Annotated in this window: 59 protein-coding genes and 1 tRNA gene (2 of these 60 only partly in view); 30 read left to right on the forward strand and 30 right to left on the reverse strand. The window is 64.8% G+C overall.

The window, feature by feature from the left end; translation table 11 throughout:
- The 11 genes from V8J83_RS01615 to ureG form a co-directional block, all read left to right on the forward strand.
- A protein-coding gene (locus V8J83_RS01615; RefSeq protein ID WP_339982767.1) for an urease accessory protein UreD crosses the window boundary here: on the forward strand, positions 1 to 646 show its 3' portion. Its footprint begins 158 nt before the window's first position; the window shows 646 of its 804 coding nt (coding positions 159-804); the start codon falls outside the window, past its left edge; its stop codon occupies positions 644 to 646.
- 9 nt (positions 647 to 655) lie between these two features.
- The gene (locus V8J83_RS01620) at positions 656 to 958 is read left to right on the forward strand and encodes an urease subunit gamma (protein WP_339982769.1); all 303 of its coding nucleotides are present in this window, start codon (positions 656 to 658) and stop codon (positions 956 to 958) included.
- 12 nt (positions 959 to 970) lie between these two features.
- A complete protein-coding gene (locus V8J83_RS01625; protein WP_339982771.1) occupies positions 971 to 1,276 on the forward strand; it encodes an urease subunit beta in 306 nt (101 codons plus the stop codon).
- A complete protein-coding gene (locus V8J83_RS01630; RefSeq protein ID WP_339982773.1) occupies positions 1,273 to 1,626 on the forward strand; it encodes a lysozyme inhibitor LprI family protein in 354 nt (117 codons plus the stop codon). The genes V8J83_RS01625 and V8J83_RS01630 overlap by 4 nt, the downstream gene beginning before the upstream one ends.
- Positions 1,627 to 1,665: 39 nt before the next feature.
- The gene (locus V8J83_RS01635) at positions 1,666 to 2,481 is read left to right on the forward strand and encodes a cyclase family protein (RefSeq protein ID WP_339982775.1); all 816 of its coding nucleotides are present in this window, start codon (positions 1,666 to 1,668) and stop codon (positions 2,479 to 2,481) included.
- Between the two features lie 202 nt (positions 2,482 to 2,683).
- Complete coding sequence (locus V8J83_RS01640; protein WP_339982777.1) at positions 2,684 to 3,160, forward strand: hypothetical protein; 477 nt, start codon at positions 2,684 to 2,686, stop codon at positions 3,158 to 3,160.
- A gap of 1 nt (position 3,161) precedes the next feature.
- Positions 3,162 to 4,871, forward strand: coding sequence for an urease subunit alpha (gene ureC / locus V8J83_RS01645; RefSeq protein WP_339982778.1), 1,710 nt, complete (start codon positions 3,162 to 3,164; stop codon positions 4,869 to 4,871).
- A 78-nt stretch (positions 4,872 to 4,949) separates the two neighbouring features.
- Positions 4,950 to 5,639: a hypothetical protein gene (locus V8J83_RS01650; RefSeq protein WP_339982780.1), complete on the forward strand. Its 690-nt coding sequence runs from the start codon at positions 4,950 to 4,952 to the stop codon at positions 5,637 to 5,639.
- Complete coding sequence (locus V8J83_RS01655; RefSeq protein WP_339982782.1) at positions 5,636 to 6,229, forward strand: urease accessory protein UreE; 594 nt, start codon at positions 5,636 to 5,638, stop codon at positions 6,227 to 6,229. Before V8J83_RS01650 ends, V8J83_RS01655 begins: the two co-directional genes overlap by 4 nt.
- Complete coding sequence (locus V8J83_RS01660) at positions 6,226 to 6,864, forward strand: urease accessory protein UreF (protein ID WP_339982784.1); 639 nt, start codon at positions 6,226 to 6,228, stop codon at positions 6,862 to 6,864. The genes V8J83_RS01655 and V8J83_RS01660 overlap by 4 nt, the downstream gene beginning before the upstream one ends.
- A 231-nt stretch (positions 6,865 to 7,095) precedes the next feature.
- Entirely contained in the window at positions 7,096 to 7,707 is a 612-nt protein-coding gene (gene ureG, locus V8J83_RS01665) for an urease accessory protein UreG (protein WP_339982787.1), read from the forward strand.
- A gap of 37 nt (positions 7,708 to 7,744) precedes the next feature.
- Here the strand turns inward: ureG and V8J83_RS01670 are convergent, their stop codons facing one another.
- The gene (locus V8J83_RS01670; protein ID WP_339982789.1) at positions 7,745 to 8,551 is read right to left on the reverse strand and encodes a hypothetical protein; all 807 of its coding nucleotides are present in this window, start codon (positions 8,549 to 8,551) and stop codon (positions 7,745 to 7,747) included.
- A 225-nt stretch (positions 8,552 to 8,776) separates the two neighbouring features.
- Here V8J83_RS01670 and V8J83_RS01675 point away from each other — a divergent pair, with 225 nt between their 5' ends.
- From V8J83_RS01675 to V8J83_RS01715, 9 genes are all read left to right on the forward strand, one after another.
- On the forward strand, positions 8,777 to 9,682 hold the full coding sequence (locus V8J83_RS01675) for an AAA family ATPase (protein WP_339982792.1): 906 nt from the start codon (positions 8,777 to 8,779) through the stop codon (positions 9,680 to 9,682).
- A gap of 92 nt (positions 9,683 to 9,774) precedes the next feature.
- Positions 9,775 to 10,524, forward strand: a complete 750-nt coding sequence (locus V8J83_RS01680; protein ID WP_339982795.1) for a hypothetical protein — start codon at positions 9,775 to 9,777, stop codon at positions 10,522 to 10,524.
- A 77-nt stretch (positions 10,525 to 10,601) separates the two neighbouring features.
- The gene (locus V8J83_RS01685) at positions 10,602 to 11,861 is read left to right on the forward strand and encodes a vWA domain-containing protein (protein WP_339982798.1); all 1,260 of its coding nucleotides are present in this window, start codon (positions 10,602 to 10,604) and stop codon (positions 11,859 to 11,861) included.
- 199 nt (positions 11,862 to 12,060) lie between these two features.
- A complete protein-coding gene (locus V8J83_RS01690; RefSeq protein ID WP_339982801.1) occupies positions 12,061 to 13,020 on the forward strand; it encodes an XdhC family protein in 960 nt (319 codons plus the stop codon).
- Complete coding sequence (locus V8J83_RS01695; protein WP_339982810.1) at positions 13,017 to 14,009, forward strand: molybdopterin-binding protein; 993 nt, start codon at positions 13,017 to 13,019, stop codon at positions 14,007 to 14,009. Before V8J83_RS01690 ends, V8J83_RS01695 begins: the two co-directional genes overlap by 4 nt.
- 178 nt (positions 14,010 to 14,187) lie before the next feature.
- Positions 14,188 to 14,673 (forward strand): (2Fe-2S)-binding protein, encoded by a 486-nt coding sequence (locus V8J83_RS01700; protein ID WP_339982813.1) that lies wholly within the window; start codon positions 14,188 to 14,190, stop codon positions 14,671 to 14,673.
- Positions 14,674 to 14,806: 133 nt separating this feature from the next.
- A complete protein-coding gene (locus tag V8J83_RS01705; RefSeq protein ID WP_339982815.1) occupies positions 14,807 to 17,173 on the forward strand; it encodes a xanthine dehydrogenase family protein molybdopterin-binding subunit in 2,367 nt (788 codons plus the stop codon).
- 93 nt (positions 17,174 to 17,266) lie between these two features.
- Complete coding sequence (locus V8J83_RS01710; protein ID WP_339982817.1) at positions 17,267 to 18,058, forward strand: FAD binding domain-containing protein; 792 nt, start codon at positions 17,267 to 17,269, stop codon at positions 18,056 to 18,058.
- Between the two features lie 72 nt (positions 18,059 to 18,130).
- On the forward strand, positions 18,131 to 18,676 hold the full coding sequence (locus tag V8J83_RS01715) for a sugar O-acetyltransferase (protein WP_439649746.1): 546 nt from the start codon (positions 18,131 to 18,133) through the stop codon (positions 18,674 to 18,676).
- A 12-nt stretch (positions 18,677 to 18,688) separates the two neighbouring features.
- Here V8J83_RS01715 and V8J83_RS01720 read toward each other — a convergent pair whose 3' ends face one another.
- Together V8J83_RS01720 and infC are read right to left on the reverse strand one after the other, a co-directional pair.
- On the reverse strand, positions 18,689 to 18,955 hold the full coding sequence (locus V8J83_RS01720; RefSeq protein WP_339982823.1) for a hypothetical protein: 267 nt from the start codon (positions 18,953 to 18,955) through the stop codon (positions 18,689 to 18,691).
- Positions 18,956 to 19,137: 182 nt separating this feature from the next.
- On the reverse strand, positions 19,138 to 19,680 hold the full coding sequence (infC, locus tag V8J83_RS01725) for a translation initiation factor IF-3 (protein ID WP_339985937.1): 543 nt from the start codon (positions 19,678 to 19,680) through the stop codon (positions 19,138 to 19,140).
- Positions 19,681 to 19,871: 191 nt separating this feature from the next.
- Between infC and V8J83_RS01730 the strand changes: the two genes are divergently transcribed.
- On the forward strand, positions 19,872 to 20,891 hold the full coding sequence (locus V8J83_RS01730; RefSeq protein ID WP_339982826.1) for a hypothetical protein: 1,020 nt from the start codon (positions 19,872 to 19,874) through the stop codon (positions 20,889 to 20,891).
- A gap of 97 nt (positions 20,892 to 20,988) precedes the next feature.
- Here V8J83_RS01730 and V8J83_RS01735 read toward each other — a convergent pair whose 3' ends face one another.
- The 6 genes from V8J83_RS01735 to cysG all read right to left on the reverse strand — a co-directional run bounded on the left by V8J83_RS01735 (position 20,989) and on the right by cysG (position 26,558).
- The gene (locus tag V8J83_RS01735; RefSeq protein ID WP_339982828.1) at positions 20,989 to 21,846 is read right to left on the reverse strand and encodes a ferredoxin--NADP reductase; all 858 of its coding nucleotides are present in this window, start codon (positions 21,844 to 21,846) and stop codon (positions 20,989 to 20,991) included.
- Positions 21,847 to 21,916: 70 nt separating this feature from the next.
- The gene (locus tag V8J83_RS01740) at positions 21,917 to 22,333 is read right to left on the reverse strand and encodes a DUF934 domain-containing protein (protein WP_339982830.1); all 417 of its coding nucleotides are present in this window, start codon (positions 22,331 to 22,333) and stop codon (positions 21,917 to 21,919) included.
- A gap of 16 nt (positions 22,334 to 22,349) precedes the next feature.
- The gene (locus V8J83_RS01745) at positions 22,350 to 23,063 is read right to left on the reverse strand and encodes a phosphoadenylyl-sulfate reductase (protein WP_339982832.1); all 714 of its coding nucleotides are present in this window, start codon (positions 23,061 to 23,063) and stop codon (positions 22,350 to 22,352) included.
- A complete protein-coding gene (locus V8J83_RS01750; RefSeq protein WP_339982834.1) occupies positions 23,053 to 24,717 on the reverse strand; it encodes a nitrite/sulfite reductase in 1,665 nt (554 codons plus the stop codon). The genes V8J83_RS01745 and V8J83_RS01750 overlap by 11 nt, the downstream gene beginning before the upstream one ends.
- Positions 24,718 to 24,795: 78 nt before the next feature.
- Entirely contained in the window at positions 24,796 to 25,164 is a 369-nt protein-coding gene (locus tag V8J83_RS01755; RefSeq protein WP_339982836.1) for a DUF2849 domain-containing protein, read from the reverse strand.
- Positions 25,164 to 26,558: a siroheme synthase CysG gene (cysG, locus tag V8J83_RS01760; protein ID WP_339982838.1), complete on the reverse strand. Its 1,395-nt coding sequence runs from the start codon at positions 26,556 to 26,558 to the stop codon at positions 25,164 to 25,166. Before cysG ends, V8J83_RS01755 begins: the two co-directional genes overlap by 1 nt.
- A 142-nt stretch (positions 26,559 to 26,700) precedes the next feature.
- Here cysG and V8J83_RS01765 point away from each other — a divergent pair, with 142 nt between their 5' ends.
- Positions 26,701 to 27,177 (forward strand): Lrp/AsnC family transcriptional regulator, encoded by a 477-nt coding sequence (locus tag V8J83_RS01765; RefSeq protein WP_339982841.1) that lies wholly within the window; start codon positions 26,701 to 26,703, stop codon positions 27,175 to 27,177.
- Here the strand turns inward: V8J83_RS01765 and V8J83_RS01770 are convergent.
- Positions 27,134 to 28,366 carry a bifunctional alpha/beta hydrolase/OsmC family protein gene (locus tag V8J83_RS01770; protein WP_339982844.1) on the reverse strand — a complete coding sequence of 411 codons (1,233 nt, stop codon included), beginning with the start codon at positions 28,364 to 28,366 and terminating at the stop codon, positions 27,134 to 27,136. The genes V8J83_RS01765 and V8J83_RS01770 overlap by 44 nt on opposite strands.
- Before the next feature lie 283 nt (positions 28,367 to 28,649).
- Positions 28,650 to 29,981, reverse strand: a complete 1,332-nt coding sequence (dddP, locus tag V8J83_RS01775) for a dimethylsulfonioproprionate lyase DddP (protein ID WP_339982846.1) — start codon at positions 29,979 to 29,981, stop codon at positions 28,650 to 28,652.
- Positions 29,982 to 30,061: 80 nt separating this feature from the next.
- On the opposite strand from dddP, the gene V8J83_RS01780 reads away from it, so the two are divergent.
- Complete coding sequence (locus V8J83_RS01780) at positions 30,062 to 30,856, forward strand: heme-dependent oxidative N-demethylase family protein (protein ID WP_339982848.1); 795 nt, start codon at positions 30,062 to 30,064, stop codon at positions 30,854 to 30,856.
- A gap of 145 nt (positions 30,857 to 31,001) precedes the next feature.
- On the opposite strand, the gene V8J83_RS01785 is transcribed toward V8J83_RS01780, so the two are convergent.
- The 8 genes from V8J83_RS01785 to V8J83_RS01820 all read right to left on the reverse strand — a co-directional run bounded on the left by V8J83_RS01785 (position 31,002) and on the right by V8J83_RS01820 (position 36,690).
- Positions 31,002 to 32,078, reverse strand: coding sequence for a 2'-deoxycytidine 5'-triphosphate deaminase (locus V8J83_RS01785; RefSeq protein ID WP_339982850.1), 1,077 nt, complete (start codon positions 32,076 to 32,078; stop codon positions 31,002 to 31,004).
- A 105-nt stretch (positions 32,079 to 32,183) separates the two neighbouring features.
- Positions 32,184 to 32,260: transfer RNA gene (locus V8J83_RS01790), tRNA-Pro, on the reverse strand.
- A 60-nt stretch (positions 32,261 to 32,320) separates the two neighbouring features.
- Positions 32,321 to 33,067 (reverse strand): MerR family transcriptional regulator, encoded by a 747-nt coding sequence (locus V8J83_RS01795; RefSeq protein WP_339982852.1) that lies wholly within the window; start codon positions 33,065 to 33,067, stop codon positions 32,321 to 32,323.
- Between the two features lie 136 nt (positions 33,068 to 33,203).
- Entirely contained in the window at positions 33,204 to 33,506 is a 303-nt protein-coding gene (gene ihfA, locus V8J83_RS01800; protein ID WP_339982855.1) for an integration host factor subunit alpha, read from the reverse strand.
- Positions 33,507 to 33,610: 104 nt separating this feature from the next.
- Positions 33,611 to 34,591 (reverse strand): beta-ketoacyl-ACP synthase III, encoded by a 981-nt coding sequence (locus tag V8J83_RS01805; protein WP_339982858.1) that lies wholly within the window; start codon positions 34,589 to 34,591, stop codon positions 33,611 to 33,613.
- Complete coding sequence (gene plsX / locus V8J83_RS01810; RefSeq protein ID WP_339982861.1) at positions 34,588 to 35,685, reverse strand: phosphate acyltransferase PlsX; 1,098 nt, start codon at positions 35,683 to 35,685, stop codon at positions 34,588 to 34,590. Before plsX ends, V8J83_RS01805 begins: the two co-directional genes overlap by 4 nt.
- 32 nt (positions 35,686 to 35,717) lie before the next feature.
- On the reverse strand, positions 35,718 to 35,924 hold the full coding sequence (rpmF, locus tag V8J83_RS01815) for a 50S ribosomal protein L32 (protein ID WP_339982864.1): 207 nt from the start codon (positions 35,922 to 35,924) through the stop codon (positions 35,718 to 35,720).
- A 202-nt stretch (positions 35,925 to 36,126) separates the two neighbouring features.
- Positions 36,127 to 36,690, reverse strand: coding sequence for a YceD family protein (locus V8J83_RS01820; protein WP_339982867.1), 564 nt, complete (start codon positions 36,688 to 36,690; stop codon positions 36,127 to 36,129).
- Between the two features lie 189 nt (positions 36,691 to 36,879).
- Here V8J83_RS01820 and V8J83_RS01825 point away from each other — a divergent pair, with 189 nt between their 5' ends.
- Together V8J83_RS01825 and V8J83_RS01830 are read left to right on the forward strand one after the other, a co-directional pair.
- Complete coding sequence (locus V8J83_RS01825) at positions 36,880 to 37,350, forward strand: outer membrane protein assembly factor BamE (RefSeq protein ID WP_339982870.1); 471 nt, start codon at positions 36,880 to 36,882, stop codon at positions 37,348 to 37,350.
- A 112-nt stretch (positions 37,351 to 37,462) separates the two neighbouring features.
- Positions 37,463 to 38,209: a GNAT family N-acetyltransferase gene (locus V8J83_RS01830; protein WP_339982873.1), complete on the forward strand. Its 747-nt coding sequence runs from the start codon at positions 37,463 to 37,465 to the stop codon at positions 38,207 to 38,209.
- A 33-nt stretch (positions 38,210 to 38,242) separates the two neighbouring features.
- Here the strand turns inward: V8J83_RS01830 and V8J83_RS01835 are convergent, their stop codons facing one another.
- Together V8J83_RS01835 and tyrS are read right to left on the reverse strand one after the other, a co-directional pair.
- Positions 38,243 to 39,229: a GNAT family N-acetyltransferase gene (locus tag V8J83_RS01835; RefSeq protein ID WP_339982875.1), complete on the reverse strand. Its 987-nt coding sequence runs from the start codon at positions 39,227 to 39,229 to the stop codon at positions 38,243 to 38,245.
- 66 nt (positions 39,230 to 39,295) lie between these two features.
- Entirely contained in the window at positions 39,296 to 40,549 is a 1,254-nt protein-coding gene (gene tyrS, locus V8J83_RS01840) for a tyrosine--tRNA ligase (protein ID WP_339982877.1), read from the reverse strand.
- Positions 40,550 to 40,605: 56 nt separating this feature from the next.
- Here tyrS and V8J83_RS01845 point away from each other — a divergent pair, with 56 nt between their 5' ends.
- Positions 40,606 to 41,751: an anhydro-N-acetylmuramic acid kinase gene (locus tag V8J83_RS01845; RefSeq protein WP_339982879.1), complete on the forward strand. Its 1,146-nt coding sequence runs from the start codon at positions 40,606 to 40,608 to the stop codon at positions 41,749 to 41,751.
- 354 nt (positions 41,752 to 42,105) lie between these two features.
- Here the strand turns inward: V8J83_RS01845 and V8J83_RS01850 are convergent, their stop codons facing one another.
- The 6 genes from V8J83_RS01850 to V8J83_RS01875 form a co-directional block, all read right to left on the reverse strand.
- The gene (locus tag V8J83_RS01850) at positions 42,106 to 42,525 is read right to left on the reverse strand and encodes a cupin domain-containing protein (protein ID WP_339982881.1); all 420 of its coding nucleotides are present in this window, start codon (positions 42,523 to 42,525) and stop codon (positions 42,106 to 42,108) included.
- On the reverse strand, positions 42,522 to 43,883 hold the full coding sequence (locus tag V8J83_RS01855; RefSeq protein WP_339982883.1) for a sensor histidine kinase: 1,362 nt from the start codon (positions 43,881 to 43,883) through the stop codon (positions 42,522 to 42,524). Before V8J83_RS01855 ends, V8J83_RS01850 begins: the two co-directional genes overlap by 4 nt.
- A gap of 98 nt (positions 43,884 to 43,981) precedes the next feature.
- Entirely contained in the window at positions 43,982 to 45,256 is a 1,275-nt protein-coding gene (gene eno / locus V8J83_RS01860) for a phosphopyruvate hydratase (protein WP_339982886.1), read from the reverse strand.
- Between the two features lie 121 nt (positions 45,257 to 45,377).
- Positions 45,378 to 46,238: a DMT family transporter gene (locus tag V8J83_RS01865; protein ID WP_339982889.1), complete on the reverse strand. Its 861-nt coding sequence runs from the start codon at positions 46,236 to 46,238 to the stop codon at positions 45,378 to 45,380.
- A 418-nt stretch (positions 46,239 to 46,656) separates the two neighbouring features.
- A complete protein-coding gene (locus V8J83_RS01870) occupies positions 46,657 to 47,070 on the reverse strand; it encodes a Fur family transcriptional regulator (protein WP_339982892.1) in 414 nt (137 codons plus the stop codon).
- 89 nt (positions 47,071 to 47,159) lie between these two features.
- Complete coding sequence (locus V8J83_RS01875; protein ID WP_339982894.1) at positions 47,160 to 47,924, reverse strand: DUF533 domain-containing protein; 765 nt, start codon at positions 47,922 to 47,924, stop codon at positions 47,160 to 47,162.
- Between the two features lie 146 nt (positions 47,925 to 48,070).
- On the opposite strand from V8J83_RS01875, the gene V8J83_RS01880 reads away from it, so the two are divergent.
- Positions 48,071 to 48,961: a DMT family transporter gene (locus tag V8J83_RS01880; RefSeq protein ID WP_339982896.1), complete on the forward strand. Its 891-nt coding sequence runs from the start codon at positions 48,071 to 48,073 to the stop codon at positions 48,959 to 48,961.
- 101 nt (positions 48,962 to 49,062) lie between these two features.
- Here the strand turns inward: V8J83_RS01880 and V8J83_RS01885 are convergent, their stop codons facing one another.
- The 3 genes from V8J83_RS01885 to V8J83_RS01895 all read right to left on the reverse strand — a co-directional run bounded on the left by V8J83_RS01885 (position 49,063) and on the right by V8J83_RS01895 (position 51,936).
- A complete protein-coding gene (locus tag V8J83_RS01885) occupies positions 49,063 to 50,505 on the reverse strand; it encodes a protein adenylyltransferase SelO (RefSeq protein ID WP_339982898.1) in 1,443 nt (480 codons plus the stop codon).
- Positions 50,506 to 50,572: 67 nt separating this feature from the next.
- Complete coding sequence (locus V8J83_RS01890; RefSeq protein ID WP_339982900.1) at positions 50,573 to 51,004, reverse strand: hypothetical protein; 432 nt, start codon at positions 51,002 to 51,004, stop codon at positions 50,573 to 50,575.
- Positions 51,001 to 51,936: a nucleoside hydrolase gene (locus V8J83_RS01895; RefSeq protein WP_339982903.1), complete on the reverse strand. Its 936-nt coding sequence runs from the start codon at positions 51,934 to 51,936 to the stop codon at positions 51,001 to 51,003. Before V8J83_RS01895 ends, V8J83_RS01890 begins: the two co-directional genes overlap by 4 nt.
- Positions 51,937 to 52,040: 104 nt before the next feature.
- Here V8J83_RS01895 and V8J83_RS01900 point away from each other — a divergent pair, with 104 nt between their 5' ends.
- The 3 genes in view from V8J83_RS01900 to prmC are tightly spaced (at most 51 nt apart) and all read left to right on the forward strand, a layout consistent with a single transcriptional unit that may run on beyond the window.
- Positions 52,041 to 52,508 carry a DUF1499 domain-containing protein gene (locus V8J83_RS01900; RefSeq protein ID WP_339982906.1) on the forward strand — a complete coding sequence of 156 codons (468 nt, stop codon included), beginning with the start codon at positions 52,041 to 52,043 and terminating at the stop codon, positions 52,506 to 52,508.
- A gap of 51 nt (positions 52,509 to 52,559) precedes the next feature.
- On the forward strand, positions 52,560 to 53,615 hold the full coding sequence (gene prfA / locus V8J83_RS01905) for a peptide chain release factor 1 (RefSeq protein ID WP_339982908.1): 1,056 nt from the start codon (positions 52,560 to 52,562) through the stop codon (positions 53,613 to 53,615).
- A protein-coding gene (gene prmC, locus V8J83_RS01910) for a peptide chain release factor N(5)-glutamine methyltransferase (RefSeq protein WP_339982910.1) crosses the window boundary here: on the forward strand, positions 53,612 to 53,882 show its start. It continues 572 nt past the right edge of the window; only the first 271 of its 843 coding nucleotides appear in the window; its start codon is at positions 53,612 to 53,614; the stop codon falls past the right edge of the window. Before prfA ends, prmC begins: the two co-directional genes overlap by 4 nt.

Consider the following 53,882-nt stretch of genomic DNA (forward strand, 5'->3'; position numbering starts at 1 on the left):
CACGGCGGGCGGGATCACCGGGGGCGACCGGCTGGATTACGCGCTGGAGGTGGCCTCGGGCGACGCGGTCGGCACGACGCAAACGGCGGAGCGGCTTTACCGCAGCCACGGACCGGCGGGGCAGGTGACAACCACGCTGACCCTCGGGCCGGGGGCAAAGCTCGCGTGGTTGCCGCAGGAGTTGATCCTGTTCGAAGGCGGGCGGCTGGAGCGGCGCCTTGAGGTCGAGATGGCCGAGGATGCGGAATTGATCCTGCTGGAGACGCTGGTTCTGGGCCGGGCCGCGATGGGCGAACGGCTCAGCGATCTGGCGCTGCACGATTGGCGTGAGGTGCGGCGCGGCGGGCGCCCGGCGATGGTGGAGGCGGTGCGGATCGGGCCGGAGGATTTGGCAAGCCACAGCCCGGCGGGCCTGAACGGGGCGGTGGCGGTGGCGACGCTGAGCTGTATCGCGGCAGATGCAGAAGATCGGCTGGGGCGTGTGCGTGCGGCGCTGCCCTCGGATGTGCGTGCCGCTGCGAGCGCCTGGGATGGGCGACTGAGCGTACGGTTCATGGCCCCGCAGGCCTATCCGCTGCGCCGGGCCGTGGCGCGGGTGGCACAGGTTTTGACCGGCGCGGCGCTGCCGCGGGTCTGGCAGATATAGGGAAGACGGATGAATCTCACACCGAGAGAAAAGGACAAGCTTCTGGTCAGCCTCGCCGCCATGGTGGCGCGCGGGCGGCTGGAGCGGGGGTGCAAGCTCAACCATCCCGAGGCGATTGCCCTGATCACCGATTTCGTGGTCGAGGGCGCGCGGGACGGACGCTCGGTCGCAGACCTGATGCAGGCGGGGGCCCATGTGATCCGCGCCGAGCAATGCATGGCGGGAATCGCCGAGATGATCCACGACGTGCAGGTCGAAGCCACGTTTCCCGACGGCACCAAACTTGTCACCGTTCACCATCCGATCCGCTAGAGGAGGCGCGATATGATCCCCGGAGAAGTGATGCCCGCAGAGGGCGAGATCGAGTTGAACGCAGGCCTGACCGCGATCACGCTGGAGGTGTCGAACACCGGCGACCGGCCCGTGCAGGTCGGCAGCCATTACCATTTCGGCGAAACCAACGAAGCGTTGTCGTTCGACCGGGATGCCGCACGCGGCATGCGGCTTGATATCGCGGCGGGCACGGCGGTGCGGTTCGAGCCGGGCCAGACCCGCACAGTGCAGCTTGTCCCCTATGGCGGCGGGCGCGCGGTTTACGGGTTCAACCAAGCCGTGATGGGCAAGCTATGAGGGCGCTGATCGTCTTGATGTTCATGGCCCTTCCTGTCGGTGCGCAGGTGGCTCCGTGTGATCCGAACCAACCGCAATCGGCCCTGACACAATGCGTGAGCGAGGCGTATCAGGCGTGGGATGGGCTTTTGAACGAAGCCTATCAGCGGGTGATCGGCATCCAGGATGCAAGCGGCGAAGAGCGCCTGCGCCAGGCGCAGCGCGCGTGGATCACCTACCGCGATCTGGCCTGCGAGATGGAGCGCGCACGCTATGACGGCGGGTCCATTGCGCCGATGATCCAGTTGCAATGCCTGACGCGTCTGACCGAACGGCGGACGCGTGATCTTGAGGATTTATTGCGGTTCTGAGCGGCCGCGTGACAGGATTTCTGGAGGAGGAGAGAAGAGATGTGTGATATTTGCGTGATGAATTCGGTGAAAGAGCGGATGCTGTCGCGGCGCTCGTTTTTCAAGGGGTCTGCGGCGGCAGCGGTAGGCGCTGCGGCGGCGGGCGGCCTCACCGCAACCCCGGCGCTTGCGGGCGGGCACAGCGGGGCGGTCGACATGACCCATACGCTCAGCGCGGAGTTCCCAACCTATTTCGGCGAGCCGGGCTTTGGCGCGGAGCAGGCGTTCAATTTTGCCGAGAGCGGTTTCAACCTGTTCAACCTGACGATCAATGAACACACCGGCACCCATATCGACGCGCCGCTGCACTTCAGCGCCGATGGGACCTCCGTCGATGAAATTCCGGTGGGGGATCTGGTTGCGCCATTGTGTGTGATCGACATCGCCGCGCGGGCCGAGGGCGACGCCGACACGCAAGTGACGCCTGACGATCTGCAGGCCTGGATTGATGCAAATGGCGACATTCCCGATGGCGCCTGTGTCGCGATGCATTCGGGATGGGCCGCGAAGACCGACAGCGATGCCTATCGCGGGTTTGACGGCACCGCGCAGCATTACCCCGGCTTCCATATCGAGGCGACGCAGATGTTGCTTGAGACCGGCGCGCGCTCGATTGCGGTCGATACTCTTTCGCTCGATCACGGGCCGTCGGCGGATTTCGCGACGCATTACGCCTGGCTGCCAACGGGGCGCTTCGGGATCGAGAACATCGCCGGCCTCGATCAGGTGCCCGCGTCCGGCGCCACGATCATCATCGGCGCACCGAAGCACCGTGGCGGCTCGGGCGGACCGGCGCGCATCTTTGCGTTGGTGTGATGGTTGGTGGCTGTGCGGGGAGGGTCGCGGACTTTGCCAGTGTCGGAGCGAGGGGTTTTGCACCCCTCGCGCTCCCCGCAAGGTTTTTCTGGCAAGATGAAAGGGCGCGCTTGTTAGTACCTATATACTCGTTCGCAGAGTGCAAATACCAACATGTGAGACTGAAGTGATTGACGAGATGCGGTATTGGTCCATCGAATTCATGCGAAAATCCGAAGAATTGGAGCGAGCATACCTAGATATTCGTTTGGCAAAGCATGCTGCTGATGAGGCCGAGGCAATTTTTCAATTTGAGAAGGCTCTCCTTTGGATTTCTTTCTTTTCGCGGCGACTCTTCGATGAAGCAAAAATGCTTGCTGAGATATCAATGTCAATAACTCAAGCGGAACACGTTGATATTATTTCGAGATTGGCGGAACAGCGTTTGGATCTCAGCGAATCCGTGGGAAAAGAATTCCAACCCAATATGAGTTTTTGTTTGGATTATTACCGAATTTGCAACGAAATCGTGCATTCAAAAGTGTTAAACTGGGAATGGGTTAGTCCCACCGGACGCGATGGCTTTTTTTGCTCGTCAGATCGCAAATCGGCCACAAGATTTCTCTTTGTTCCACTAGAAGTGATCGTAACCTTATCTCAAGAAATTGCAAAAATCTCCCCAAGCCAAGCGAGCCAATAACATGCCCACCCAAATCCCCCGCAATGACTATGCCGCCATGTATGGCCCCACCACCGGCGACCGGGTGCGGCTGGCCGATACGGACCTCATCATCGAGGTGGAACGCGACCTCACCACCTACGGCGAGGAGGTCAAATTCGGCGGCGGCAAGGTGATCCGTGACGGGATGGGGCAGTCTCAGGTGACCCGCGCGGGCGGCGCCGTCGATACCGTGATCACCAACGCGCTGATCCTCGATCACACCGGCATCTACAAGGCCGACGTGGGCCTCAAGGACGGGATCATCGTCAAGATCGGCAAGGCCGGGAACCCCGATACGCAACCCGGCGTCGACATCATCATCGGGCCGGGCACCGAGGCGATCGCGGGCGAGGGGCGGATCCTCACGGCGGGCGGCTTCGACGCCCATATCCACTTCATCTGCCCGCAGCAGATCGACGATGCGATCCATTCCGGTATCACCACGATGCTTGGCGGCGGCACCGGCCCCGCCCATGGCACGCTGGCCACCACCTGCACGCCGGGCGCGTGGCATATCGGGCGCATGATGCAAAGCTTCGATGCCTTCCCGGTGAACCTGGGGCTGTCGTGCAAAGGCAACGCGAGCCAACCCGCAGCGCTGGTCGAAATGATCAACGCGGGCGCCTGTGCGATGAAGCTGCACGAGGATTGGGGCACCACGCCGGGCGCCATCGATTGCTGCCTTTCGGTCGCCGATGACATGGATGTGCAGGTGATGATTCACACCGATACGCTTAATGAAAGCGGGTTTGTGGAAAACACCCTCAAAGCTATCGGCGACCGCACGATCCATGCCTTCCACACCGAAGGCGCGGGCGGGGGCCATGCGCCCGACATCATGAAGGTCGTGGGGTATCAGAACATCCTGCCGTCCTCGACCAATCCGACGATGCCCTACACGGTCAACACCCTCGAAGAACATCTCGATATGCTGATGGTGTGCCACCACCTCGACAAATCCATCCCCGAAGACGTGGCCTTCGCCGAGAGCCGGATCCGCAAGGAAACCATCGCCGCCGAAGACATCCTGCACGACATGGGCGCGTTTTCCGTCATGGCGTCTGACAGCCAGGCCATGGGCCGCGTCGGCGAGGTGATCATCCGCACCTGGCAAACCGCCGACAAGATGAAGAAACAACGCGGACGCCTCAGCGAAGAGACCGGCGAAAACGACAATGCGCGGGTCAAACGCTATGTGGCGAAATACACGATCAACCCCGCCATCGTGCACGGAATGTCCACGCATATCGGCTCCATCGAGGAAGGCAAACGCGCCGATCTGTGCCTCTGGAGCCCTGCGTTTTTCGGCGTGAAGCCCGAAATGGTGCTGGTCGGCGGCTCCATCGCGGTGGCGCAGATGGGCGATCCGAACGCCTCGATCCCCACGCCGCAACCGGTCTACTCGCGGCCCATGTTCGCCAGCTTCGGACGCTCGGTCGAACGCTCCTCGGTCACCTTCGTCAGCCAGGCGGCGCAGGCGGCCGACATCGGCGTGCATCTGGGCCTCGCCAAAGACACCGTTGCGGTGGAGGGCATCCGCAAGGTCACCAAATCCGACATGATCCACAATTCCGCCACGCCGGATGTCCATGTTGACCCCGAAACCTACGAAGTGCGTGCCGATGGTGAGGTTTTGACATGCGAACCGGCAACGGAATTGCCCATGGCACAACGGTATTTCCTGTATTGACCGGGCGCGTGACCGGCTATGATTTTGCGTGCCGGTATGCCCGCTTCGACACCAACCGCCAACCTTGAAGGACCCGCAATGAGCAACCCTGAGCGTTCCGGAAAAACCGGGAAACGCGCGCTGATGATGCTGAGCTGTGCCGCATCATTGATGGGCGCAGGCGGCGCGCTGGCCTGTCCCACGGGCGCTGACATGGACGGGGCGGGTGTTCGCTTCGTCGGGGCGGATGGCTACGATGTCGTGCACCGGCGGTTGGATGCGAACCGGGTCGAGACGACCTATTTCGAGGCCGCGACCCCCGGCGATTGGGCCAGCCGATCCATCATCATCCACGGCGTCCATGTGCAATGGTTTGCCAATATCGACGCCCAGGGGCGGGTCGAAGACGGCAGTGCCACGGTCTTTGCGCGCGAGACGCCGATTTCGGAATTGCCGATGCCCGTGGTCGGGATGGACTGGCAGGGCACGTATATGGTTCAGGAAACCGGGCAAGCGCCCGTGCGCGAATCCATCGCCATGCGCGCCGCTGGCCCGACCCAATGGCAGGTCGGCAGGTGCACCTTCGAGGCGCTTGAGGTCATCGCGACCGCGACCGCTGCGGACGGCTATCGATATACCGAGACGATGATGTACCTGCCGGATCTGGGCACCGCCGTTTTGGTTGATTTCCTCGACGATCAGGGCAGCGCGCCGTATTCTTACATCGATGCTTTTGCCGTCGGGCAACCGGCATCGGAACCCGAAGACCAAGGGGGCGTGACCAAATGAGCGCAACACATGAGCCCACAGCCGAGTTCGGCACCGTAAGTGCTGTGCGCCGAGCGGGCGATTGGTCGGGGGCGGCGGCGGATCGCATCGCGCTTGATTACGAGGGGCGGTTCGTGCGGCGCAAGCGGCTGCTGACCGAGTCCGGGCGCGCGGTGTTGCTGGACTTGGCGCAGGTGCATTCGCTCGAGCATGGCGATGGCCTGGTCTTGGCCGATGGCCGTGTGATCGAAATCGTCGCCGCGCCCGAGCCGCTGTTGAAGATCACTGGCGATCTTGCGCGGTTGGCCTGGCATATCGGCAATCGCCACACGCCGTGTCAGGTGATGGGCGATCATCTGTTGATCCGCGACGATCACGTCCTGAAGGCGATGCTGGAGCAGTTGGGCGCCGGGGTCGCGGCGCTCACAGCGCCGTTCCGCCCCGAGGGCGGGGCCTATGGGCATGGCCGGACGATGGGGCATGATCATGGGCCGGGTGGTCATGTTGCTCATGTTGATCATTCACATTTGAATAGCCACGGGCATGATCACGGTGAAACCTATTCAGAAATGAATGAGCAACCTGAACAGCAGCAGGGTAAGGCCGGGTGAACACCGCCGATCTTCTGAAGCTGACCCAATGGCTGTCGCCCGCCTTTCCGGTGTCGGGCTTTGCCTATTCCCATGGGCTCGAGGCCGAGATCACCGCAGGCCGTGTGACCGATGCGGCCACGCTGTTGGCTTGGGTCGAGGGCGTGGTGCGTGCGGGCACCGGGCGCAGCGATGCGATCCTTGTGGCGGCGGCGATGGAGGCGGAGGCCGATCTGGCGGCGTTGGGCGATCTGGCGCGCGCGCTGGCCGGCTCTGCCGAGCGCTGGGAAGAGACCCGCGACATGGGCCGCGCGCTGGCCACCACGCTGGCCGCGATGGGCGAAGGCTGCGGCACGCCGCGCGCCTATCCGGTGGTTTTCGGGGCTGCGGCGGGGCGGGTTGGCGTGCCGGTTGAGGTGGTCCTGGGCCTGTATTTGCAGGCTTTCGCAGGCATGCTGGTCTCTGCTGCGGTGCGCTTTGTGCCGCTGGGGCAAACCGACGGGCAAAAGGTTCTGGCCGGGCTGCATTCGGTGATTGATGCGGTGGCGGATGAGGCCGCGCAGGCGGGGCTGGACGGGATCGGGCAGGCGGCGTTCGGGGCCGATCTGGCCGCGATGGAACATGAGGGGCAGGAGGTGCGGATATTTCGGACGTGAGGAGGCGCGGGGCTTTTCGGGGGGCATCCCTCGACCTTGTCCGTCCTCGGGGGGCAGCCCCCAAACCGCGACGTCTTTTGGGGGCCAGCCCCCAAACCCCCGAGGTATTTGGAAAGCAAAGAGGGGCGGTGCGAATTGAGGCCGATGTGCGCGTCGGGGTTTGGGCGGGTGGGCGTGTATGCGAGAGGACGAAAGCGTGCGTAGGCGAATGAGCGGAGAGATGGAGAGATCATGGGATCGGTAAACGGGCCTTTGCGGGTCGGGATCGGCGGGCCGGTGGGCGCGGGCAAGACGACGTTGACGGCGGCATTGGTCCGCGCGATGGCAGAGCGCTATTCCGTGGCCGTGATCACCAACGATATCTACACTGCGGAGGATGCGGAGTTTCTGCTGCGCGCGCAGGTGTTGCCTGCGGACCGGATCAAGGGGGTCGAGACCGGGGGCTGTCCACATACGGCGATCCGCGAGGATGCGTCGATCAACCTTGCGGCGGTGGCGGAGTTTCGCACGCGTTTGCCCGATCTGGATGTGATTTTCATTGAAAGCGGCGGGGACAACCTGGCCGCCACGTTCAGCCCGGAATTGGCCGATCTGACGCTCTATGTGATCGACACGGCGGCGGGCCAGGACATTCCGCGCAAGAAGGGGCCGGGGGTGACGCGGTCGGATTTCCTGATCGTGAACAAGGTCGATCTGGCGCCCCATGTTGGGGTGGATGTGGATCTGCTGCGCGCAGATACCGACGCGGCGCGGGCCGGGCGGCCCTATGTGTTGGCCAGCCTGCGCGAGGGCGTCGGGGTGGATGCGGTCGTCGCGTTTCTTGAAACAAACGGCGGCTTGTAAGGCGGGCGGCCCGGCGTCGGGCGTCGCGCGGACGCCGCTAGCTGCGCCTGTCGAGCCGGGCGCGGTAGGCCGCATCGGAGTGCAGCGCGGTGCGCAGGGCGGCGCGCGTGGCGGCCGGGCTGAGCTTTTCGCGCATCATGTGCTGGGTCAGGGCCACGATGGTGCCGGTGCGGGTCAGCGCGCGGGTCAGCGCCGCGCCCGCAAGCGGGAAGCCCACGCGCGTGGTGCGCACGCCGCGAAACAGTGCGGCCTGCGCGGCATCGTTGCGGTCGCGGGGATCGAAGAGGATCGTGGTGCTGGCCGCCTTGCCGAGCGCGTCGGGGCCGAACGGCGTCGGCCTGTCGGGATCCAAGCGTCGGTCGGCGCGAAACCGGGTCTCGAACGGGGCGTGGGCTGCGCCGATGGCGGCGGCGGGACGTGCAAGAAGCACGTGCGCGCCGGGCATCAGGGCGGCGGCGCGGGCGGCGGCATGGCCGCAATCGGGCCCGGCGGCGACCAGAAGGATCGTGCGGAAGCTGGCGAAAAAGCCGTCACCGGCGAGCCCTTGCAGCAGGGCGTCGACCTCGGCGCTGCGGAACCAGCTGCGCCCGACGGACATCAGCGACAAATAGGACACGTCATGGGCGGGCACGGCGGCGAACCCCAGCGGCAGGCCATCGGCGCCATTGGACCACAGCCGGTCGGCGCGATCGAAGCTGACCAGGAGGGTGTCGGCGTCTTCCTCGACCATGAGGGCGAGGTGGCGCGTATCGAGGCGTGCGAACATCCCGTGGTCCGAGCCGATGCGCGACAGGCGCTTCACCCAGGCGCGGCGGGGGTCGATTGGAACAGAGGTATCAGGCATATGGAGGGGTACTCAGATAGACACAGACGTAAACGCAGACACGTGGCGTAAACATGCCACGGCCAATGATCTCGGGGAAGAGTGTGGCGGCTTTGCGATGGGGGACGGGCAATTCGGTGGGTTTTGGTTAACAAATCGTAAACAATCCAGACGTGTAGCGGGTCCAATGGCTTGACCCCACGGGGCCAAGCGGCATTGATAGGGGACTTGGCGAGCGGAGGGCCCATGGGCGCGTATGACAGCATCGACAGCGTTCAGGACACCCTGGCGCAGCAGAATTATGTCTGTGGCCGGGCGCTGGCGACGATCGTGTTCCTGTCGCTTCGGCTGGGGCGGCCGTTGTTTCTGGAGGGGGAGGCCGGGACCGGCAAGACGGAGATCGCGAAAGCCATCGCCGCCGGTCTGGGGCGGCGGTTGATCCGGTTGCAATGCTACGAGGGGCTGGATGCGGCGAGCGCGGTTTACGAGTGGAATTTCGCGGCGCAGATGGTGGCGATCCGCACCGCAGAGGCCGCGGGCGGGGCCGAGCGCGGCGCGCTGAAGAGCGAGCTTTTCGGGGAAGAGTACCTGATCGAGCGCCCGTTGCTGGAGGCGATGCGGCCCGATCCGGCGGGACCACCGGTTCTTCTTATAGATGAAATCGACCGCACGGATGAGCCGTTCGAGGCGTTTCTGCTGGAGGCGCTTTCGGATTTTCAGGTGACGATCCCGGAGCTTGGCACAATCGCAGCCCCCGAGCCGCCGATCGTGATCCTGACCTCGAACCGGACCCGGGAGGTGCATGACGCGTTGAAGCGGCGGTGTCTGTATCATTGGGTCGATTATCCGGATCTGGAGCGGGAATTGGCGATCTTGAGTGCGCGGGTACCGGAGGCGGCGGATCAGTTGAGCCGGGAGATCGTGGCGTTCGTCCAGCGGCTCAGGACCGAGGATCTGTTCAAGCGGCCCGGTGTAGCGGAGACGTTGGATTGGGCGAAATGTCTTCTGGCGCTGGATGTGATCGAGTTGAGCCCGGATGTGATCGCCGACACGTTGGGCGCGATCCTGAAGTATCAGGACGACATCCAGAAATTGCAGGGCTCGGAGGCCAAACGGATCCTGGATGATCTGCGGTCCGATGCATTGTCTTGAGGGCCAGATGCAAGGCGCCAGCTGCCATAGGTTTTGACAGGAGGCTGCAACTCAGGGTTTAGTTCGTGCGGCAACACCCAGGGGACAGCACCATGACATACTTTTCGGTTCGTTTTCTTTCGATGGCTTTTGGCCTGACGCTCGCCGGACTTGCGGCCGCTCCGGCGCAGGCGCAGCTTTACAACCCGTGCCCGTACACCAACGACGGCGATTGTGATGAGCCCAATGGCCTGAACCTGTGCGAATGGGGCACGGACCAGGTGGATTGCTCGAACCCGAACTCGTACCATGCCGACGGGCCGGGCTTTTTCTCGGGCATCTATGCGCAAACGCAGGCGCCGACGCCCACGCCCACGCCGACGCCCAGTGGCGGCACCATGACCGCGGTCAGCCCCGGCGCGTTTGTCCATGGCGGGGGCGGTGGCACGTCGGGCTGCCCGAATTACGCAATCGCCAACACGGCCTTTGGCGCGCACACGATGTTCGCGGGCCAAGGCAGCTACCGCGTGCCCCGGATCACGGCGGGCGGGCGGTTTCCGTTGACCAATTGCTTCCCCGGCACCGGCTGGCGCGGGTTCACGATCACGCGGCCCGATTTCCGGTTCTTCTACCAAGGCGTGTCGCAGACCGGGCGGATCACCTTTCAGCTGACCTCGGCGCAGGTTGACACCGTCCTTTTGATCAACACGCCCGATGGGCAGTGGTTCTTCAACGACGACAGCAACGGGACGTTCAATTCGACCCTGACCTTCGCGCCGGTGTTGCAGGGACAATACGACATCTGGACCGGGGCCTATAACAATTCGTCGAACAACCCGGCGGAGCTTTGGGTTTACGAATAAGTCGTCTTTCGGTTTTGACGGCGCATTTGACGCCCCCGGCCTTGACGTGAGGCCGGGGGCGTTCTCTGTTCAAGGCCATGGAACATGTGCCGCTGGAGCTGCCGGACGATCCGCAGCTGACCACCAACATCACCCATTTCGCCCGTGCGCTTCGGGTTGCGGGCCTTCCGGCGGGGCCGGGGCGGGTGACCGACGCGATCCGCGCGGTGGCGGCCGTGGGCTTTGGCGAACGGTCGGAGTTCTACTACACGCTGCGGGCCTGTTTCACGGCGCGGCCCGAGCATCGCGCGGTCTTTGATCAGGTGTTTCGCCTGTATTGGCGCGACCCGCGATACCTTGAGCACATGATGTCGATGCTGACCCCGGCGGTGCGGGGTGTGGCGGAGGATCGCACGGCGAAATCGGCCGAAAAACGCGCGGCGGAGGCCCTGTTGCATGGGGTCGAGCGCGATGCGCCCGAGATGGGCGAGGACGAGGCCGCTGGCACCGAGATCGAGGTCGACGCGACCCTGACCATGAGCCGCGAAGAACGGCTCAAGACGCTGGATTTCGAGCAGATGTCTGTGGCGGAGATGGCGGAGGCGAAACGGATCATCGCGCAGATGACGCTGGCCGTGCCGCCGTTGATTTCGCGCCGCACGCAGGCGGCGGCCCATGGCGCGCGCCCCGATTGGCGGCGCACGATGCGCAGTGCGATGGCACGCGGCGGCGATGTGGTGGAGTTCGCGCGCAAGGACCGGCGGAAGCGGTGGCCATCGTTGGTGGCGCTGTGTGATATTTCGGGCTCGATGAGCAGCTATTCCCGCGCGGTGCTGCATTTCCTGCATGCGGTGTCGAACGCCAAGGGCGCGGGATGGGCGGAGGTCCATGCGTTCACCTTCGGCACGCGGCTGACCAATATCACGCGGCACATGGGCGCGCGCGATGTGGATGCGGCGTTGGCTTCGGCGGGCGCGGAGGCGCAAGATTGGGAAGGCGGCACCCGGATCGGATCGTGCCTTGAGGCGTTCAATCGCGACTGGAGTCGCCGGGTTCTGGGCCGGGGGGCAGTGGTTTTGGTGATCACCGACGGGCTGGACCGGGATGAGCCGGAGCGGCTGGAGGCGGCGATGGAGCGGCTGGCGCTGTCGTCACGGCGGGTGATCTGGGTCAATCCGCTGCTGCGCTGGGACGGGTTTGCACCCAAGGCGGCGGGCATTCGCGCGATGCTGCCCCATGTCGGATCGTTCCGGGCGGGGCATAATATTGCGGCGCTGGCGGGGCTGGCCGAGGCGGTCGCGCGGCCCGACGATCCGGGCGAAAAGGCCCGGTTGATGGCGGCCTTGCGGGAGGGGTGAGGCGGGGCCGGTTCGCGTGCGCGGTTTTGGGGCGGTGCCAGGTGGTGAGGTTGTTTGGGGGCCAGCCCCCAAGCCCCCGGAGTATTTCTGAAACAAGGAAGGGGGGCGTCCTTTGGGCATCGGCTATTTTGTACCCCGGTGAGAGGCGGTTGCGCGCGGCCTTGGGCGCGTTAGGCTGTGGCGGGAGGAGGCGCGTGTGATGGATGATCTGGAGCGGATGCCGGAGGTGGCGCTGGAGTGGCACCTGGCCGGGAAGGGCGCGGTTTTGGCCACCGTCGTGGAGACCTGGGGCTCGGCGCCGCGCGCGGTCGGGTCGCAATTGGTGGTCTCCGGCGCGGGCGAGATGGAGGGGTCCGTTTCGGGCGGCTGCGTCGAGGGCGCGGTGGTGATCGAGGCGATGGAGATGGTCGGTGCGGACGCGGGGCGAATGTTGGAGTTCGGCGTCTCGGATGATGAAGCCTTTGCCGTGGGGCTGGCCTGCGGCGGGCGGATCGGGGTCTGGGTCGAGCCGGTGGCGGCGATGGGCGAGGCGCTTTTGGCGGAGTTGGTGGCGGCACGCGCGGCGCGGCAGGCGGTGGCCTATGAGGTCGACCTCAGCGCGGGCGCGCGCCGGTTGGTCGGGGCGGGCGCGTGGCCGGAGCGGTTCCGGGCGGACAAGTCGGGGATGGAGGGGGACGTGTTCGTGCATGTCCACAACCCGCCCTTGCGGATGATCGTCGTCGGGGCTGTGCATATCGCGCAGGCGCTTTTGCCGATGGCGCGGATGGCGGGCTATGATCCGGTGCTGGTTGATCCGCGCCCGGCCTTCGGGGCGGAGGCGCGGTTTCCCGGCGAGACGATTGTGGAGGATTGGCCGGATGAGGCGCTCGACGCCATTGGCCTTGATGCGCGCACGGCGGTGGTGACCTTGACCCATGATCCGAAGCTGGATGATCCGGCGATTGAGCGGGCGTTGCGTTCGGAGGTGTTCTACCTTGGGTGTCTGGGGTCCAGGCGGACCCATGCCAAGCGGGTCGCGCGTTTGGGCGAGGCGGGGTTTTCGGAGGCGGAGATCGCCATGATCCATGCGCCGGTCGGCCTTGATATCGGGGCGCGGGGCCCTGGCGAGATTGCGGTGTCGGTGATGGCAGAAGTGACGCAAAGGTTGCGGCGGCCATGAAGTTCGGGCCGGTGGCCTTGGCGGAGGCGGAGGGGGCGATCCTCGCCCACGAGACCGGCACCGGGACGGGGCGCATCGGCAAGGGGACGGTTTTGACGGCGGCCCATGTGGCGGATTTGCGCGCTTTGGGTATACGCGAGGTGGTCGTGGCGCGGCTGGAGCGGGGGGATCTGCATGAAGATGCGGCGGCGGCACGGATTGCGGCGGCGCTGAGCGGGACGGGATTGGCCGCGGATCGGGCGGCGACGGGACGGGTGAATTTGCGCGCGGCGGCGGCGGGGATTGTGGAGGTCGATGCGGCGGCGGTCGAGGCGGTGAACCGGGTCGATCCGGCGATCACGGTGGCGACGGTGCCGCAATGGGGGCGGTTGGCGGCGCGGGGCCTGGCGGTGACGGTGAAGATCATCCCGTTCGCGGCGGCGGAGGCGGATGTGGCGCGGGCCTGCGCGTTGGGCGCGGGGGCGGTGCGGTTGCGGGAGGCGGAGATCGGATCGGCCAGCCTGATCGAGACGCGGGTGTCTCAGGAGGTGCCATCGGACAAGGGGCGGCGCGCGGTGGCCGAGCGGCTGGAGCGTTTCGCCGTGACGCTGGCGCCGCGCTGCGTGGTGGCGCACCGGGTGGGCGAGATTGCAGCGGCGATTGCGGCGGCGCAGGGTGATCTGATCCTGATCCTGACCGGGTCGGCGACGTCGGATGCCGAGGATGTGGCCCCGGCAGCGGTGCGCGCGGCGGGGGGCGAGGTGGTGCATTACGGGATGCCGGTGGACCCGGGCAACCTGTTGTTTTTGGGCCGGATCGAGGGGCGAACCGGGACGCGTGTGGTGATCGGCTTGCCGGGCTGCGCGCGCTCACCGGCGCTCAACGGGGCGGATTGGGTGATCGAGCGTGTGATCTGCGGCGTGCCGCTTGAACGGATCGATATCCCCGGCATGGGGGTGGGGGGATTGCTCAAGGAAATCCCGTCACGGCCGCGGCCCCGGGAGGGGTGAGCGGGAAGGGCGATTGGGCCTTTGTGAATTATCTTGCCGCTTATGCTGCGACCGCGAAATATGCTGCGCGCGCAGCATGGTCAATTTCCCGCCAATAGGCTGAAATTCGGGCGAAAATACCTGTTTGTGAATCCCTGTTTCCGTGTTTGGATAGCGGCAACAACCAAGGGAGGATTTCATGACCCAGGTGTCGATGAATGTGAACGGCAAGACGGTCTCGGGGGATGTCGAGGGGCGGACGCTGCTCAGCGATTTCTTGCGCGATGGACAGCGGATGACCGGGACGCATGTGGGCTGTGACACCAGCCAATGCGGGGCCTGTGTTGTCCATGTGAACGGCGAGGCGGTGAAAAGCTGCACCATGCTGGCGCTGGATGTGGAAGGCGCAGACGTCACCACGATCGAGGGTATGGCGAATGCCGATGGCTCGCTCGGCGTGATCCAGCAGGCGTTTCAGGATCATCACGGTCTGCAGTGCGGGTTTTGCACGCCGGGCATGGTGATGTCGGCGGCGGCCCTTTTGAAGGACAATCCGAAGCCTACCGAGGCCGAGGTGCGGGACTATCTCGAAGGCAATATCTGCCGCTGCACGGGCTACCACAACATCGTCAAGGCGATCATGGCGGCCAGTGGGCAGGACGTGTCGGCCATCGCAGCCGAATAAATCCGGGCGGCCCGCAGGGAGGCGGGCCGTGCGTTTGAAGTTTCAGGGAACACAGATGGGGTGAAGGCACCCTGTCTGCCCGGACCGGCTCCCTATGGTGGTGAGCGGCGGGCGGAAAATAGGGAGAATGACCATGCCCAAGGATAGCGGGATTGGCGCAAGTTCAAAGCGGCGGGAGGATGTTCGGTTTCTAACCGGGCAGGGCCGGTACACCGATGACATCAACCTTCAGGGGCAGGCCTATGTGCATTTCTTGCGCTCGGATGTGGCCCATGGGGTGCTGAAGAACGTCGACACGTCCACGGCGCAGAACATGCCGGGCGTGGTGCGGATTTTCACCGGTGCCGATTTCGAAGGCGTGGGTGGCGTGCCCTGCGGTTGGCAGGTGACCGACAAGCACGGCGAGCCGATGCAGGAGCCCGCGCACCCGATCCTGGCGCAGGGCAAGGTGCGGTATGTAGGCGATGCGATTGCCGCCGTTGTGGCCGAAACGCCAGCGCAGGCGCGCAATGCGGCGGAGGCGATCGAGCTGGATATCGAAGAGTTGCCAGCGGTGATCGACATGAAGGCAGCGGTTGCCGATGGGGCCACGAAGGTGCATGACGACCTGACCTCAAACCTTTGTTATGATTGGGGCTTTGTCGAAGAGAACAAGCCCGCGGTGGATGCCGCGTTCGAGGCGGCGGCGCATGTGACGACGCTGGAGCTGGTGAACAACCGCCTGTCGCCAAACCCGATGGAGCCGCGTGTTGCGGTCGGCGATTACGCGGTGGGGACAGATGATTCCACGCTCTACACCACATCGCAGAACCCGCATGTGATCCGGCTTCTGATGGGCGCGTTCGTTTTGGGTATCCCCGAGCACAAGCTGCGCGTTGTCGCGCCCGATGTGGGCGGTGGATTTGGCTCGAAGATTTTCCATTACGTGGAAGAGGCCTTCGTGACCTTTGCGGCCAAGCAATGCCGCCGTCCGGTCAAGTGGACGTCGAGCCGGTCGGAGGCGTTCATCACCGATGCCCATGGCCGCGACCACGTCACCAAGATCGAGCTGGCGCTGGATGCTGACAACAATTTCACCGGCATCCGGACCGAGACTTACGCGAATATGGGCGCCTACCTGTCGACCTTTGCGCCGAGCATTCCGACCTGGCTGCATGGCACGTTGATGGCGGGGAACTACAAGACGCCGAACATCTATGTGAATGTGAAGGCGGTGTTCACCAACACGGTGCCGGTCGATGCCTATCGCGGCGCCGGGCGGCCCGAGGCGACGTATCAATTGGAGCGTGTCGTGGACAAGGCGGCGCGGGAATTGGGTGTCGATCCGATCGAATTGCGCCGACAGAACTTCATCACCGAGTTCCCCTATGCCACGCCCGTGGCGGTGGAATATGACACCGGCGATTACGAAGGCACGATGTCGAAGCTTCTGGAGATGATCGACCGCGACGGGTTCGAGGCTCGGCGCGCCGAAAGCGAGGCGAACGGCAAACTGCGCGGTCTGGGTGCGAATTGCTACATTGAGGCCTGTGGCATCGCGCCGTCGGCGCTGGTCGGGCAATTGGGTGCGCGGGCCGGTCTGTACGAGAGTGCCACCGTTCGGGTGAATGCCACCGGCGGTCTGGTCGTGATGACCGGCTCGCACAGCCACGGGCAGGGGCATGAGACGTCCTTTGCGCAAGTGGTGGCCGACATGATCGGGCTCGACGAGAACATGGTCGAGGTGGTCCATGGTGACACCGCCAATACGCCGATGGGCATGGGCACCTATGGCTCGCGCTCCATCGCGGTGGGCGGTTCGGCGATGGTGCGGGCGACCGAGAAGATCATCGCCAAGGCCAAGAAGATTGCCGCGCATCTGATGGAAGCGGCCGAGGGCGATATCGAGCTCAAGGACGGCCAGTTCTCCGTCGCGGGCACCGACAAATCGGTGGCCTGGGGCGATGTGACCTTGGCGGCCTATGTGCCGCATAATTATCCGCTGGAAGAGATCGAGCCGGGGCTCGAAGAGACGGCGTTTTATGACCCCAACAACTTCACCTATCCTTCGGGCGCCTATGCCTGCGAGGTGGAGATTGACCCCGACACCGGCAAGGTCGAGGTCGTGTCCTTTGCCGCTGCCGATGATTTCGGCAATGTCATCAATCCGATGATCGTCGAAGGCCAGGTGCATGGCGGCATTGCCCAGGGCATCGGGCAGGCGCTTCTGGAGAACGTGGCCTACGACGAGAACGGCCAGCTTCTGTCGGCGAGTTACATGGATTACACCATGCCGCGCGCCGATGATGTGCCAATGTTCCAGGTCGATCATTCCAGCGTCACGCCGTGCACGCACAACCCGTTGGGTGTGAAGGGCTGCGGTGAGGCGGGGGCGATCGGGTCGCCGCCATCGGTTGTGAACGCGGTGGTCGATGCGTTGCAACGCGCGGGTCACACCAACGTCACGCATATCGACATGCCCCTGACGCCCGCGCGCGTCTGGGCGGCGATGCAAGGGTGACATGGGGCGCGCGCGGTCTGGGGGATCCTCCCCCAGGCCCCCTGAGGTATTTGGAAAGCAAAGATGGGCGGGGCCCGTCGGCGGGAGACAGAGATGTACAATTTCGAATTTAGCAAACCGACAACGATCGCGGATGCGGTCGCGGCGCTTGGGCAGGAGGAGGCTCAGGCGCTGGGTGGGGGGCAGACATTGCTCCCCACCATGAAACAGCGGCTGGCGCAGACCGAGACGCTCGTGAGCCTCAATGGAATTGCCGAGATGAAGGGCGTGTGCAGCAATGATGCGGGGCATCTTTGCATCGGTGGGGCGACGACCCATGCGGTTGTGGCCCGCGAAACGGCGGCCAGCTTTCCGGGTCTTGCGGGGCTTGCGGGGCGGATCGGGGACCCGGCGGTGCGCAACCGCGGCACAATCGGCGGCTCGCTGGCCAACAATGACCCGTCGGCCTGTTATCCGGCGGCGGTTTTAGGCGCGGGCGCCATCGTAAAGACCAACGCGCGCGAGATTGCGGCGGATGACTTTTTCGATGGCATGTTCACCACCGCGCTTGACGAGGGCGAGATCATCACCGAGGTGCAATTCCCGGTGCCGCAGGTGTCGAATTACCAGAAGTTCGTGCAACCGGCCTCGCGGTTCGCGTTGGTGGGTGTGTTCGTGTGCAAGTTCGCCGATGGCGTTCGGGTGGCGGTCACGGGTGCCAGTTCGGATGGCGTGTTCCGGTGGAGCGAGGCGGAGGCGGCGCTTTCGTCCGATTTCTCCAAGGGCGCGGTCGACGCACTTTCGGCGCCGTCGGGCGACATGATCAGCGACCTGCACGGCACTGCGGAATACCGCGCGCATCTGGTCAAGGTGATGACGGGACGCGCGGTCGAAGCGGCTTCCTGATCCGCGCCACATCGCTTACGACAGAGCCGCCGGGGGTATGTTCCTCGGCGGCTTTTTTCGCGGAGTATGAGGATGTCGGCACGCGACAAGATGCAGGCAGGCGATTGGTACAGCTGCCTGGATGAGGAATTGGGCGCGTTGCGCAACACCGCGCGTGCGGCCTGTCATGCGCATCGCACCGAACCGCCGCAGCCACTTGCCGCGATCTCGCCCGCCTTGGCCGAAGTGTTCGGAACCGTCGGCGAAAACGCCCTCATCGAAGCGCCGTTTCACTGTGCCTACGGGATCAACATCCACCTCGGGTGCAACGTCTACCTCAACGCCAATTGCGTGATCCTCGACAGTGGGCGGGTGGAGATCGGCGACGGCACGATGATCGGGCCAGGGGTGCAGATCTACTGCGCCGACCATCACCGTGACGTGGAGCTGCGGCGGCAGGGGATCGAGCGGGCGTTGCCGGTGCGGATCGGGGCGGACGTCTGGATCGGCGGTGGGGCGATTGTGATGCCCGGCGTGCGCGTGGGCGATCAGGCCATCATCGGCGCGGGGTCGGTTGTCACGAAAGACGTGGCGGCGGGTGCTCGGGTTGTGGGCAATCCGGCGCGGCCATTGGCGTAGGGCGACGCGTTTTTACCGGTGGCCGGGGCGGAATTCCATCTGCGGCGTATTCACCAGCGTTTCATCGAAGTCGAACGCGAGAACGAAGGTCACACCCGCGTCGGTTTCCATCGTGTAGGTGAGCCTGCCCTCAAGCCGCGCGATGGGTGACACCTCGGTGTCGCCATTGATGGTGGTGCTTTGCAGGCCCATCGACACATTGCCGCTGAAATCGAGGCCCTGCGCCTGTGCGGTGGTCGCGAGCGCGGCAAGGGGCAGGGCGAGCAGAAGGTGTTTCATGGTGGCAAGTGTAGCGCCTTGGCCTTCGGTTTCGCAAGCCTGCGGGCGAGGGGGCGATTGGGGGGGCGATTGGGGGGGACGATTGGGGGGGCGATCGGCTTCACGAAAAAGGCGCGCCGGAGCGGGCGCGCCTTCTGTGTGGGTTTATTCGCCTGACCGGATCGGGTGATCCCGCGCGCGGATTATTTCACCGGATTGATCAGCATGACCATCTGACGGCCTTCCATCTTGGGCATGCTTTCGATCTTGCCGATGCCTTCGACCTCGTCCACGACCTTTTCCAGCATCTCGCGGCCAAGGTTCTGGTGCGCCATCTCGCGGCCCCGGAAGCGCAGGGTGACCTTCACCTTGTCGCCCTTTTCGAGGAACTTCACGGCATCCTTCACCTTGCGTTCAAAGTCGTGGTCGTCCGTGCCGGGACGCATCTTCACTTCCTTGATCTCGATGGTCTTCTGTTTCTTGCGCGCTTCGGCCTCGCGCTTCTGCGTCTCGTATTTGAACTTGCCGAGATCCATGATCTTGCACACGGGCGGATCGGCATTGGGTGAGATTTCAACAAGGTCCAAGTCCACCTCAGCTGCCAAATCCATGGCGCGGGCGGGGGTCACAACACCCAGGTTTTCACCCTCTGCGCCGATCAGTCGAACCTGGTCAGAGCGGATGCGGTCGTTGACGCGCGGGCCGGTATCACGTTGCGGCGGCGCGTTATGGGGTCTGCGGGCTATGGCGTCTGTCCTTCTGTAGCCTTGATCCTATGGCCACATAAGGTACGCGCACGGGCCCCTTTCTTCAAGCAAGATTACGGCAAATATGCGCGCAGCGGGGAATGTTCGCAGATATGCATCATTGCGCACAACGCTCCCGCGCGTTAATCGCGTTTTCGTGAATTATGTCTGACCCAAATGGGGGATCCAAGATGAGCAGAACACTTATTATCGTTGTCATTCTCGCCGCACTCGGCGTTGGTGGCTATTTCCTGACCCAAAACGGCGCGCCGTCGGTCGAAGAAGCCGTGGAAGCGGTGGGCGATGCAGCCGGTGATGCGGCGGATGCCGTGACCGAGGCCGCCGGTGACGCCGCAGAGGCCGCCGGTGATGTGGTCGAAGGTGCCACGGACGCTGTTGAAGGTGCCGTTGAAGAGGTGACCGGTGCTGCGGAAGAGGCCGCCGAGGGCGCGGAAGGCGTGGCTGATGATGCCGCCGAAGCCGTTGAGGGAGCCGTTGAAGGTACAACGGAAGCCGCCGAAGGAGTGGCCGATGACGCCGCCGCCGCCGCGGACGAAGCGACCGAAGCCGCCGAAGGAGTGGCCGATGACGCCGCCGCCGCCGCGGACGAAGCGACCGAAGCCGCCGAAGGAGTGGCCGATGACGCCGCCGCCGCCGCGGACGAAGCGACCGAAGCCGCCGAAGGTGTGGCCGATGATGCCGCCGCCGCCGCGGACGAAGCGACCGAAGCCGCCGAAGGTGTGGCCGATGACGCCGCCGCCGCCGCGGACGATGCCGTCAACGAAGCCGCCGGTGCCGCAGAAGGTGCCGCAGACGACGCAGCGGATGCTGTTGAAGGTGCCGCGGACGATGCTGCCGAGGCTGCAGAAGGCGTTGCAGACGATGCTGCCGCCGCGACCGAAGAGGCCGCTGAGGCCGTGGAAGGGGCAGCCGATGATGCGGCAGCCGCCGTCGATGACGCCGCTGACGCAGCCGCAGAAGGCACCGAGGCTGCAGCCGAGGGTGCCACCGGTGGAGCAACGGAAATCCTGTCGAACCTCTTCACCGAGGAAGGCTTCGATTTCGACCAGGCCACCGCCGCCCTGGAAGAGGCCGACATCTCGGGGCCGGTGCGTCTGGCCGTGACCACGGCGCTGGACGGCGCGCGCGACAACCCCGATCTTCTGGGGCCGGCGCTTGAACAGGCGCGGGCCGCTTTGGGCCTCGAATAAGCCGGGTCGCCTGATCTGACAAAACGAAACCCCCGCCGATCCGGCGGGGGTTTTTCTTTGTCTGCAAAGGGTTGCAGGGCTGTGTTCGAGCGGTGTCCTAGTCGAGAAACGCTTTCTCCACCACGTAATGCTGCGGGTTTGAATTGGCCCCTTCGACCAGCCCGTACGCCTCCAGCATGTCCTTCAGTTCCAAGTTGAACGCGAGGTTGCCGCAGATCATCGCGCGGTCCATCTCCGGGTTGAGCGGGGGCACGCCGAGATCGTCAAACGCAGCGCCCGAGCGCATCAGGTCGGTGATCCGACCCATTTTCTGACTCTCTTCGCGGGTCGTGGTGGGGTAATATTTGATCTTCTTCCAGAAACCCTCGCCGATCACTTCGTTGAGCAATTCGTCGTCCTTGAGCGCCGCGATAAGGTCGCGGCCATAGGTCAGCTCACCGACTTCGCGGCAGGTGTGGGTGATGATGATCTCGTCGTAATCCTCATAGGTCTGCGGCTCGCGCAGGAGGCTTGCGAAGGGCGCAAAGCCGGTGCCGGTGGCGAAAAACCAGATCCGTTTGCCCGGCAAGAGCGCATCATGGACCAATGTGCCCACGGGCTTAGGGCGCAGGATGATCTCATCGCCGGATTTGATGTGCTGCAGCTTCGAGGTCAGAGGGCCGTCGGGCACCTTGATCGAATAGAACTCCAGCTCTTCGTCCCAGGACGGCGAGGCGATGGAATAGGCACGCAGCAGCGGTTTGACCTTGCCGGTTTCGGGATGCGGGTCGCCCATAAGGCCGATCATCACGAACTCGCCCGACCGGAACCGCAGGCTTGCGGGCCGGGTGCAGCGGAAACTGAACAGGCGGTCGGTGTAATGCGTCACCTCCGTCACCGTCTGCGCATCGGGAAGGGTCGGAGTGGCTTTTACGGGCGTGGCGTCGGTATCTTTCACGGGGCGATGCTCGGTCATGGTCTATGTCAGGCTCGGTTTACACCGGCTCCTCTTGATACGCTTTGATCTGGGTCAGGGAAAGGGTGGCTTACGCGCGCAGGCGGCTCTGATAATCGTGCGCCTGCCAATCGGCGCGGACCGCCCATTGCGCCGCGGGTTGCCGGGCGGCGAGGGCTTCGTCGATTTCGACCTCGTCAAAGCCCGCACGGCGCGCCATCGCATATTGGTCGGCCAAAACATGACCGCGCGCGCGCAGCCGTCCGACGTAGCCCATCTGGCGGATCTGCCGGGCCAGGGTGAAGCCGCGCCCATCGGCGAAGGTGGGGAAGTCGATGCGGATCATCTTGAGGCTGCTCAGATGCCCGGCCAGCGCCGCGATGTCATCGCTGCTGGCCACATCGACAGCAGGCACATTGGCGGCAACCCCTTCGGACAATGGGACAATTTCATCTTCCCAATCCTCGGGGCGGAAACCTTCGTCGGTCACGAGAATAGCCTTGCTCATGGTCTGTGTCCCTCTCTCAGGCCGCGCCGCGCAGGGGCTTGCCCTGAGCGAAATGGATACCGCATTCGGTTTTGTCCTGCCCGCGCCAGCGCCCGGCGCGCGGATCTTCCCCGGCCCCGGTCGGTGTCGTGCAGGGCTGGCATCCGATCGACGCAAAGCCCTGCGCGACCAGCGGATGACGCGGCAGATCGTGATGCGTGATGTAGTCCCCCACCTGTTGCGCAGTCCAGGCGGCCAGTGGGTTGATCTTGATCCGCCGCTCGCTTTTTTCGAACAAGGGCAGGGACTTGCGCGCCCCGCCGTCGATGCGCTTGCGCCCGGTGATCCAGCCGCCAAAACCGTCGAGCGCGCGTTCCAGCGGCTCGGTCTTGCGCAGCGCGCAGCAGGCATCGGGGTCGAAATGATGCAGGATCCCGTCCACATCGCGTTCCAGAAGGGCGGCACGGTTGGGTGCGATGACGCGCACATCCGTCAGGCCAAGCGTTTCGGCCAGCTCTCGCTGATAGGTTAACGTGGCCTCGAACAGCATCTCGGTGTCGATGAAGATCACCGGCGTGGCGCGGTCTATCTCACTGATCATGTGCAACAAAACCACGCTGTCGGCCCCGAAGCTGGAGACCATGGCGACCGGCCCGATGGACGCATCGTCCAGCGCGTGGCGCAGGAGCGTTGGCGCGTCGCTTTTACGGTGCAGCAGCGCGCGGCGTTCGGCGAGTTCCTTAAGCGGCATCGGCTTTGACCTCCTCGGGATAGAGCGCGGATTTGAACGGTGCGGCCCCGAGGCGGCGATAGGTGTCGAGGAAGGTCTCGGACGGGCTTTCGCGGATGTCGAGATAGGCGCGGACCAGCCGTTCGATGGCGTCCGTGACCTCGTCATAGGCAAAGCCCGGGCCAGCCCGTTCGCCGATCACGGCATCGGGGCCGCCATCGCCGCCAAGGGTGATCTGGTAGTTCTCAACCCCCGCACGGTCGAGGCCGAGAATGCCGATATGGCCCACGTGATGGTGCCCGCAGGCGTTGATGCAGCCCGAGATCTTGATCTTCAGCGGCCCGACATCGTGTTCCAGCTTAAGTGTTTCGAAACGCTCGGCAATTTCCTGTGCGACGGGGATCGAGCGGGCCGTGGCCAGCGCGCAGTAATCCATGCCTGGGCAGGCGATGATGTCGGAGATCAACCCGACATTCGCCGTGGCGAGGCCCGCATCGCCGAGCGCCTGGTGGACCGCGCGCAGGTGGCGCTTGGGCAGGTGGGGAAGGATGACGTTTTGCTCATGCGAGATGCGCAATTCGTCATGGGCATAGCGTTCGGCGATGTCGGCCAGCACGCGCATCTGATCCGAGGTCGCGTCGCCGGGGGTGGCCCCGTGGGCCTTGGTCGAGACCGTCAGGATCGTGTAATCCGGGTGGCGATGCGCGCTTGTGTTGGTGTCCACGAAGCTGCGGAAAACGGGGTCGTGTTGGTAATGCGTCGGGAACGCGCCTTGGCCGTCCTCGAAGGCGGGGGTGGCAAAATCGGCCTCGATCTGCCTCAGGATGTCCATATCGGCCCCGTTGAAGGCGGCTTTGCGGGCGGGGAATTCGGCATCCACACGTCGGCGGATTTCGTCGATGCCGTTTTCATGCACGGTGATCTTGATGCGCGCCTTGTATTTGTTGTCACGCCGCCCGAGCAGATTGTAGACCGCAACGATGGCTTCGAGGTATGGCAAGAGATCGGGCAAGGCCACGAAATCGTTGAGGATTTTTCCGATCATCGGTGTCCGGCCCAAGCCACCGCCCACCAGAACCATCGCGCCGATCTCGCCGTCGCGCGCCACCAGGCGCAGGCCGATGTCGTGGGCGGCGGTCACGGCGCGGTCTTGATCCGAGCCGGTGACGGCGATCTTGAACTTACGGCCCAGAAACTGGAATTCCGGGTGGTCGGTGGACCATTGGCGGATCAATTCGGCGATGGGTCTTGGGTCTGTGATTTCTTCTTTTGCGGCGCCGGCGAAATGGTCGGCGGTCACATTGCGGATCGTGTTGCCGGAGGTCTGGATGGCGTGCATGCCCACCGCGCCCAATGCGTCGAGCATATCGGGCACGTCGCGCAATTTCGGCCAGTTGTACTGGATATTCTGGCGCGTGGTGAAGTGGCCGTAGCCCTTGTCCCACTTGTCCGCGATGAAGGCGAGTTGCCGCATTTGTGTAGCGTTCAGAGTGCCATAGGGGATCGCCACGCGCAGCATATAGGCATGCAGCTGCAGGTAGAGGCCGTTCATCAGGCGCAGCGGCTTGAACTCATCCTCGGTCAGCGAGCCGTCGATGCGGCGCTCGACCTGGGCGCGGAACTGGGCGTTGCGGGTGGCGAGAAAATCGCGGTCGAAGTCGGTGTAGGCGTACATGGGAGCGGCTCCTTCAGGCCCGAAATCGGGTGAATTTTCCTGTCGTTTTTTTGTCGTTTTTCTGTCGTGCACCCGAGGTCAGTCGACGGGTGCATCAACTTGTTTGCCGTGGTCGGCCCGCAGGGCCGCTTGCTTGCCATGGTCGGCCCGCAGGGCCGCTTGCTTGCCGTGGGCGTAATTCGACGGGCCGCGGGTGCGGAAGGCCTCGCGGAAATGCACCGGTTCGGGGCCGTTGGGGCCTGCAACGGCATCGGCGAGATAAGCGCCCACGATTTCATGGCCCTGCGCGGCCGCCTCGAGCAGGCGGATGTCGGCGGTGGCCTGATCCTCGATCAGGGTGGCCATGGCATGATCGCGGGTCCAATGGCCCTGCGCGTCGAGATAGACGACATCACCTTCGAGCAGGGCATTGGCGGTGACGACCTTGGGGGTGAAGGCGCGGGGCATCAGGCGAGTTCCTCTTGCAATTGGGGCAGGGCGGCGGCGGCTTCGCGGGGGGCCAGGCCAAGCATCAAGATGACGGGGCCGGTTGTGCGGGCCGCGTCGATATCCGCGGGCAGGGTGGCGAGGGTGCTTTCGATGATCCGGGCATCGGCGCGCGAGGCGTTTTCGACGGCGGTGACGGGCGTGTCCGGCGACGCGCCATGCATCAGCATGCGCCCCTGGATAAAGCGCGCGCCCTTGGCCCCCATGTAAATCGCGGCGACCTGTCCGGGTTTGGTGAGGTTGCGCCAATCGTGCTCGGCGAAGCCCTTCACGTCATGGCCGGTCAGGAACCGCATCGCGGAGTTGCGGCCACGCTTGGTGAGGCTTTGGCCAAGCTGTGCGGCGGCGGCATTGGCGGCGGTGATGCCGGGTATGATGGACCAGCCGATACCGTTTTCATCGAGCGCGTCGAGTTCCTCGTCGAGCCGGCCATAGACGCCGGGATCGCCGGATTTCAGGCGGACAACCTGCGCACCGGTGCGGGCGTGTTCGACCATCAGCGCGCCGATATCCTCCTGCCGGGTGGAGGGGCCGAAGCCTTGCTTGCCGACGTTGAGAAGCGTGGCCTCGCGCCGGGCCAGTTCGAGAATTTCGGGGGCGACAAGGCGGTCATGGATCACGACATCGGCCTCATCGAGAAGCTTGCGGGCCTTGAGCGTGAGCAGTTCCGGATCGCCCGGACCGGCGCCGACAAGGGCGACATGGCCCTTGCGCTCTTGGGCGGTGATATGGTCGATCAGCAGGTCGCCAAGCGCCCGCTCGACGCCATTTTCGCCCTCTTTTGCAAGGGCTTCGGGACCGGCCTTGAAGTAATAGGCTTGCCAGAAATCGCGGCGTTTGCGGCCCATCGGCAGCGCCTCGACGGCGGAGCGGAAGCTTTTGCCGATCCGCGCAAGCAGACCGAGCGCGGGCGGCAGGGCGGCCTCTAGATCGGCCTTGATCTTGCGCGCGAGCACAGGTGCCGCCCCTTCGGTGCCGATGGCGACGGTGACCGGATCGCGGTCCACGATGGCGGGTGTGATGAATTGGCTGCCGTCGAGATTGTCGACGATGTTGGTCAGCGCGCCGTCCGCGCGGGCGAGGGTGGCGATGCGCGCATCCTCGGCGTCATCTTCGGTCGCGGCATAGGCCAGCGCGGCGCAGAGCGCATCGCCCGGGGCAAAGGCGCGGCGCACGAGGCGGAGTTTGCCGTCGGCCTCCCAGGCGGTGATCTCGGGGGCGGGATCATGCGCAAAGACGGTGATCTTGGCCTCGGTCTTGAGGATCAGGCGCAGTTTTGCCAGCGCCGCATCACCGCCACCGGCCAGTACAACGCGGCGGCCGCGGAGGTCGAGGAAGATCGGAAAGTGACGCATGGTGCAGAACCTTTGAAGCCTGTTGCCCCATAGAGGTAGAACATTTTCCCGATAATTGGCAGTCTGGCCTTGCTGAAAGGGACATATGTTCTGTATTGCGCTGAGGCAGGAATGCCCGTTCGCCAAAGGAAGGATCCCCCGAATGACTGTTCAGATCGATGCGCTTGACCGGAAAATCCTCGTGGCGCTGCAGGAGGATGCCAGCCGCTCGCTCGAGGATATCGCCAAGATCGTGGGTTCGTCGAAAACGCCGGTCTGGACCCGGATTCGCAAGATGCGCGAGGGGGGGGTAATCGGCCAGCACACGGTCTTGCTGGACGCCGAGGCCTTGGGGTTAGAGGCTTGTTTTTTCGTGCTTATCCGCACGTCCGAGCATGAGGCGGAGTGGCAGAACAGGTTCCTGCGCACGCTGAAGGAACGTTCGGAGGTTATGGAGGCGCACCGGCTGGCCGGCGATATCGATTACATCCTGAAGGTGCGGGTGGCCAATGCGCGGGCCTATGACGAATTCTATCAGGCGCTGATCTCGGAAGTGCGGATTTACAACGTCACGGCGCTTCTGAGCATGGAAGAGATCAAGTCAACGCCGCTTCTGCCACTGGCTTCAGTTCCGTCTTGATATGCGCCCCGGCTTCAAGCGAGCGGTGCACCGGGCATTTGTCGGCAATTTCCAACAGGCGTTGGCGTTGCGCGGCATCGAGGTTGCCGGTCAGCGTGATTTTGCGGGTGAATTCGTCCAGCGGCCCGACCTCGACCTGCGCATCCTGTGCGTGGACGCGGCTGTGGGTGACATCGACACTGATATCGTCCAGCGCCCATTTCTTGCGGCGCGCATACATCCGGATGGTCATTGATGTGCAGGCGCCAAGACCGGCGGCGAGAAACTGGTACGGCGTCAGGCCCCGATCGGTGCCGCCATAGCTGGCCGGTTCATCGGCGACGACATGGTGCTTGGGCCCCGCGAAGATATCCTGCCGGAAGCCGTTCGGGTCGATCTCATCCACGCGGGTGACGCCTTCTGGCGCGCCGGAGGGCGCGGCGGGGTGGCGCAGGTCAAGGTATTTGCCCGCCCAGGAGGCGATCACATCGGCGGCGTAATCGGCATCGGCCTGGCGGGTGATCAGGTGGTCGGCATCGTCGAGGGTAACGAAGGATTTCGGGTGTTTGGCGGCGAGGAAGATCCGGGTGGCGTTCTCGACGCCGACGGTTTCGTCGCGTGGCGCGTGCATGACCAGAAGCGCGCGCCCGAGGTTGGCGATGTCGGGGGCCAGCTCGGAGGCTTTGACATCTTCGACAAAGCCCGCGCCAATGCGGATCGGGCGGCCACCCAGGATCACCTCGCCCGAGCCTTGGGCGACGATATCGTCGAGCGCGTCGTTGAAATTATGGGTGACATGTTCGGGATCGAAGGGGGCGGCGATGGTGGTGACGGCCTTGATCGAGGGGATCTGGCCCGCCGCGCGCAACACCGCCGCACCGCCGAGCGAATGGCCGATGATCAGGGCGGGGGCCATGCCGCGCGCGGTCAAAGCGTCGGCGGCGGCGACCAGATCGTCGACGTTGGAGGTGAAGGAGGTGTTCTCGAACTCGCCGCCCGAATGCCCCAGCCCGGTGAAATCAAACCGCAACACCGCGATGCCTTGCGCGGCCAGACGGGCGGCGATGCGGCGCGCGGCCATGATGTCCTTGCCACAGGTAAAGCAATGCGCCAGCAGCGCGGTCGCCAGATGCGGACCCTCGGGCAGGTCGAGGCGGGCTGCGAGCTGATCGCCGGAATGGCCGGGAAAGGTGAAGCGTTCGGTGTGCATGGGGCAGGTTCCTTATGTTGCCTGATCATGAGGGCGGGGCCCCCTTGCCCGCAACCTGTGTGTCATTGTCCTCACGCGGGCGTGCACCAACGTGGCCGCGGTGTGATCGATCACAGGGGCTGGCGTGGGTTTTTTCCGACATCACGTGATCTCATACGCGGGTTTGGGCGTGCGCCTTCCGGGATTGAGCGACCTGGGTCGTTTGCGTACCGTGGCGCCCCTTGCGGTCTTCCGCGTCTGTCCTGTGACCGGGGGATCGGCGTGGCGGCCTTGGCCCCCGGGATCAGGCCTCGCCCATCAGCGCCGGATCGAAGGGATAGCGTGTCAGGTTCTCATACCCGTCTTCGGTGATCAGGACCTGATCCTCTAACTTGATGCAGAAATCACCGTCTTCCTCGCCGATCAACGCCTCCACACACAGCATCATACCCGGCTCCAGCGCGTATTCGAACGCGCTGTCGTGATGGTGGTCGGGATAGCCCACGTGGGGCCACTCATCGCACAGGCCCACGCCGTGCATCTGGCATGAATATTTGCGCTTGTCGTATTTCGGGTCGAGCTTGTGGCCGTTGTGGACCAGATCGTTGATCGTGATGCCGGGGCGCAGGCGGTCCATGTTGACCTGAATATGTTCGACACCGTGTTTCATCGCCTCGATCATGTCGGGGCGCGGTTTTTGCGGGCCGGTCCACCAGGTGCGAGAAATATCGACGCACAGGCCGTAGCAGCCGATCAGGTCGGTATCCAAGGCGCTGATTTCGTTAGGCAAAAGTGTGCGCGGGCCGCATTCCTGAAACCACGGATTGGTGCGCGGGCCGGAGGAGAAGAGCCGCGTTTCGATCCATTCGCCGCCGCGTTTGATGTTCTCGGCATGCAGCACGGCCCAGATCTCATCCTCGGTCTTGCCGGGCTCAATCGCGTCTTCCATCGCTTTGAGCGTCTTTTCGCAGGCATCCACGGCGCAGCGCATGGCAAGGATCTCGTCGGGGCCTTTGATCTTGCGGGCGTGTTCGGTGATGAACTCGCCGTCGGTCAGCACCAGACCGCGCGCCTCGAGGGCGCGCGCGCCGTGCAGCATGATCTTGTCGACGGCCAGCCGTGTGTTGGTGCCGGCATGGGCGGCCAGGATTTCGGCCACTTCGCCCGAGAAGGTTTCAGCCACCTCATCGCCGCGGTCCCCGGCCGAGAAATAGAACATCGACGCGCCCGAGCGGACTTCGCGCACCAGGGGGTTGTGATCGGCCAGAAACGGCGCGTTCTTGTATTCCCACAGCACCATGTGACCATCGGCGCAGACCAGGCAGGCGCGGAACGGATTGTGGGTGTTCCACAGCTGCATATTGGTGGTGTCGGTGGCGTAGCGGATGTTGAGCGGGTCGAACATCAGCACCCCGGCGGTGTCGTTGGCCTGAAGCTGCGCCACAAGCCGGTCGAGGCGGAATTGGCGCAAGGCGTGCAGGTTCGGCAGGATCAGACCGGCCTCGGCCCATTCGGCATAGGCGAGCGCGGTTGGCCCGATCTCGATCCGGTCGTTGTCGTTGAGGGTGCCGTCAGGCAGGTTGAGGCCATGGGCCGGGTCGATCTTGCGGATGTGGCGGCGATAGGCTTGGTTCATGGTCATCTCCCTCTGGTTGCAAGATTGGCGCACAGGGCGGGCCGCAATCGCGCCCGAAAACGGCATGAAAGGCGTCGGAAATGGACAGAATCCTGCAAGACCATCTGCCGAGCGCGCCATGGATGGCCGAGGCCACGCGCCGCTTGCCGGGCTTGCAGCCGTTGGAGGGGTATCACCGTTGGCTCGAACAGGACGAGGCGTTTGCGGGGCAGATGGCGCTGCGCGATCGGCTTGTGGGGGCGCAAAGGGGCGCGGTGATCGCGCATGTTCCGGGGTGCGAGGCGGCGGTGGATGAGTTGTATGAAGAGGTGCTGTATTACCTCAGTGGGGTGGCGGCCTATGGGTGGTCTGAGCAGGGGTGCATCCGCCCCGACGGCGTGTTGGTGCGCCTGGACACGGGCGACAAGCTTGGCACGCTGGCGCGGCTGGTGCAGCAGGATCTGTGTGTGCTGGAGAAGCCGGAGGGGGCGCAGGAGCATGTGCTGAGTGCTGCGGTTTTGTGTTTTCCCGCCAGTTGGACGTTGGCTGAGAAGATCGGGCGACCCTTGTCGGGCATCCATGATCCGGTCGCGGATTACGACGGCGCCATGGCGCGCCGGGTGCAGCGGGTGTTTGACCACCTTCGCGACGATCGGCCCGTGTGGCGGCAGAATGCGTTGATTTACGAGGATCCCGCGTTGTTCCAGCCCCGGCGTATGGATGCGCCACGGGTCGAGCGCGCGACGGGGGGCTATTTGCGGAGCGAGAAACAGGTGTTGTTGCGTCTGCCGGAAAGCCGCGCGGTGGTGTTTTCGATCCACACCTATGTGGTGGAGCTGGAGCGCCTGAGCCCGGCGCAGCGGGTCGGGTTGGCCGATGTGGCGCGGGTGAGTTGAGGACAGCTTTCGCGGCGGGGCCGCGATTGGAGGCGCTGCCTCCAAACCTCCGAGGTTTTTGGGCAAGATGAAAAGCGCGCCGGGCGGGGACGGTCAGGGCAGCGGCGCTCGAGTGGGCGGGGCGCTCGGGAGGCGCTTGCGGGGATCAGGGTTTGAAGTGTTTGGACAGTTTCAGGCCCTGGCCCTGGTAGTTTGACGCGATGTCGGCGCCATAAAGCTGCGCGGGCGGTGCTGCCATCGCCTCATAGACCAGCCTGCCGACGGTTTGCCCGTGTTCGAGGACAAAGGGGCTTTCGTGGCAGCGCACTTCGAGGACACCGCGCGCGGGCGTGCCGTGGCCGAAACCGGGGTCGAAAAAGCCCGCGTAATGGACCCGAAACTCGCCGACCATCGCCAGATAGGGGGCCATTTCGGCGGCGCAATCGGGCGGGATCGTCACGGCTTCGCGGCTCACCAGGATGTAGAACGCGCCGGGGTCGAGGATGATCTGACCGTTGGTGGAATGCAGTTCTTCCCAATAGTCGCGCGTCGGGTGGGTGCCGATTTGCGTCAGGTCAATGACCCCGGCATGGGGTTTGGCGCGGTAGCCCACAAGCGTGCCATCGGCGGGCGAGAGATCGACGGAGAAGCCCAGGCCCTCGTCGATGAGGGGCGCGACATTGACCAGCGGCGTCTCGGCGTGGCGCGCGGCGAGGTCGGCGTCGCTGAGCGTGGCGTGGCCCCGGCGGAAGCGGATCTGGTTCAGGCGCAGGCCGGGCTCGATCTTGACCGAAAAGGACCTCGGGCAAATCTCGGCATAAAGCGGCCCTGCGTAGCCGGCGGGGATGCGGTCGAATTCCACCCCCCCATCGGCGATCACGCGGGTCAGGCAATCGACACGCCCGGTGGAGCTTTTGGCGTTGCACACGGCGGTGATGTCACGGGGCAGGGCCAGCCCCTCCATCAAGGGGATCACGTAGACGCAGCCCTTTTCGAGGACTGCGCCTTGCGACAGATCCATCTCGTGCATGGTAAACTCGGGCAGGCGGTCGGCGACGGCGCGGTTTGCCCCGGCAAGGAAGGAGGCGCGGACGCGGTAGGCGGTGTGGCCCAGGCGCAGATCCAGGCTCGCGGGCTGGACCTGACCGTCGGGGATGGGCTGCGCGGTGGTGATCTGGCCCGCGTCGATCATGGTGGAAATCGCGCTGTCGGGCAGGACGCCGTTGGCCGCAGGTTGGGTCATGTCGTCTCGCGCTCCGTCAGGGCAGGTTTCGCCCGGCGGAGAAAAGCGGCAATGGGCCGGACGCGCAAGGGTCCGGTGTGAAAACACTGTGGCAGTGCGATGAATTGGTCGGGCTAGCAGGACTCGAACCTGCGACCTTCCGTCCCCCAGACGGACGCGCTACCAGGCTGCGCCATAGCCCGACTTGCCGCCCTTCTACCCATTTCTGAGGGCGGCGCAAGAGCCGCGTGGAAGGGCCGCGATTATTGCGTCGGTGTGGTTTGCTTCATGCGGTCGCGCAGGGCCTTGAGCGCGGGCAGATGTGGGGCGAGGCCGGGGCCGGATTGCGCGAAACCGGCCAAAAGGTCGAGCGCGTCTGCGCCCGTGTGGGTGGGCGCGCTTGGTGCTGTGGGGGCGGCGCTGGCTTGGGGGGCCGGTTCGGGTGCCGGTGCCGGATCGGGTGCGGGCGCGGGCGACGCAACGGGCGCGGGGCCGGGTGCAGCGCTGTCCGCGCCGTTTTCGCCCCGTTCCCTCGCGGCCTGTTCAATCGCGGCCTTCTCGGTCGCAAGGTCGGCGGCTTCTTCCACATGGGTCACGCGCGCATGTTCATCCTGCTGCTCGGCGGAGGGCATGCCGACCGCGTCGTTTTTCACGCTTTCCTGTTCGGCGGCGGTGTCCTGTTCCCATTCGCGATCCGGCGTGATGTCGCGCAAATCGCCGTCGTCGGGCATAGCATCGACCGGAGGGGACAGGCGTGCGACCGCTTCAACCCCTTCATCGGACATCATTTTCTTCACGCCACGGATCGTCATGCCGCGGTCATGCAGCAGCACCTTGATGCCGCCGACAAGCTCCATATCAGCGGGGCGGTAATAGCGCCGCCCACCCGCGCGTTTGACCGGCTTGATCTGACTGAATTTGGATTCCCAGAAGCGCAGGACATGGGCGGCCACACCAAGCCAATCGGCGACCTCCCGGATGGTGCGGAACGCTTGCGCAGATTTGGCCATGGCTTGTCACTCCTGCTCGGAGGGGTCCTGGTTGCCTGTCATGCGCTCACCCGTCTGCCGGGGTGATGCGCGGGGTCTTTCGTTTATCGCATGTCCGGGAAGCTCAAAACCGGTCCCCGCTTTCGAGCGACATGCTTTAGCCGCGGTTGCCTGCCGCAACGCGGTCTTTCATCAGATGCGAGGGCCGGAACGTCATCACGCGACGCGGGCTGATCGGCACTTCTTCGCCGGTCTTGGGATTGCGCCCGACGCGCGCGGTCTTGGCGCGGACGGAAAAGGTGCCGAAGGACGAGATTTTGACCTGTTCCCCGGCGACAAGTGAGTCTGACATCATCTCGAGCACGCGCTCGACCAGTTGCGAGGATTCATTGCGCGACAGACCTACTTCGCGGAACACCGCTTCGCTGAGGTCCATGCGGGTCAAAGTCTTGGTTGTCATCTATTTACGTCCCCCGAGTTTTGCATAGGATGACGGAGGCGGTTTCCGTAGTCAATCCAGCGTGTTGCGGCGGTCCGTTTGTGCGGCACTTGAACGCCGATGGCCTACCAGCGCAGCACCACCGCGCCCCAGGCGAGGCCGCCGCCAATGGCTTCTGTTACAAGAAGTTGGCCGGGCTGAATACGTCCGTCCTGTACGCCGACGCTCATCGCCAGAGGGATCGACGCGGCCGATGTATTGCCGTGATCCTGGACCGTGACGATGACCTTATCCATCGGCAGGCCGAATTTCTTCACCGTGCCGGTGATGATGCGGATGTTGGCCTGATGGGGGACGACCCAATCGACATCCGCTACGCCAACCCCCGCCTTTTCCAGCGCGGTCTCGGCAGTTTTCGTCAGCTTTTCAACGGCATGGCGGAAAACCTCCTTGCCCTGCATCTTGAGCACACCGGTCGATTGCGTGGCCGAGACGCCGCCATCGACATAGAGCAGATCGCGATGCGTGCCGTCGGAATGCAGGTCGGTGGCGAGGATGCCGCAGTCGTCGGGCGTGCCATTGGCGTCTTGCGCTTCAAGGATCAAGGCGCCCGCGCCGTCGCCGAAGAGAACGCAGGTTGTGCGGTCGGTCCAATCCATGATCCGGGAGAAGGTTTCGGCCCCGATCACCGCGACGCGCCGAGCCTGACCCGACACGATCAGCGCGTTGGCATTGGCCAGCGCATAGACGAACCCGGCGCAGACCGCCTGCACATCGAAGGCGAATCCCCCCCGCATGCCGAGGCCCGCCTGCACCATCGTGGCGACCGACGGAAAGGTCAGGTCCGGTGTCGATGTCGCGACGATCACCGCGTCGAGGTCATCGACGCCGAGCCCGGCATGGGCCAGCGCGCGGGTCGTCGCGGCGATGGCCATCTGGCTGGTGGTCTCATCCTCGGCCGCGAAATGGCGCCGCTCGATGCCAGAGCGTGCGCGGATCCATTCATCCGTGGTCTCGATCGTGTCCATCGCCTCGAATTCGGCGTTTGTGACGACGCGTTCGGGCAGGTAGTGGCCAATGCCGACGGGGACCGCACGGATGGTCATGACTGCGGATCCTCCGGTTGAATGATGTTGGCCACCGCCGCCTCGGATTGTGCGATGCGCGCGGCGAGGCGTTTGTTGAACCCGGTCGCGGAAAGCCGCGCGGCCAGTTTGATCGCGGCGGCCACGCCGGTGGAGTCCGCGGAGCCGTGGGATTTCACGACCGTGCCGTTGAGGCCCAGGAACACGCCGCCGTTCACGCGGCGCGGATCGATGCGTTTGGACAGGCGGCGCAGCGATGTATAGGCGAGCAGGGCGGCGATGCGCGAAAACGGTGTCTTCTTGAACGCCTCGCCCAGAAGCTCGCGGATCAGCCGCGCGGTGCCTTCGCCGGTTTTCAGCGCGACATTTCCGGTGAAGCCGTCGGTGACGATCACGTCGGCGCGGTCCGATGGCAGGTCCGAGCCTTCGACGAAGCCCACGAATTCGAAATCCGCCGCATCGGCGCCGCGGGTGATCAGCTCGGCGGCAACTTTCAGCTCCGCTTTGCCCTTGTGCTCTTCGGTGCCGACATTGAGCAAGCCGATGCGCGGGCGGGCGAGGTCCATCCCGTTGCGTGCGTAGCTCGCCCCCATCAACGCATATTGCAGCAGATCTTCGGCATCGGCGCGGATATCGGCGCCGACATCGAGCATCACGTTGAACCCGGTGGCATTGCGCGAGGGCCAGAGGCAGGCAATGGCAGGGCGGTTCACGCCTTCGATCTTGCGCAGGCGGATCATCGAGATCGCCATCAACGCGCCGGTGTTGCCGCACGATACCGCGACCGACGCATCGCCTTTGCGGACCGCTTCGATGGTGGACCACATCGACGTGTCCTTGCCCGAGCGCATCACCAGCGACGGCTTGGCATCCATCGTCACCACACCCTCGGCATGGCGTACTTCGCATTTGTCGGAGAGGCCGCGTTTGCGGGCGATCAAGGCCTCCAGCTCGGCCTTGGGACCATGCACGATAAAGCGCAGGTCATCGTTCTTGGCGGCGGCTTTGGCCATGCCCGAGATGACGGCGGAGGGGCCAAGATCGCCCCCCATCGCGTCCACGGACAAGACGGTTCCGCCCACCGTCTTGCCTGTCAACGCAGCACTGTCGCTCATGTAATCGGGCCCGCCCTTGGGTCAGGCGGCGATTATGCCGCGTCTTCGTCGAGGTCGATCTCGTCGGCCTGCGCAATGACCTCACGGTCGTTGTAGACGCCGCAGGAGGGGCACACGTGATGCGGCCGCTTCAGCTCGCCGCACGACGGGCATTCGTTGGGGTTCGCACCGTCAAGCGCATCGTGGGCGCGGCGCATGTTACGCTTGGAACGCGTCACTCGATTCTGGGGGACAGCCATGTCACAACCTCGGGTTCGTGGGCGCGCATTGTGGCACCCTGCTTGTCAAAATTCCGTCTCGCAACCGGGTCTTTCAGGTGCCGCGAACGCTATGCGCCGCAAGCCCGAAAGAGGTCAAAAAACCGGGGGCGAATGAGGCCGGGAACATACTCCGATTCCCCGCCCATGCAAGCCCTTTTCCACAAGGCCCGGCGCGGCGGGCTCAGCCCTTGTTTTCATCGTCCTCGCCGCCCTCGTCCCCCTTGGCAAGCTGGTCGCGCAGGGCCGCCAAGCCGGCCAGCGGCCTGGCATCTTCGTCGGTCATCGGTGCGACGCCGGGGGCAGCATAGATCGCCTGGCCAAGTTCGACCCCCTCGGCGCGCGGATAATCCGGCAGCGCCAGCGCCAGCGCCTCCGACAGCACCTGCATCAGGTCGACCTCGGCGCGCAGCGGCTCGATGGTGTCGTCTTCGGGCATCTCCATCTCTTCGCCGGACGGCTCCGGCATCTGCGCGCGGTAGCGGCGCGTCAGTTCGGTGTCGATGCGGGTCGTCACCGGCTCCAGCGTGACGACGCATTCCTGCACGACCGTGGCCCCCAGCGTGGCGTCAAGCCGCCAATCCGCCTTGCCCTCGGGCGTGGCCTCACCGCTGAGGCGCAGCTTGCGCAGGCCCACGATCCCCAGCGCGTCGGCCATCGCTTTGCGGGCGTCCGCGTCCGGGGCGATGTCAAAGGCCTTGGGGGCAGCGCGGCCCAGGCGGGCGAGGGGCAGAAGGGTATCGGGCATGATCTCTCCTTACGGCGGGCGCAGCGCGGCTCGCGGGGTCGTTGCTTGCCCCGTGCGTGCCGCTGGGGTAAGGCGATATTGCGGATTTCGGCTGGTCGCAAGACGGCGCGGCCCGCGAAGACTGTCCCGACGGGGCCGCTTGGCGAGCCGCCGGGGGTGAGACGTGCAGTTCAGGCAGGATCATGTGAGATGTTTCAGTATCTGATTTCAATCGCGCGGCGCGCCGTTTTGGCTTTGAGCCTGTTGGCGGGCCTGTCCCTGGGGCTTGCGGCCTGTTCGGCAACCTTCACCAACCACGGCTACGTGCCGCCGCCCGAGGTTTTGTCCGAGATTGCCATCGGCGCGACCCGCGATGAGGTGGCGGAACTGGCCGGCGCGCCGGGCACCGGCGGTGTGACGCGCGACGAGGCGTGGTTCTACACGCAATACAGGGTGCGCAATTTCACCTATAATGCGCCGCAGGTGATCGAGCGTGACATTGTCGCCATCTCGTTCAGTGAAGCGGGCCGGGTCACCAATATCGAGCGCTTCGGTCTCGAAGACGGGCAGATCGTGCAATTGTCACGGCGTGTCACCGAAAGCTCGGTGCGCGATGTCGGCTTCCTGTCGCAGATCCTGTCGAACTTCGGTCGCATCAACATCGCCGACGCGCTGAACTGATCGCCGGGTCCCCCTTGCACGTCAGGGTTGCTGCGCGCATCTTTGCGCCTGAGCGCTGCCGGTCCTTCGAGGGGCGGGGCGCTGAGCGATGATCGCGGGCAGGAGCGGGTCGATGCCGAGTTTGCGGAAAGGGCGCTACCGGGCGCGGCTGGCGGAGGATGCCGCCGATCTGGCTGCGGCGCAGGCGCTGCGTGCGCGGGTGTTTCGCGGGGCGGCGGATGGCGCGGCGGCGCAGGATGACCGCGATCCCTATGATGCCGATTGCGCGCATATGCTGGTCGAGGATCAGCGCAGCGGCACGATCGTGTGCTGTTTCCGGCTGCTGCATCTGCGCTCGGGCGCAGACATCGGGCGCAGCTATTCGGCGCAATTCTACGAGCTGTCCGCGCTACAGGATTTCGATGGCCCGATGGTCGAGATGGGGCGGTTTTGCATCCATCCCGACTGGAAAGACGCCGATATCGTTCGCGTCGCCTGGGGCGCGATGACGGCCTATGTCGATGCCTTCGGGGTTGAGATGCTGTTCGGATGCGCGTCGTTTCACGGCACCGAGGCGCGCGATTATTACGATGCGTTCGCCTTGCTGCGTGACCGGCATCTGGCCCCGGCGCGCTGGCTGCCGCGGGTCAAGGCGCCAAGCGTGTTCCAGTTTGCCCGGCGGCTGACGCGCAAGCCGGATCTGAAGGCTGCGCAGGCCAAGATGCCGCCGCTGCTGCGGACCTACCTTCTGATGGGCGGCTGGGTCAGCGATCATGCGGTGATCGACGACGATCTGGGCACGCTGCATGTGTTCACGGGGCTGGAAATCCGCTCCGTCCCACCGGCGCGCGCCCGGCTTTTGCGCGCCGTGGCGGGTTAGCGCGCGGCGTTCGCATCCGCGCCGTCAGGCGCGTCAGGCGTTGCGAAATGGCGCGGTTGCGGTGGCAAGAAGGTGGCCATGTTGCGTGCCGCGCAGATTGGCCACGGCGCGGGCGCGGGCGCGGCCCCGCTTGCGCCGGGCCCAGGTTGTGTCGAGCCAGCTGCCGCCGAGGGCGCGCAATTCCGCACCGGTGCCGCGTTTGAACCGCGCCAGCCCCGCCGCGCGGTCCGGGTCGGCTGCGCCGAGGTCGATGGTCTCGACCCCCATCTGCTGCAACTCCACCATCGCGCGCCACATCAATGCAGGCCCGGCCGAGCGATTGCGCCCCTGCGCATTCATCCAGCCGATCTGATAGGTGGCGGCCCGGCCATGGCGCAGGAACAGCATCGCCGCCACCCGCCGCCCCAGATGGTAGGCGGTGAACACCTGCCCCGCGCCGGGGGCGCTTCCGGCCAGCGCCGCGATCACCTCGGGCGGCATCGGATGATACCACAGCCGCGCCGATTGCCGCGCCTCGGCCCGAAGCAGCCAATGTTTGGGGTCGGCTTGCATCGGGCGGCGCCTGATCTGCAGCCCCTGCGATTGCCCGTGACGCAGCCGGTTGCGCCATTTCGGCATCAGCCGCGCGGCCATCGCGTCAGGCGTGGGCGCAAGGCGCAGCTCCGCGATCATGCGGGGGGCCACGATCCGGTGAAACCCGGCCTGCGCCAGCGCGCAAGCATCTTCGGTGGTCTCGGCGTTGATCACCAGATGGCTGGCCCCCAGCGTGGTGCGCAATGCCGCCGCGCGGTCCGGCGTCAGCTCAAGGCGCGCGCGCGAGACAAGCGCCAGTTCCCCGATCATCGGCACCCGCTTGCGCAGGACCAGCGCGGTCGCGTCGCCAATTCGGTCGAGCCGCGCATCCGATCCCAAACGATCCGCCGCCTCCAGCCAAAGGTCGCTTTGCTGAAGCGGTGCGTGGGGCGCGGTGCGCACCGGTTGCGGGGCCGTGAAGGTCGGGCAGGGGGAAAAATCGAACATGGTCCGAGCTTCCCGCCCAAGCGCAAAAATCCGGTTAACGCCCGACCATCATTCTTTCTGAAGCGATCATTTTTCGTGGATCACCAGAGCATGGCGCTTTTTGCCCGCGCTGAGTTTGATCGGTGCCGACAGATCGCTGGCCGTGATCATCAGGCTGGTGTCGGTCACGGCCGCATCGTCAAGCCGCGCGCCGCCTTCCGCGATCAGGCGCTTGGCTTCCTTGCCCGATTTTGCCAGCCCGGTGCGCGTGATCAGCTGCACGATGGAGATCCCATCGCCGATCTCGTCGCCGGTTAGGGTCAGGGTCGGCAGATCGTCGCCCGCGCCGCCGCGCTCGAACACTTCGCGCGCCGTGGCCTCGGCCCCCGCGGCAGCGTCGGCCCCATGCAAAAGCGTCGTGACCTCGCGCGCAAGCACGATCTTGCCTTCGTTGATCTCCGCCCCTTCCAACGCGCCGAGCCGGTCGCATTCATCCACCGGTAATTCGGTGTAAAGCTTGAGGAACCGGCCCACATCGGCATCGGGCATGTTGCGCCAGAATTGCCAGAATTCATAAGGGGAAAGCAGGTCGGCATCGAGCCATGTCGCACCGCTGGCCGTTTTGCCCATCTTGGTGCCGTCGGATTTCGTCAAAAGCGGCGTGGTCATGCCGAAGATCTCGTTGTCGAGCACGCGCCGGGTCAGGTCGATCCCGTTGACGATATTGCCCCATTGGTCCGAGCCGCCGAATTGCACCCGGCAGCCGTAGCGGCGGTTCAGCTCAAGAAAATCATAGGCCTGCAAAATCATGTAGTTGAATTCGAGGAAGCTCAGCGATTGTTCGCGGTCGAGCCGCGATTTCACCGATTCAAACGACAACATCCGGTTGACCGAGAAATGCCGCCCGATGTCGCGCAGGAAATCGAGGTAATTCAACCCGTCGAGCCATTCGGAATTGTTGAGCATCAACGCATCCGTCGGCCCATCGCCATAGGTGATGTAGGTCGAGAACACCTTCTTGATCCCCGCGATGTTTTCGTCGATTTTTTCTGGGGTTAGCAGCGGACGTTCATCCGCGCGGAAACTCGGATCGCCCACTTTCGTGGTGCCCCCGCCCATCAAGGTGATCGGCTTGTGCCCGGTCTTCTGCATCCAGCGCAGCGTCATGATCTGCATCAGCGAGCCGACATGCAGCGAGGTCGCCGTTGCGTCAAAGCCGATGTAGCCCGGCACAACGCCCGCGATCAGGGCGTCATCGAGCCCCTGGTAATCGGTGCAATCGGCGAGAAAGCCGCGCTCCATCATCACACGCATGAAGTCGGATTTGGGGTGGTAGGTCATGGTGGGTCCGGGCCATTCTAGGGGTGCCAAACAAGTGCCGGGAGGGTCTAGCGGGAATGGCAGGCAAGGAAAAGGGCCGTGGACACGGGCACGCGACCGCAGCAGCCGGGCGTGTCGCGGGTGCGATGTCGGGCACGTCGTTCGACGGCGTCGATGTGGCGGTGATCGAGACCGATGGCGTTGATATCATGGCCTTTGGGGAGGTGGGTGAGACCGCTTATTCCGAGGCTGACCGTGCCGTGTTGCGCGCAGCGATGGGCGCCTGGCCGGGCGAGGCGCGGGCTCAGGCGGCGGCAGAGGTGGTCGAGGCCGCCCATATCGCTGCGCTGGCAGACATCTCGGACGTGTCGCTTTTGGGATTTCATGGTCAGACGCTCGCCCATGATCCCGAAGGCGGGCGCACCCATCAGGTCGGCGATGGGCAGGTTTTGGCCGATGCATTGGGGGTGGAGGTCATCTCGGATTTCCGCTCGGCCGATGTGGGGCTGGGGGGGCAGGGCGCGCCGCTGGCCCCGTTCTACCATTGGGCCTGCGCGCGCTGGATCGGGGCGGATGCGCCGGTGGTGTTCCTCAACCTGGGCGGTGTGGCCAATATTTCCTGTGTCGATCCCCGCACAGGCGCGCCCGAAGACCCAGGGGCCTGTCTTGCGTTTGATACCGGACCCGCCAATGCGCCGGTCGATGATTTGATGGCAACGCGCGGCCTTGGACGATTTGACAAGGACGGCGCGCTGGCCGGGCAGGGGCAGATCGACATGCAGATCCTGGAGCGTATGCTCAGCGATGCGTGGTTCGAGACCGCGCCGCCGAAATCGCTGGACCGCGATGCGTTTGCGGCGCTGTCGGACGCGGTGTCGGATCTGTCTGATGCCGATGCCGCCGCGACCCTGACGGCGTGTTCTGCCGGCGCGGTCGGGCGCGCTTTGCCGCATCTGCCAAACAAACCCGCGATCCTCTATGCGACCGGTGGCGGGCGGCGCAACGCGACGTTGATGGCGATGCTGGCCGATGCGACCGCGGCGGATGTCGTGCCGGTCGAGGCGGTCGGGCTGGATGGCGACGCGCTGGAGGCGCAGGCCTTTGCCTATCTCGCGCGGCGGGTGGATCTGGGCCTTCCGACCTCGGCCCCGGGCACCACGGGTGTTGCCGCGCCGGTGGGCGGCGGCCATCGGGCCCGCCCGAACCGCAAAAGACAGGGCTAAGAGGGTCTCGCGCCCTTCGGGCTTTGCGCCGGCTCCGCCGTCGCCGGGGGCCGCGCGCGCTTTGACTGCGCGCGCCCGGGCCGCGCTTGGCGAGGCCCGGTGTCAGACGTGGCACGCAGGATGACGAGGCTGCAGACTTCGGGCCTCTCCCGGACGGGCGCGCCATCGACAGGCCTTGGATCCTTGTATTTTTGGACCAAGGATACCGGGCGCGCCGCCCGCCCTGAGGTCGGGGCATTTTCGGACGCATGTCGCCTGTGTTCCCTGAAAATGCCCGCCCGAGGCGACGTCAGGCAATGTGCAAGCTCTGTATTTCCGGCGCTGCTCAAGGCGCGGGCTGAGTTTGGCCCCCGGTCAGGACCGAGGGATGTCGAAGCCTTCGGGCGCGAGGGTGAAGCCTTCGAAGCGGAACCCGGGCGAGACGGTGCAGGACACAAGCGTGAACGCGCCGGTGCTGCGCGCGGCTTGCCAATGGCCTTGCGGTACGATCAATTGCGGCGCGCCCCGGTGCAGGTCCGGCGTCAGCAGGTGGTCTCGTGCCGGGCCCGCGTCCTCTGCCGCCATCGACAGGAACAGCGGCGCACCGGCGTGGTAGAGCCAGATTTCCGTTGCATCGACCTTGTGCCAGTGGCTGGCCTCCCCGGCTTTCAGCAGGAAGTAGATGCAGGTTCCGGTCGGGCGGCCCTCCGTTTCGGCCACCCAGGTCTGGCGATAATGTCCGCCCTCGGGATGCGGGTTCAGATCGAGCGTTGCGATGATCTCATCGGCGGTCATTGAAGTCTGTGTCCTTCGCTTTGGTGTTGCTGCGGCGCGGCAGCGGCGGGAGCGGCGCGTTTGTGCAGTGGGACATGCATCGCGATGGTCGTGCCATCGGCACCGGTGTCGAGGGAAATCCGGCCACCGGATTGTTCGGCAAATCCCTTGACCATCGGCAGGCCAAGCCCCGATCCCGCCCCCACGGGTTTGGTGGTGAAGAACGGCTCGAACGCGCGCTCCAAGACCTCGGGCGACATGCCCGGCCCGGTGTCGGACACCGCCACGCGGACATGCGGACCTTGGGTATCGTCGCGCTCGGCGGCTGCGCCGGGGCAGAGGCGGACCGACACGACAATCTTGCCGCGCCCGTCCATCGCATCGCGCGCGTTCAGCACAAGGTTGAGCAGCGCCGAGTTGAACCGCGCGGGGTCCAGTTGCGCAAAGACCAGGCCCGCCGGCGTTTCCTCGCGGATCGTGATCGTCTCGGGCAGGACGCGTTGGGCCATCACCATGATGTCCGACACCGCGGCACCAATCTCGAACTCCTCCGTTGTCAGGGGCGCCCGCCGCGCGAAGACCAGAAGTTGCGACACGAGGCCCGTCGCCCGGTCCACCGCGCGGCTGGCCTCTGCGATGACCTCGGTCCGCTGACGGTCGTTCTGCATTTCGGAATAGAGGTCGAGGTTGCCCCGGATCACCGTCAGCAAGTTGTTGAAATCATGCGCAATGCCGCCTGACAGGCGCCCCATGGCCTCCATCTTCTGCGTCTCAACGCCCCGCGCCATCGCATCGCGCAACATGCGCCGGTGCTGTCGCGTGGTGGCCAGCGCCATCGTGTAATAGCCGATGAACGCCCCGGCGATGATTACCATGACCACTTGTGCTGCCACCCCCTCGGTCTGCGGCACGTAGGTTGCTAGCCCCACGATGAGGGCCAGCCATCCCATCGCGAGGTCGGCATGAAACACGAAGGTCGGGGGCTCGTCCCGCCAGACATTGAATACCGATAGGGCCCCAATCGCCAACACCCCGCAAAACACCAGTGTGTTGTCACCCGTTGTCAGCAGGTAGATCGGCATCCAGGCGAACGCTATCGCCGTCAGGTGGAACAGCACCGCCGCGATGTGATGCTGTCGCGCCGTGGGCGGACGCTCCGCCCGTCGCAGATACATGCCGAGAATCGATTGAAACAGGAAATAGCCAAGCATCCAAACGATGCCATAAAGCATCCCGCTATAGGCCCAGAGGCCCACCCCCGCACTCGCAATCGCGCAGTAGCGCAGCACCAGTTCGGATGGCCGCCCGAATTCGGACTTCCACAGCCGATCAAGATCATCCGGTTGCCGGTCGGGAAGAAAGTATTGGAGGGTACGCATCCGCTTTGGCAGGCCGGGGTGTTATCGGTGTTGCCTGGAAGCTTACCCTCAAAACATCCGATTTTGTTACTAAAATTGCACCCCTGCGTGCAACCGCCCTACCGCAGGATCGACTTGCCCGCATAGACGGCGGTCTCGTCGAGCTGCTCTTCGATGCGGATCAACTGGTTGTACTTCGCCAACCGGTCCGAGCGCGCCAGCGATCCGGTCTTGATTTGCCCGCAATTCGTGGCCACAGCCAGATCCGCAATCGTGGCATCCTCGGTCTCGCCCGAGCGGTGCGACATCACGCAGGTCATGCGCGCGCGCTGCGCCATCGACACCGCCGAAAGCGTCTCGGTCAGGGTGCCGATCTGGTTCACCTTCACCAGAAGCGAATTGCCCGCCCCGCGCGCGATCCCGTCGGCGAGGCGCTCGGGGTTGGTTACGAACAGGTCGTCGCCCACAAGCTGCACCTTGTCGCCTAACGCTTCGGTCAATGCGATCCAGCCGTCCCAATCATCCTCGCCCATGCCGTCTTCGATGGACAGGATCGGATAATCGTTTACCAGCGCCTGCAGATACGCGACATTTTCGTCGGACGAGAGCGATTTGCCTTCGCCCGCCAATTCGTACTTGCCGTTCTTGTAATATTCGGTCGCCGCGCAATCGAGGGCCAGCATCATGTCATCACCGGGCGTGTAGCCGGCCTTTTCGATAGACTTCAGCACGAAATCCAACGCATCTCGCGTGCTCGAAAGGTTGGGGGCAAACCCGCCCTCGTCGCCGATGCCAGTGGAAAGCCCCGCCGCCGACAATTCGCCCTTGAGCGTGTGGAAGACCTCCGCGCCCATGCGCACCGCCTCGGCAATCGAGGTGGCGGAAACGGGCATGATCATGAATTCCTGAATGTCGATCGGGTTGTCGGCATGCTCTCCGCCGTTGATGATGTTCATCATCGGCACCGGCAGAACATGGGCCTGCGTGCCGCCCACATAGCGATACAGCGGCTGCGCGGTGAACTCGGCGGCGGCTTTCGCATTGGCGAGGCTCACGCCAAGGATTGCATTGGCGCCGAGGCGGCCCTTGTTGTCGGTCCCGTCCAGCTCGCACATGGCCGTGTCGATGGCCACCTGTTCGGTCGCGTCGAAGCCCACCAGCGCATCGGCAATCTCGCCGTTGACCGCGGCCACGGCCTCCAGCACGCCCTTGCCCTTGTAGCGCCCCGTGTCGCCGTCGCGCTTTTCGACCGCCTCATAGGCCCCGGTAGAGGCCCCCGAGGGCACAGCCGCGCGGCCCATCGTGCCGTCTTCCAGAAGCACGTCGACTTCAACGGTCGGGTTGCCGCGGCTGTCGAGGATTTCGCGCGCGTGAATGTCGATGATAAGGCTCATGGAATGGCTCTCCGTGCCGGATTTTTGCGATGTTGCGGGCGCTATAACACCGCCAATGGGGGCACGAACACCCTTTGTTTGCGCCGTTTTGCGCAAACGTTAGCGGTAACATGCCGCAGGGTCAGGTGGTGACAATCCGCTCTCGCCAGAGCGTGTAGAGCCCCGTCGCGATCACGATCCCGGCCCCCACAAGCGTCCAGGCGTCGGGTCGCTCGCCGAAGACCAGCACCGCAAGGACCAACGCGAAGACCAGGCGCGTGTAGCGAAACGGCGTGACAACGGCGATCTCGCCGATGCGCATCGCCGCCGTGATGGCCAGATTGCCCACCATCGCGCAAACCAGTGCTCCGCCGAGGATAAAGGTCATCTGCCGATCCGGCATCACCGCCGCCTCGCCCAGGGCAAACAGCAAAAGGCCCGCAAGCCCCGCCGCGACCGAGCCCCATAGCGCCAGAACCGTGGTGGGCACGGCATTCGGGATCAACCGCGTCGACAGATCGCGCCCGACAAGGCCAAAGGTCGCGCCGACGGCCCAAAGCGTCTCGGGCCGGAACCCCTCCATGCCCGGGCGCACGATGATAAGCACGCCGATCAACCCGATCAGGATCGCCACCAACCGTCGCCAGCCGACCGCCATGCCCAGAAACACCGCCGCACCAAGCGTCACCAGAAGGGGATTGGCCTGGATGATTGCGGACAACAGGGACAATTCGATGCTCGACAGGGCCATCACAAAGCAGAAGGTGCCGAAGGCCTCGGAAAGGATGCGGATCGCAAAGGGCAGGCTGGCCAGTGCTGGATCAAACAGGCGCGCGCCCGCCAGCTTGGCCCAAACCGCCAGGATCAGCGCGCCGCCCAGGCCGAAGATCGAAATCACCTGCCCCACGGGCATCGCGCCGAGCGTCAGCTTGATGAACGTGTCCGACAGCGCAAAGCCCAACATGGCCAGCGTCATCCAGCCCATGCCCTTGAGGTTGTCCATCCGCGCCCGGCTCCCTGTCTGCCCGCCCAAATCTGCGACTGCCCGCGCCCGACCCCTAGGCCGATCGCGCACACCGCAACAGCCCAAAAGCGCGCACGCGCCCCATTCATCTTGCCAAGGCACTTTCGGAAAATGGAGTGCCGGAAAAACCCTGCCGAACAAGTGTTCTCTCGGGATCTTTCCGGCGAGTCCTCTTTGTGTTTCCGACAAGTGCCCCAAAAAACCTCGGGGAAGCGCCCTTGGGCGCTGGGGCAGAGCCCCCAAAACTTGACTAAAAAATTGCGCAGCCCCGTTTCAGGCGACGCACGCGTCCGGTCTTTGGAACCGTTAAGAGAAAGTAAACAAAAACGGCTTATGCGTTTTGAAACAGTGACTTGACTGCCGGTTGCAACCTTGCAACCGAGGCGGTTTTCCGGTTTCAGCCCTTCTTCATCGGCACGCCGTAAAGCTCCAAGCGATGCCCCTTGAGCCGATACCCCAGCTTCTCGGCGATCTTTTCCTGCAACGCCTCGATCTCGGGGTCCACGAACTCGATCACCTCGCCCGAATTCATGTCGATCAGGTGGTCATGGTGGTCGCGCTCGGCATCTTCATACCGGGCCCGCCCGTCGCCGAATTCGAGCTTCTCCAGAATCCCCGCCTCCTCGAACAGCTTCACGCTGCGATAGACGGTGGCGATGGAGATTTTGGGATCCTCAGCAACGGCGCGGGCATAGAGCTCTTCGACATCGGGATGGTCGTCCGAGCCTTCCAGAACCCGCGCAATCACGCGGCGCTGTTCGGTCATGCGCAGCCCCTTGCGGGCGCAACGCTCTTCAATCGTGTCTTGCATGAATGCCCACCCGGATGTTCCTCGCAGGCCGGTGTAGGCGATATTGCGGCCCAGATAAAGATCACCCGGGCCGCGTATCCACGTGCCGATCAGAACCTGGCGAGGCGGTCGTGCACCTGCGCGCGCATCGTGCCATCCAGGCCCAGGGCCCCGGCCAGTTCTTCGGCGAAGCGCTGTTCGGAGGGGCTGTCGATGTCGATGGCCGAAAGCGCCACCGCGTAGATCTGCGCCTTGAGCGCCGGGTGATCGGGCACATCACGCGCAAAGCCGTCAATATCCATCGGTGCGTTCAATTCCGATTGCACGAACTCCCGCTCGGCCGGGTCCAGATCGCCCAGATGCTTCAACAGGGCGTCGCGTTCCCCGGCATCGACCCGGCCATCGGCCTTTACCGCCATGATCATCCCGCGCAGCATCAGCGCGGCCATGGCTTCCTCATCCGGGGTCGGTGGATCCGCGGGCTCGCCGCCGTTCTGGAACGCCTCGTTCAGGCGCCGTCCGAAGTCCGGCTGGCTCCCGGCGTTGCCGCCCGTCAGGCTGGACAGCAAGCCACCCGCCGCGCCGCCGCCGAGCATCCCCTGCAGACCGCCGAGCGCTCCCGCGCCGCCGCTTCCGCCGCCGCCAAGGCTTTCCAGAAGGCCACCCAAACCGCCGCCAGCGGATCCGCCGCCGCCCAACAGCTGCCCCAGCCCACCGGAACCGCCGCCCGCCTGCCCCTGCAACGCGTTGAGCAGGCCACCAGCGCCGCCACGGGCACTGCCGCCGGTTCCGCCACTGCGGTTTGCCAGCGCCTGCGCGCCCTTGGTTGCGGCCACGCCGACGGCCACGGCCGCCAATGTTCTCATCAAGCTCATACCCAATCCTCCCAGTTGATCTTGGTGGCGCGGAGCATGGCAGAGTTGCGCCCATCCGCGAAATGTTTCTTTGCGCAAGAATTCCCCCCAGCTTGACACCGCCGGGCCGACGCCGCACTGCGACGGTCAGGCGTGGTGGAGGAGACATGGCGCAGAAACCCCAAATCGATGCCTTCGGCGCGATATCCCTGACGGCGTTTGCGGTTCTGCTGGCGTTCAATCAGGTGATTATCAAGGTCGTCAACGAGGGGCTGCAGCCGATCTTTTTTGCCGGTCTGCGCTCGCTTGGCGGGGCGATCGTGATCTTCGCTTGGATGCGGTTGCGCGGCATTGCCCTGACGCTGCCGAAGGGCACCATTGGGCCGGGGCTGTTGATGGGCGTGCTGTTTACGGTGGAATTTGTCTGCCTGTTCGTGGCGCTGGATCTGACCAGCGTGACGCGGAGTTCGGTGATTTTCTACACGATGCCGATGTGGATGGCGCTGGGGGCGCATTTCTTCATTGAAGGCGACCGGTTGACGCCGCTGAAGTCGGTGGGTCTGATCCTCGCGTTCATCGGCGTAGTGGTGGCGCTGACCTTGCGGGGTGACAGCTCCGAGACCTCTTTGCTGGGCGATCTTCTGGCGCTGATGGGAGCGCTGGGATGGGCGGGGCTGGCGCTTCTGGCGCGGGGGTCAAAGCTGCGCGAGGTGCGCCCGGAGGTGCAATTGCTCTGGCAATTGGCGATCTCGGCCCCGCTTTTGTTGCTGGCCGCGCTGTTTTTCGGGCCACTTCTGCGGGGCCCGGAGTGGATCCATTGGGCCGGGCTGGGGTTTCAGATCGTGGTGATCGTCTCGGCCGGGTTCCTGTTCTGGCTCTGGCTGCTATCGATCTATCAGCCAAGCTCGGTCGCGGCGTTCTCGTTCCTGTCGCCGGTCTTTGGCGTCCTTCTGGGCTGGCTGGTGTTGGGCGAAGAGGTCGGATTTGGCATCGTTTTGGCTCTGCTGCTGGTCTGTGCCGGGCTGGTCCTGATCAACCGTCCCGCGCGCGCCGCATAAGAAGGGGGTGCGCCGGTCTTGCCGTCGCCCGCTGTGCGCGCCTTTGGCCCGGTGCGCGTGGTATCAGGCCGGGCGATGCATCTTCAGGGAACAAGGATGGGTCAGGTTCCGCAGAAGGTTTGCGTGACGCGCTCGCCCTCGGTCGGGGCCTGTTGCAGGTCCGCGATGTCGGGGCGGTCGGTGAACGGATCTGCGAGGGCTGAGTTGAGCCTGTGGAAGGGTGTGTAATCGCCCCCGACGGCGGCCTGGATCGCCTCTTCCACGCGGTGGTTGCGCGCGATCAGGGCCGGGTTTGCGGCCTGCATTGCAATGGCGCGCTCGGTCGCGGGGCGCGTTTCGCGGGTGAGGCGGGTCTGGTACGCCTCCAGCCATGGCGCGAAGGCGGCGGGTGCGGCGAAGGCGGAGGCGGCGTCTTGCGGCGTGTCGGAGCAAAGCGCCCGGAATGTCCGGGTGAAATCGGCTCCGCCTTGGGCCATGCGGTTAAGCAGGTCGAAGGCCAGCGCGATATCGTCGTCTTCTGCGGTGGCGAGGCCCAGTTTGGCGCGTAGAACGGCGTGCCATTCCGCATCGAAGCGCCCGGCAAAGCCGTTCGCCGCGTCGGTAAAGGCCTCGATCGCGGCGTCGCGGTCAGGCATCAGCGGCAGCAAAGACGTGGCCAGTTGTGCCAGGTTCCAGGCCGCGATCTGCGGTTGGTTTGCATAGGCGTAGCGGCCAAATTGGTCGATCGACGAGAACACCATCTCTGGGTGGTAGGCATCCATGAAGGCGCAGGGGCCGTAGTCTATGGTCTCACCCGAGAGCGTCATGTTGTCGGTGTTCATCACGCCGTGGATGAAGCCCACGCCCATCCACGCCGCGATCAGGCGCGCTTGCGCGCCGATCACCGCATCGAGCAGGCCCGCGGGGCCTTCTGCGTCGGGAAAATGGCGCGCGATTGTGTGGTCGAGCAGGGCCTGCAAGGCGTCGGTGTCGCCGCGTGCGGCAAAGAATTGGAATGTGCCGACGCGGATATGGCTTGCGGCGACGCGGGTGACGATGGCACCGGGCATCCGGCCTTCGCGTAGCACAATCTCGCCGGTTTCAACGGCAGCCAGCGCGCGGGTGGTGGGGATGCCGAGGGCGGCCATCGCCTCCGATACAATGTATTCGCGCAGGACCGGGCCAAGCCACGCGCGGCCATCGCCCATGCGCGAATAGGGGGTCTGCCCCGCGCCCTTCAGTTGAATATCGAAGCGACTGCCGTCAGAGATCACGACCTCGCCCAACATCACCGCGCGGCCATCGCCCAATTGCGCGGACCAGCCGCCGAACTGGTGCCCGGCATAGACCTGCGCCAGCGGCTCCGCCCCGTTGGGGAGGTCATTGCCCGCGAACAGTCGGGCCAGCGTGTCATCCTCCTCCGGCAGGGTCAGGCCCAGGTGATCGGCGAGCGGCCGGTTAAGCGCAATCAGCTTGGGCGCGCGCACCGGCGCCGGGGGCTGGCGGGTAAAGAAGCGTTCGGGCAAGCGGGCGTAGCTGTTGTCGAAGGGGAAGACGGCGGTCATGGGGGCGGCTCCGGGGCGGTTTGGATGGCATGTAAGAGCTCTGACCGCGCGGGACCAGTGCGGCGGATCACGGCGAGCGCAGGGTGATCTCGACCCGCAGCGGGACGAGCGCGCCACCGGGGGCCATGGCCTCGCCGGTGATGACGAAGGTCTCGGGTCCGGCCGCGCCGTTCTGGGTCAGGCGCAAGGTCTCTGTACCGACGGCGAGCGGGGGTTGCGCGTCGCTGCGCTCAAGGGTGAAAGAGGTCAGTGTCCATGTGTTTTCGGTCTGCTGCAAGGAAAGCGTGAGCTGCGGCGGCAATGGAAAGCCGAGGTGCAATTGCGCGAAATGCAGGTGCATTACGTCGCCGTCGCGGCGCAGCATCCGCGGCGCGGGCAGGCTATCATCGGCGGTGAGCGTCACCGTCTGAGCGCCAACGGTCAGGTGCGCGAGGGCCGGGCCATCAGCGGCTACAGGGGCGGGTAGAAGCGCAAGCGCTGCGGCCAGCCAGCCTTTCACAGCCGCCCGATCCTTTCGACCAGGAGCGCGAAAAATCCCTCCGCATCGACATCCCCGATGAACATCGCGTTTGGCGCGCGGTCGGTCACGCGCCACCAATCCGCAACCGTCATGCCGCGCGTCAGCTCGGAGGTGGTTTCGATCTCGACGTTGATGTGGCGGCCGGAGAACAAGTCCGGCTGGATCAGATAGGCGATCACGCAGGGATCATGGAGCGGCGCGCCGGCGGAGCCGTACTTTTCCTTGTCGAAACGTTCGAAGAAATCCGTCCATTCCGCGACCATACGGCCCGGTTCGGTGCCGAGGTTGCGAAACGCTTCGACCCGGGGCGCGGTGGTCAGGGCCTTGTGCGTGGCATCCAGCGGCAGCACCGTGATCGGACGACCGGATTTGAACACGATATCAGCAGCTTCTGGGTCGACGTAAATGTTGAATTCCGCCGCAGGTGTGATGTTGCCGACCTGAAAATAGGCCCCGCCCATGAGCACGATTTCCTGCACCTTGGCGACAACGTCGGGGGCCTTTTCGAAGGCTGTGGCGATGTTGGTCAGCGGCCCAAGCGGGCAGAGCGTCACACTGCCCTCGGGCTCATCGCGCAGGGTGTCGATGATAAAATCGACGCCGTGCCGGTCCTGCACCGGCATGGTGGGCTCGGGCATCACGGGACCGTCTAATCCGGTCTTGCCATGGACATGTTCGGCGGTGACAAGCGCGTGGCGCAACGGGCGATCGCACCCGGCAAACACCCTGGTCTGCGGTTTTCCGGCCAACTCGCAGGCGATGCGTGCGTTCTTGGTCGTCAGATCGAGCGGCACATTGCCCGCGACGGCGACCACGCCAAGCACGTCGATTTCGGGCGAGGCCAGCGCCAGAAGGATCGCCACGGCGTCGTCCTGACCGGGGTCCGTGTCGATGATAATCTTGCGCGGCATGGCCTGCTCCGAATTAATTCGCGCATAGTTTACGTATTGGATCGGGGATGCAAGGCGCGCCGCGCAGGCTTGACGTCACGCTTTTGACAGAGCATCTGAGGGATATGCGAATTTTGCTTGCCCTCTTGGTGTTGATCGGTGCTGCGGTTGTGGCAGGTGCGATCTATTTCCGCGCCGCGCCTCTGGACCCGGCGGCGTTGCATGTCGACCCCGCCGAGGTCACGCCACCGGCCACTCCGAACTTTGCCCTCATGGTCGGCTCCGCCGGGCATTTCATTCAGGCGGAGCCGGAGGTTGTCGCCACCCGAATTGCCGCGGTGGCGGATGCGGATGGCGCAGAGCTTTTGGCCGGCTCCGTTGCGGAGGGTCATGTGACCTATGTGGTGCGCTCGCGGATCATGGGCTTTCCCGATGTCGTCAGCCTGCGCTGGGTCGGGCAGGACGGCGGCACGCAGCTCGATATTTTCGCGCGTGCGCTTTACGGCACATCGGATCTGGGCGTGAACACGCGCCGCGCGCAGGCCTGGTCGCAAGCCGCACGCGGCGCAACGGTGTTCAGCGACGGCGATTAGCGCGGCGTCACGCGCCTTCACCCGTGTCCCGCCCTGCAGAAAGCCTGCCCCATGTTGCCACGCGACCGCCTTCGCCAGATCACTGACCGGTTCGAATTCCTCGAAGCGCAGCTCAACGGCGGGCTCGACCCCGGCGACATCGCGCAGATCAGCCGTGAATATGCAGAACTGAAGCCGGTTGTGGCCGAAATTGCCGCCTATGATCAATTGCTTGCCGATCTGGCCGAGGCGGAGGCGATGCTGGACGATCCGGACATGAAGCCGCTTGCAGAAGAAGAATTGCCGACCCTGCGGGATGCCATTCCGGCCGCCGAGCAAAGCCTGCAGATCGCGCTGCTGCCGAAAGATGCTGCTGACGCCAAGCCCGCGATGATCGAAATTCGCCCCGGTACGGGCGGCGACGAGGCGGCGTTGTTCGCAGGCGATCTGTTCCGCATGTACACCCGCTACGCTGAAGCGCGCGGCTGGCGGGTTGAGGTCATTGATCTGGCCGAGACCGAATTGGGCGGCATCAAGGAAGTCACTGCGCGGATCGAGGGGGAGAACGTCTTTGCGCGGCTGAAATTCGAATCCGGCGTGCACCGCGTGCAACGGGTGCCCGAGACGGAATCCGGCGGGCGCATCCACACCTCTGCGGCCACGGTCGCGGTCTTGCCCGAGGCAGAGGAGGTCGATATCGACATCCCCGCAACTGACATCCGCATCGACACGATGCGCGCCTCCGGGGCAGGGGGCCAGCACGTCAACACCACCGACAGCGCCGTGCGGATCACGCATTTGCCCACCGGCGTCGTCGTGACCAGCTCGGAAAAATCGCAGCACCGCAACCGCGAGATCGCGATGTCGGTCCTGCGCGCACGCCTGTTCGATCTGGAACGGCAGAAGGTGGACGAGGAACGCGCCGCCGATCGCAAATCGCAAGTCGGCTCCGGCGACCGGTCCGAGCGGATCCGTACCTACAACTTCCCGCAGGGCCGGATGACGGACCACCGTATCAACCTGACGCTTTACAAGCTGGATCAGGTGATGGGCGGAGATCTGGACGATATCATCGACGCGCTGACCGCCGAGGATCAGGCGATGAAGCTGGCGGAGATGGCCGGGTGACGCCGTCGCTGCGGTACAGTCTTGATCTGGCCCGCCAAAGCCTTGCCCAGTTCTTGCCCGATGGCGCCGCAGAGCGCGAAGCACGGCTGTTGATGTGCCATGCGCTTGGCCTTTCGTCGGCGCAATTGTTCGCGCGTCTGGACGAGACCTGGCCCGATGGCGCGCCGGCTCGGGCCTTTACCGAAGCCGTAGAGGCGCGGAAATCCCGCCAACCGCTGAGCCAGATCGTGGGGGAGGTCGATTTCTACGGACGCCTGTTTCACGTCA

The organism is Gymnodinialimonas ulvae, assembly GCF_037543845.1.
GTDB classification, from domain to species: Bacteria; Pseudomonadota; Alphaproteobacteria; order Rhodobacterales; family Rhodobacteraceae; genus Gymnodinialimonas; species Gymnodinialimonas ulvae.

Excerpts from the sequence above, each read along its gene's own strand:
- V8J83_RS01620 (WP_339982769.1), top strand. The coding sequence starts at position 656 with ATGAATCTCACACCGAGAGAAAAGGACAAGCTTCTGGTCAGCCTCGCC.
- V8J83_RS01625 (WP_339982771.1), top strand. The coding sequence starts at position 971 with ATGATCCCCGGAGAAGTGATGCCCGCAGAGGGCGAGATCGAGTTGAAC.
- V8J83_RS01630 (WP_339982773.1), top strand. The coding sequence starts at position 1,273 with ATGAGGGCGCTGATCGTCTTGATGTTCATGGCCCTTCCTGTCGGTGCG.
- V8J83_RS01635 (WP_339982775.1), top strand. The coding sequence starts at position 1,666 with ATGTGTGATATTTGCGTGATGAATTCGGTGAAAGAGCGGATGCTGTCG.
- V8J83_RS01640 (WP_339982777.1), top strand. The coding sequence starts at position 2,684 with ATGCGAAAATCCGAAGAATTGGAGCGAGCATACCTAGATATTCGTTTG.
- ureC (WP_339982778.1), top strand. The coding sequence starts at position 3,162 with ATGCCCACCCAAATCCCCCGCAATGACTATGCCGCCATGTATGGCCCC.
- V8J83_RS01650 (WP_339982780.1), top strand. The coding sequence starts at position 4,950 with ATGAGCAACCCTGAGCGTTCCGGAAAAACCGGGAAACGCGCGCTGATG.
- V8J83_RS01655 (WP_339982782.1), top strand. The coding sequence starts at position 5,636 with ATGAGCGCAACACATGAGCCCACAGCCGAGTTCGGCACCGTAAGTGCT.
- ureG (WP_339982787.1), top strand. The coding sequence starts at position 7,096 with ATGGGATCGGTAAACGGGCCTTTGCGGGTCGGGATCGGCGGGCCGGTG.
- V8J83_RS01670 (WP_339982789.1), bottom strand. The coding sequence starts at position 8,551 with ATGCCTGATACCTCTGTTCCAATCGACCCCCGCCGCGCCTGGGTGAAG.
- V8J83_RS01675 (WP_339982792.1), top strand. The coding sequence starts at position 8,777 with ATGGGCGCGTATGACAGCATCGACAGCGTTCAGGACACCCTGGCGCAG.
- V8J83_RS01680 (WP_339982795.1), top strand. The coding sequence starts at position 9,775 with ATGACATACTTTTCGGTTCGTTTTCTTTCGATGGCTTTTGGCCTGACG.
- V8J83_RS01685 (WP_339982798.1), top strand. The coding sequence starts at position 10,602 with ATGGAACATGTGCCGCTGGAGCTGCCGGACGATCCGCAGCTGACCACC.
- V8J83_RS01690 (WP_339982801.1), top strand. The coding sequence starts at position 12,061 with ATGGATGATCTGGAGCGGATGCCGGAGGTGGCGCTGGAGTGGCACCTG.
- V8J83_RS01695 (WP_339982810.1), top strand. The coding sequence starts at position 13,017 with ATGAAGTTCGGGCCGGTGGCCTTGGCGGAGGCGGAGGGGGCGATCCTC.
- V8J83_RS01700 (WP_339982813.1), top strand. The coding sequence starts at position 14,188 with ATGACCCAGGTGTCGATGAATGTGAACGGCAAGACGGTCTCGGGGGAT.
- V8J83_RS01705 (WP_339982815.1), top strand. The coding sequence starts at position 14,807 with ATGCCCAAGGATAGCGGGATTGGCGCAAGTTCAAAGCGGCGGGAGGAT.
- V8J83_RS01710 (WP_339982817.1), top strand. The coding sequence starts at position 17,267 with ATGTACAATTTCGAATTTAGCAAACCGACAACGATCGCGGATGCGGTC.
- V8J83_RS01715 (WP_439649746.1), top strand. The coding sequence starts at position 18,131 with ATGTCGGCACGCGACAAGATGCAGGCAGGCGATTGGTACAGCTGCCTG.
- V8J83_RS01720 (WP_339982823.1), bottom strand. The coding sequence starts at position 18,955 with ATGAAACACCTTCTGCTCGCCCTGCCCCTTGCCGCGCTCGCGACCACC.
- V8J83_RS01730 (WP_339982826.1), top strand. The coding sequence starts at position 19,872 with ATGAGCAGAACACTTATTATCGTTGTCATTCTCGCCGCACTCGGCGTT.
- V8J83_RS01735 (WP_339982828.1), bottom strand. The coding sequence starts at position 21,846 with ATGACCGAGCATCGCCCCGTGAAAGATACCGACGCCACGCCCGTAAAA.
- V8J83_RS01740 (WP_339982830.1), bottom strand. The coding sequence starts at position 22,333 with ATGAGCAAGGCTATTCTCGTGACCGACGAAGGTTTCCGCCCCGAGGAT.
- V8J83_RS01745 (WP_339982832.1), bottom strand. The coding sequence starts at position 23,063 with ATGCCGCTTAAGGAACTCGCCGAACGCCGCGCGCTGCTGCACCGTAAA.
- V8J83_RS01750 (WP_339982834.1), bottom strand. The coding sequence starts at position 24,717 with ATGTACGCCTACACCGACTTCGACCGCGATTTTCTCGCCACCCGCAAC.
- V8J83_RS01755 (WP_339982836.1), bottom strand. The coding sequence starts at position 25,164 with ATGCCCCGCGCCTTCACCCCCAAGGTCGTCACCGCCAATGCCCTGCTC.
- cysG (WP_339982838.1), bottom strand. The coding sequence starts at position 26,558 with ATGCGTCACTTTCCGATCTTCCTCGACCTCCGCGGCCGCCGCGTTGTA.
- V8J83_RS01765 (WP_339982841.1), top strand. The coding sequence starts at position 26,701 with ATGACTGTTCAGATCGATGCGCTTGACCGGAAAATCCTCGTGGCGCTG.
- V8J83_RS01770 (WP_339982844.1), bottom strand. The coding sequence starts at position 28,366 with ATGCACACCGAACGCTTCACCTTTCCCGGCCATTCCGGCGATCAGCTC.
- dddP (WP_339982846.1), bottom strand. The coding sequence starts at position 29,981 with ATGAACCAAGCCTATCGCCGCCACATCCGCAAGATCGACCCGGCCCAT.
- V8J83_RS01780 (WP_339982848.1), top strand. The coding sequence starts at position 30,062 with ATGGACAGAATCCTGCAAGACCATCTGCCGAGCGCGCCATGGATGGCC.
- V8J83_RS01785 (WP_339982850.1), bottom strand. The coding sequence starts at position 32,078 with ATGACCCAACCTGCGGCCAACGGCGTCCTGCCCGACAGCGCGATTTCC.
- V8J83_RS01795 (WP_339982852.1), bottom strand. The coding sequence starts at position 33,067 with ATGGCCAAATCTGCGCAAGCGTTCCGCACCATCCGGGAGGTCGCCGAT.
- ihfA (WP_339982855.1), bottom strand. The coding sequence starts at position 33,506 with ATGACAACCAAGACTTTGACCCGCATGGACCTCAGCGAAGCGGTGTTC.
- V8J83_RS01805 (WP_339982858.1), bottom strand. The coding sequence starts at position 34,591 with ATGACCATCCGTGCGGTCCCCGTCGGCATTGGCCACTACCTGCCCGAA.
- plsX (WP_339982861.1), bottom strand. The coding sequence starts at position 35,685 with ATGAGCGACAGTGCTGCGTTGACAGGCAAGACGGTGGGCGGAACCGTC.
- rpmF (WP_339982864.1), bottom strand. The coding sequence starts at position 35,924 with ATGGCTGTCCCCCAGAATCGAGTGACGCGTTCCAAGCGTAACATGCGC.
- V8J83_RS01820 (WP_339982867.1), bottom strand. The coding sequence starts at position 36,690 with ATGCCCGATACCCTTCTGCCCCTCGCCCGCCTGGGCCGCGCTGCCCCC.
- V8J83_RS01825 (WP_339982870.1), top strand. The coding sequence starts at position 36,880 with ATGTTTCAGTATCTGATTTCAATCGCGCGGCGCGCCGTTTTGGCTTTG.
- V8J83_RS01830 (WP_339982873.1), top strand. The coding sequence starts at position 37,463 with ATGCCGAGTTTGCGGAAAGGGCGCTACCGGGCGCGGCTGGCGGAGGAT.
- V8J83_RS01835 (WP_339982875.1), bottom strand. The coding sequence starts at position 39,229 with ATGTTCGATTTTTCCCCCTGCCCGACCTTCACGGCCCCGCAACCGGTG.
- tyrS (WP_339982877.1), bottom strand. The coding sequence starts at position 40,549 with ATGACCTACCACCCCAAATCCGACTTCATGCGTGTGATGATGGAGCGC.
- V8J83_RS01845 (WP_339982879.1), top strand. The coding sequence starts at position 40,606 with ATGGCAGGCAAGGAAAAGGGCCGTGGACACGGGCACGCGACCGCAGCA.
- V8J83_RS01850 (WP_339982881.1), bottom strand. The coding sequence starts at position 42,525 with ATGACCGCCGATGAGATCATCGCAACGCTCGATCTGAACCCGCATCCC.
- V8J83_RS01855 (WP_339982883.1), bottom strand. The coding sequence starts at position 43,883 with ATGCGTACCCTCCAATACTTTCTTCCCGACCGGCAACCGGATGATCTT.
- eno (WP_339982886.1), bottom strand. The coding sequence starts at position 45,256 with ATGAGCCTTATCATCGACATTCACGCGCGCGAAATCCTCGACAGCCGC.
- V8J83_RS01865 (WP_339982889.1), bottom strand. The coding sequence starts at position 46,238 with ATGGACAACCTCAAGGGCATGGGCTGGATGACGCTGGCCATGTTGGGC.
- V8J83_RS01870 (WP_339982892.1), bottom strand. The coding sequence starts at position 47,070 with ATGCAAGACACGATTGAAGAGCGTTGCGCCCGCAAGGGGCTGCGCATG.
- V8J83_RS01875 (WP_339982894.1), bottom strand. The coding sequence starts at position 47,924 with ATGAGCTTGATGAGAACATTGGCGGCCGTGGCCGTCGGCGTGGCCGCA.
- V8J83_RS01880 (WP_339982896.1), top strand. The coding sequence starts at position 48,071 with ATGGCGCAGAAACCCCAAATCGATGCCTTCGGCGCGATATCCCTGACG.
- V8J83_RS01885 (WP_339982898.1), bottom strand. The coding sequence starts at position 50,505 with ATGACCGCCGTCTTCCCCTTCGACAACAGCTACGCCCGCTTGCCCGAA.
- V8J83_RS01895 (WP_339982903.1), bottom strand. The coding sequence starts at position 51,936 with ATGCCGCGCAAGATTATCATCGACACGGACCCCGGTCAGGACGACGCC.
- V8J83_RS01900 (WP_339982906.1), top strand. The coding sequence starts at position 52,041 with ATGCGAATTTTGCTTGCCCTCTTGGTGTTGATCGGTGCTGCGGTTGTG.
- prfA (WP_339982908.1), top strand. The coding sequence starts at position 52,560 with ATGTTGCCACGCGACCGCCTTCGCCAGATCACTGACCGGTTCGAATTC.